Source organism: Martelella sp. K41-7 (genome assembly GCF_055808365.1).
This window is the reverse complement of record NZ_CM147867.1, coordinates 3,087,501-3,144,974: the sequence shown is the minus strand read 5'-3', so window position 1 is coordinate 3,144,974 and position 57,474 is coordinate 3,087,501. Positions and strand designations below refer to the sequence as shown.

The following is a 57,474-nucleotide window of genomic DNA, read 5'->3' as shown; positions in this document are numbered from 1 at the left end:
TTGCGCTTTCCGGGTTTCGTCGCGCCGCGCAATCTCGTCTCGATCTATAATGATACGGCGATCCTGATCATTCTGGCGCTCGGGCAGGCCGCCGTTATCCTGTCGCGCGGCATTGACCTTTCAATCGCCGCCAATCTGGCGCTGTCGGGCACAATCGCGGCGCTGTTGAACGTCGCTTTTCCCGATCTGCCGGTGATCTTCCTGCTGATGGCCGCCGTTGTCAGCGGTTCGGTGCTCGGCGCCATTAACGGGCTTCTGGTCTGGCGTCTGTCAATCCCGCCCATCGTGGTCACGCTCGGCACCATGACGATCTATCGCGGCACGATCTTTCTTTTGACAGGCGGCGCATGGGTCAATGCCCATGAGATGACAGATGCGTTCAAGGCCGTGCCGCGTGCCGTGGTTTTCGGGGTTCCGGTGCTTGCATGGTTTTCGCTCGGCGTGATTGCGCTGATGCTGGTTCTGTTCGTCAAGACCCGGCTCGGCCGCGCCTTTTATGCCGTCGGTGGCAATCCGCATGCTGCCGTCTATACCGGTATCTCGGTGGGCCGCACGCACTTCTTCGCCTATCTGATCGCCGGTGCACTTGCCGGACTTGCCGGTTATCTATGGACCGCGCGCTACGCGGTCGCCTATGTCGATATCGCCAACGGCTTTGAGCTTGATGTGGTCGCGGCTTGCGTCATCGGCGGCATCTCCATTGCCGGCGGGGCGGGCACCGCCATCGGCGCGGTACTGGGGGCGCTGTTCCTCGGCATTATCAAGAATGCGCTGCCGGTCATCGATGTCTCGCCATTCTGGCAGATGGCGATTTCGGGCACGGTGATCATTATCGCGGTTGCCGTCAATGCGCGTTCGGCGCGCGTCAAAGGCCGCGTCATCCTGAAAAAAGCGGAGCATGCGCTATGAGTGTCAGCGAAGCGCGCCATGTGCCCGACCGACTGCATGGCCGGGGCTACCGGATGGCGAGAAGCTGGGAGAGCCTGCTGATCGTGGTGGTGATCGCGATCTTCATCGTCAACAGCTTCGCCTCGCCCTATTTCCTTGACGCGTGGAACCTGTCGGACGCGACCTTCAACTTCACCGAAAAGGCGTTGATCGCCTTTGCCATGGCGCTCGTCATCATTTCCGGCGAGATCGATCTCTCGGTCGCCGCCATCATCGCACTGGCCTCCACCGCCATGGGCTACGCCGCGCAATTCGGCGCCGGAACACCGGAACTGGTGGCTGTCGGTCTTGGCGTCGGCCTTTTATGCGGTGCCTTCAACGGCTTTCTGATCACCGGAATGGGGCTGCCGTCCATCGTGGTCACCATCGGTACAATGAGCCTGTTTCGCGGGCTTTCCTACGTCATTCTCGGCGACAAGGCGTTTAACGGCTATCCCTCGGACTTTGCCTATTTCGGACAGGGCTATGTGTTCTGGGTGATCTCTTTTGAATTCGTGCTGTTTGCCGTGATGGCGGTGCTCTTCGGTATCCTGCTGCACCTGACAAGCTTCGGACGCATGGTTTATGCCGTCGGCAATAATGCCATGGCCGCGCGGTTTTCCGGCATCAGGGTCGGGCGGGTGAAATTTTTGCTGTTCTTGATGACCGGGGTGATGTCCGGTATGGCGGCGATCTGCCTGACCTCGCGGCTTGGCTCAACGCGGCCATCGATTGCGTTTGGCTGGGAGCTTGAGATTGTCACCATGGTGGTGCTCGGCGGCATCAATATTCTCGGCGGTGCCGGCACGATTATCGGCGTGGTGCTCGCTGCTTTCATCATGGGGCTTGTCACCTTCGGCTTCGGGCTGATGAATGTGCCGGGCATCGTCATGTCAATCTTCATTGGCCTGCTTTTGATCGGCGTCATCGCTCTGCCGGTGCTTTATACAAGGCTCAGACGGCGGTTCAGACGGGAACAGGTGCAATGAGTGCAATCCGCAATGTCGCGGTCATCGATATCGGCAAGACCAATGCCAAGGTCATCCTGTATGACCTCGTGCAGGCACGCGAAGCGGACACACGGTCAAAACGCAACGGTGTCACCGGCCATTCACCCTATCCGCATTTCGAAGTCGACGACCTTTTCGACTTCGTGCTGGAGGCGCTTACCGCCTTTCAGCAGGAACACGGCGTCGACGCCATCTCGGTGACCACGCATGGCGCGACCGCAGCACTGTTGAAACGCGACGGAACGCTTGCCCTGCCGGTGCTTGACTATGAGCATACCGGCCCGGACGAAACCCGCGCGAACTACGACGAAATCCGCCCGTCCTTTGCAGAAACCGGCTCTCCACGTCTTGCCATGGGCCTCAATATCGGTGCCCAGCTTTACTGGCAGCAAAAACGCTTCCCGGAAGAATTCGCGGAAATCGACTGCGTGCTGCCCTATCCGCAATATTGGGGCTTCCGGCTGACAGGGCGGCGCGCCGGTGAGGCGACCAGCTGGGGTTGTCATACGGATCTGTGGTCACCGCGAGCGCGCACCTTTTCATCATTGGTGGCCGAACTCGGACTTTGCGGCAAAATGGGCGAGCTCGTCAGGGCCGACGACCGGCTCGGGGATGTGCTGCCGGAAATTGCCGAAAAAACCGGCCTTGCCGCCAATTGTCCGGTGTTTGCGGGGATCCACGATTCCAACGCCTCGCTGCTGCCACATCTATGGTCGCGCGCCCAGCCGTTTTCCGTGGTTTCCACCGGCACCTGGGTTATTGCCATGGCGGTCGGCGGCCATCCGCCGGCGCTGGATGAAAGCCGGGACACGCTGATCAACGTCAACGCCTATGGCGATCCGGTGCCGTCGGCCCGGTTTATGGGCGGGCGGGTTTTCGAGGTGGCGGCGCCGGGTGGCGATGTCGTTGTGAGCGAAGACGACCGCAAGGCGATGCTGAAGAACAGGATCATGATGATGCCCTCGGTGCTCGGCGATACCGGACCGTTTCAGGGCACTATCGGCGGCTGGACGGTGGATGAGCATCATCTGTCGCCCGGCATGCGGCTTGTCGGTGTTTCCTGGTATCTGGCGCTGATGACGGCGGTCTGCCTCGATCTGACCGGTGCATCGGGTCCGGTGATCGTCGAGGGGCCGTTTGCCGAAAACCATGACTATCTTTCCATGCTTTCGGCTGCGACGGGTAGACCGGTGGAAAAAAGCCCGGGCAGCGGCACCAGCACAGGGGCGGCTGGGCTGGCCGTCGGCGGCACCAAGCTTGCCGCCTTTACGCCTCACCCGGAGCCGCTTACAGGCCTTGCCGCGCTGAACCGTTATGCCGAGATCTGGCGTGAGCGGCTACCGGAGATTGATTGAGGAAAATTCCGGCAGGGCAGGGGGATGAGGTTTCTTGCCTGACAGACCGATCAGGTCGTCAGCGGCGAAGCGGGCCTTCAACAAGGCTTCGTCATATTCGGCGCGCACGTTCGAGATCCAGCACGATGCCGCCGCCGACATTGAAGACGGCGCGACCGTCATCGAAGAGCGTCATTGTGCGGATGGCGACGTTAAAGCACATGGCGCCGTCGGGCGCGATATGGCCGATTGCCCCGCAATAGGCGCCGCGCGGCCCGTCTTCCAGCTGCTGCAGGATTTTCATCGCCGCGATCTTCGGTGCACCGGTGACTGATCCGCAGGGGAACAGTGCAGAGAAAATCGATTGCAGGTCTGTATCCTTGTTCAGCTTCGCCCGCACACGGCTGACCATCTGGTGCAGCGTCGGATAGGTTTCGATTTCGAAAAGCTTTGGCACGTGGACACTGCCGGGCTCGGCAATGCGCGAGATGTCGTTGCGCAGCAGGTCGACGATCATGCAGTTTTCGGCAAGCGTCTTGTCATCATCCAGCATCGCCGCAACGATCGCCGCGTCCTCAGCCGGCGTCGCTCCGCGTGCGGCTGTGCCCTTCATCGGATGGGTTTCGATAAACCCTTCTTTGTCGACGCTGAAGAAAAGCTCCGGTGAGCGTGACAGGATCCGCGGACCGGCAAGATCGATATAGGCACCGTAGCGCACCGGCTGGCGTTCCGCATAAGCGTGGAAGGCCTGAAGCGGATCGCCGTTCCAGCGGGCATCAATCGCGAATGTCAGATTGCCCTGATAGCAATCTCCGGCGACCAGATGTGCGTGCAGCGGTTCGAAGCGCTGGCGATAGGCCGCAAAATCCCAGGCCGGGCGAAGGTCGGAGAGGAATGGAGTTTCCCTCCTGACTGTCTCGACACCGGTTTCCTGCGGGGCCTCGAAAACGCCAAAGCAGAGATAGGGCGTTTTCGGCTCTTCAATCTCAAATCCGGAAAAGGCGGGGTCCAGCAAGAAACCCGCCTCGTAAGACATGTAGCCGGCAAGCCAGTGGCCATGAGCCCGCGCTCTTTCCATGCGCGCGAACGCGCCGGGCAGATCCGCCGGTGTCTCGGCCACGATCAGCGCATACGGCTTCGAAAACGTCAGCATGCGTCCGGCAAGATCATCCCGGAAGACGGCGCGCGGCATCCTATTCGTTGTCGAGCGCTTCGAGTTCGTCGATCAGACCCTCGATCATCGACAGTCCCTTGCTCCAGAAGGCGGGATCGGAGGCGTCGAGGCCAAAGGGTTTCAGAAGTTCCGAATGATGCTTGGTGCCGCCGGCCTTCAGCATCTCGAAATACTTGCCCTGAAAGCCGCTTTCCGCGTTCTGGTAGACGGCATAAAGCGAGTTCACCAGGCAGTCGCCGAAGGCATAGGCGTAGACATAGAACGGCGAGTGGATGAAGTGGGGCACATAGCTCCAATAGGTCTCGTAGCCATCGGCAAGCTTGATCGCCGGGCCGAGGCTGTCGACCTGCACCGACATCCACATTTCGTTGATCTGGTCTTCCGTCAGCTCGCCCTCGCGGCGCGCAGTGTGGACCTTGCGCTCGAATTGATAAAACGCGATCTGGCGCACGACCGTGTTGATCATGTCCTCGACCTTCTGGGCCAGCATCGCCTTGCGCGTGGCCTTGTCGGTGGTTTGCGAAAGCAGCGCGCGGAAGGTCAGCATCTCGCCGAAGACAGAAGCGGTTTCGGCCAGCGTCAGCGGGGTGGAGCTCATCAGCGCGCCCTGTTTGGCGGCCAGAACCTGATGCACGCCGTGGCCGAGTTCATGAGCCAGCGTCATCACGTCGCGCGGCTTGCCGAGATAATTGACCAGGACATAGGGATGGGCCGAGGGAACGGTCGGATGCGCGAACGCCCCGGTGCGTTTGCCGGGGCGGATCGGCGCATCGATCCAACTTTCATCGAAGAAACGTCTGGCAATATCGGCCATCTCCGGCGAGAACGCCGCATAGGCGCCAAGCACCGTATCGCGGGCCTCGTCCCAGGGGATGACGCGTTCTGCCGTTTCGGGCAGTGGCGCATTGCGGTCCCAGTAGTTCATCTGGTCCATGCCGAGCCATTTGGCCTTCATGGCGTAATAGCGGTGGGACAGGCGCGGATAGGCCTGCGTCACCGCTTCGCTCAGGGCGTCGACAACCTCGCGCTCGACCCTGTTGGAAAGGTGGCGGCTATCGGCGATATCCTCGAATGCGTGCCACCGGCTGTTGATCTCGGTGTCTTTGGCCACCGTGTTCATGATCAGCGAGAAGGTCGGCAAATTGTCCTTGAAGGTTTTGGCCAGTGCGTCTGCGGCCTTGCGGCGGACCGGCTCTTGCGTGTCGCTCAACAGGTTGAGTGCCTTTTCGATCGACATCTCCTCGCCGTCGATCTCAAAGCGCATCCGGTCCATGGTCTGGTCGAAAAGCCGGTTGAAGGCCTGACTGCCGGTCGTGGATTTTTCCATGAAAAGCTGCTCGATCTTGTCATCGAGCTGGTGCGGCTTTTCCAGCCTGAGATCGAGTACCCAGGGGCGGTAGCGGGCAAAGCGCGCATCAGCCTCAAGGGCAGTATTGATCGTCTCTTCATCCAGCCGGTTCAGTTCCAGTTCGAAGAACAGAAGGTCAGCATAGATTTCGGTGATCCGCGCCGAGGTGTCGCCATAAAGCTTGCGCAGCGCGGGATCGGCGGCGTTGGCATAATAGGACAGACCGGCAAACGAGCCGAGGCGTCCCAGCGTGTCGCCGAGCGCTTCATAGGCTTCAATCGCCGCGCCTAGGCCATTGTCTCCGCTGTTTCCGGCGGCGTCGGCAAGCTTGCCTTTCCAGCGTGTGGAGAAGGAACGTGCCTTTTTGGCAGCTTCATCGAAGGCATTGGTGAATGCGGGCGAAGTCGCGCCGGGATAGAGGTGGGTGAGATCCCATTCCGGCAGATGGCCCAGGGCCTCGTCACCGGTCTCGGCCACCCGGGCGGCGCTGTCAGCCGGAATGCGCGGAAATGAAGCGTTGAACATGGATTTTTCTTTCCTGTTTTATGCGGTCGTCGCCTAAAGCACTGGGTCACAACATATGTCTCGTCATGGTGGCCTGCAATCATTGGCCGATAAAATATCGGTGGGATCTTCGGTCGACGGAGGCGGTCTGCCGGTTGATTTGCGGCAAAGACTTAACGCTTGAGAAAGGCTAAACGGATATTGATGGACTAGGAATTTAACGAAATGTTGCCTATAAAGTGGCAAGCTGAAAGTCGGACGGGAGAATTGCCTCGTTTGCGCCGCATTGAACCTTCAAAAGAAGGTCGCTGTCTGGCACGCGCAGAAGATGCGGACAGAACGGGGTCCCGAGTAAGACATTCAGAGTATCCAGGGAGAGTCCGGTTTGAGTGACCGTCCATCAAGCATGTTCGTGCAACGGACAATTGCCGTTCTGACTTTGCTTGCGGCAATGTTCTGCGTGTTTGGTCTTACTGAGGCTCGCGCTGAAATCCGGACTCTGAAAATCTATTACATTCATACTGGCGAGAAAGCCGAGATCACCTTCAAGCGCAATGGGCGTTATGACAAGAAGGGGCTCGAGCAACTCAACTGGTTCTTGCGCGACTGGCGGCGCAAGGAGCCCACCACGATGAACCCGCGCCTGTTCGATCTCGTCTGGGAGGTCTATCAGCAGGTCGGCGCGACCGACTATATTAACGTCGTTTCCGCCTATCGTTCGCCCGAGACCAACGCCATGCTGCGCAAGACCTCCTCCGGTGTTGCCAAGAAGTCCCAGCACATGCTCGGCAATGCCATGGATTTCTACATTCCCGGCGTGCCGCTCGCCAAGCTGCGCGCGACGGCGATGAAGATGCAGCGCGGCGGTGTCGGCTATTATCCGCGGTCGGGATCGCCCTTCGTGCATCTCGATGTGGCGAGCGTTCGCGCTTGGCCACGCATGAGCCGAACCCAGCTTGTGTCGCTTTTCCCGGAAGGTCATACGCTGCATCTTCCGTCCGACGGCAAGCCATTGCCGGGCTATCAGGATGCGCTTGCAGAATACAAGGCAAAGGGCAGTGTCTCCGGTTCCGAACCGGTGCGTGTCGCCAGCGCGGATGACGGTGACGAGGATGAGCGTCCCAACCTGCTTTCGATGCTGTTCGGCCGCAATGGCAAGTCGGGCGACAACAGTAGCACAGAGAGCCGCTCGCAACCGCAGCAGCGGGCCAGTGCGCCCTCTCAGCGTCAGGCGGCACCGGCCCAGAGACCCGTCGATATACTGACGGCGGCGGTTAGTTTCGACAATCTCGATATTCCTGTACCGCTCAGCCGTCCCGGAGAGGGCGATGCTGATCTCGGCACACCGCTCGCGACCGCGCTGGTCGACCCGAACCCACCTGAGAGCGAACCCGCGCTTGCGATTGCCGCAAATATCCCGGTACCGCAGTCGCGCCCGGTCGCACTGGACGATGAACAGGGCGTATCGGTATCTGATGTCCTGATTGCCGAAGCTGCAGATCCGGTTCAGGCGGCATCGGTCGAAGTCGCCTCACTCGGGAATGGCGAGGATGCATTCGAAACCGGGCGTTTCGGCTTCATCGAAGGCAATGTTCCCGTGCCCAGCCCCCGGCTTGCCTATTCCGAAGCCGATGGGGAGGCGATTTCACCTGATCGATTGCAGACCGCAAGCTTGTCTGCGACCAGCGCTCCCGAACCGCAGAGAGACCCGCGCAAAGTGGCCCACAGTCAATTGGCGCAGAAGCTTTCGGCGATGGGTGAGACGACAGAGGTGAGCTATAGTCCACAGGATGATTTCCGCACGCTCTTCCGCCCGACTGCGGCCCGTATCAATGCCGCCGCGCCCGAAGCGCCGGTAAAGGGCGCACGTCCAGGCACGATCCCGGTCTCGGCAAACGCCGCTGTGCCGGCCAGCGATAATTCCGGTTCAAGTGATCGTTTTGAGCTGAGGGGCGGAGCGGTCAGTCTGGCCAGTTCTTCGGGAAGCCGTTCGGATCAACGCTCTATTGTTGAGTATTTCGATCAGGATAGATTTTAGGGTCGTTTATAAACTTTGTGAGTACTTGTGGCGTCGATGACTTTGACGTAACATGCAAGTCATGACCATGTTTGATCCTTTTGTTGCCATTGCTGACCCCAATCGTCGCTATCTTCTGATGGCGTTGCGGCGTGAACCTAAAACTGTGACTGAGCTTTCCGAGGGGCTGCCCATCACAAGGCCGGCGGTGTCGCAGCACCTCAAGGCCTTGCTTGACAGTAATCTGGTCCGGGTTACGCCGGTCGGCACCAAGCGGTTTTATGCTATTAACCCTGAAGGTTTTGCTGCGTTGAGCAGCTGGATCAGGCAATTCTGACCGCACGCACTGATTCGCGCGCGACCTTGTTTCTGCTCGCGCCATTCACGGTTTATTTCGGGTTGATGAAGGCCGCTTACTCCGCTTGAGGGCGCAATGCCGTCAATACGAGCGGCTTTTCTTCTGACCAGAACGGGTGGTTTATTCCGGCGCGCGGCCAGTCGAGGCGCGAACCACAAGTTCGGGGCGCCAAAGCTCCTGCGCTTCGTCAGTTTCCAGGCCGTTGATGCGGTGGATCAACCGTTCGGCGATACGCTTGCCGGCCGTGCGCAGAGACGAGCGCGTGGTCGTTAGCGGAACCGAGAAGAGTTCAGGCCGCAGCAGCGGTAGCACATCATCATAAGAGATCAGTGAGATATCCTTGCCGAGCTGCCTGCCGGATTGGGTGACAGCGCGCACGATGCCAAGCGCCTGCACCATGCTGGAACACAGAATCGCCGTCGGTGCTTGATCCCCGGCGAGAAAACGCTCTGCCGCCCTTTGCCCATCGGCTTCGGTCATCTGGGCCGAGACATGAAAGCGTTCGTCAAGGCTGAGGCCGCTCTGTGCAAGCGCCTTGACGACGCCGTCACGCCGCCTGATCGCGAAGCCGAACTTTTCATCCCCGTTGACGAGGCCGATGCGCCGGTGCCCGAGCTGAAGGAGTAGCTGTGTGGCATCGAAAAAGGCTGCTTCATTGTCGACGTCAAGAGAGGGGTAGGGATGCGGTGAATCGAAAAACCGCCCGTGGACGATAAACGGCAGGCCGAAGGACTCCATCAGATCGATGCGGCTGTCGTTCTCGCGGATATAGGCAAGGCAGAGCCCGTCGACATAGCCGCTTGTTGCCAGGCTTCGAAGCGCGGAGACCTCGTCGGCAGGGTCGGCCGGCATGACAACGAGGTGAAAATCCTCGGCCTGGGCCTTTTCGCCAAGTCCGCTCAGAAATTCACCGAAATGGAGGTCGGAAATCACCTGGTCGCCGATTGGCATCAACAGGCCGATGGATCCGGCCTTCCCGGTGGCGAGGCGCTGTGCCGTGCGATTGGGCCGGTAGCCGGTTTCCCGCGCTGCTTTCAGCACACGTTCACGGGTCGCGGCATTAACCTCGGGATATCCGTTCAGAGCCCGGCTGACGGTCGTCGGCGAAAGGCCGAGCCGTGCCGACAATTGTTTCAGGTTCACTCCCATTCCTCCCAGGAGGCGGCACACAATTGAAAAACTGTGAAACCTATTGCGCTCCGAATCGTTCGTCTTCAAGGAACATTCAAACGGAATTCGTTCCATGCGCATCCGATTAACCGAGAAATGCGCAAGTTTTAGTTCTCAGGACGCATCCAAAGCGGTTTGGCTTTTTTATCAAGCCTTGATGGGCTGTGGGAAGCCCCTTTTATTTCAGTTTGAAGAAAAACAACGTCTAAATACGAAAAAACGGCAGAATTTGGTCGTGTTTTGCGGAAAGGGGTTGACTCAGACCCGTCGCCAGAGAATTCTCTGGAGATGTCAAAGCGCTTTGGATGAAGTGCTGACTGACAACCGTGATCCTTAAATGGGTTGAATGTGATGGGAGGTAAATCACATGCATAAAGTTCTGTTGACAGGCGTAGCCTCGCTCGCCCTGTTCGCCGGCTCGGCTCAGGCTGCCGATCTGAAGTTCGCCCCTGGCGAAGAATCCCGCTTCAACTGGGATAGCTACAACCAGTTTTCCGAAGCCCACAGCGACCTCAGCGGTCAGGCGCTGACGATCTTTGGCCCGTGGCTCGGTCCCGACAAGGATCTGATCGAAAGCGTTCTCGCCTATTTCGAGGAAGCCACCGGTGTTGATGTACAGTATGCCGGTTCCGACTCCTTTGAGCAGCAGATCGTCATCGACACCCAGGCTGGCAGTCCGCCCAACATTGCTGTGTTCCCGCAGCCCGGCCTTGCCGCTGACCTCGCCGCCAGAGGCTTGCTGACGAAGCTGTCCGCAGAGACCGGCGAATTCCTCTCGGAAAAATACGCTGCTGGGCAGTCTTGGGTTGATCTTTCGACCTATGAAGGTCCCGATGGTACGTCGAGCCTCTACGTCTTTCCCTACAAGGCCGACGTCAAGTCGCTGGTCTGGTATGTTCCGGACAATTTCGACGATGCCGGTTACGATGTGCCTGAAAGCATGGAAGAGCTGAAGGCGCTGACCGAGCAGATCGTCGCCGATGGCGGTACGCCATGGTGCATCGGTCTCGGTTCCGGTGGTGCAACCGGCTGGCCGGCTACCGACTGGGTCGAGGACATGATGCTGCGCACGCAGCCGCCGGAAGTCTACGACCAGTGGGTATCGAACGAGATCCCGTTCAACGATCCGCGCGTTGTCAACGCCATTGACGAATTCGGCTGGTTCGCCAAGAACGATGCCTTCGTTGACGGCGGCGCTGCTGCGGTTGCGTCCACCGACTTCCGTGACAGCCCCAAGGGTCTCTTCGACAGTCCGCCGAAGTGCTACATGCACCACATGGCGTCGTTCATCCCCTCGTTCTTCCCGGAAGGCACGGAACTCGGTCTTGATGCCGACTTCTTCTACTTCCCGGCCTATGAGGGCGAAGATCTCGGCAAGCCGGTTCTCGGCGCTGGCACGCTGTTCGGTATCACACAGGACAGCCCTGCCGCCCAGGCCTTCATCGAATTCCTGGAAACACCGATCGCACATGAAATCTGGATGGCTCAGTCGGGCTTCCTGACGCCCTTCAAGGATGTCAATCCGGAAGCTTACGCCAACGACACGCTTCGTGGCGAAGGTGAAATTCTGACCGAAGCAACGACGTTCCGCTTCGATGGTTCCGACCTGATGCCTGGCAAGATCGGCGCGGGCGCATTCTGGACCGGCATGATCGACTATGTCGGTGGCGAGTCTGCCGAAGATGCGGCCACCAAAATCCAGAACTCCTGGGACTCGATCAAGTAACGGTCGTCAAATCATTTGCGTTTTGTCATAATGCACCGGGCTGTCAAAGGCCCGGTGCGCTACTCATCGAAAATGAGATGGCGTGGTAGCGCGCTGTTCCGAAGGTGCCACATGGCCAGGTCATGGGTGTCTTGCGGCTGGGTTCGGCTCGTTTAAGGCGAGCGTCGAAAAGCTGAGAAGATAAGAACAGAACGGTCCGGCGAACTCAGTTTCATATCCGTTCTAGGGAGTTACGCGGCGTGGAACAGATATTCAAAGCTTTGTTGGCGGTGGCCGTCGGCGTTTTCGTCGCGGTGGCCTATTTCTATGGCTCCAACAAGATACTCGACCTGATTTTCCCCTCGCAGACCAAGGACCCGGCTGATGGCGCGCGCAATCTGCGCACCTCAGGCATGATCCGGCCCTGGCTGTTTCTCGGTCCTGCACTGCTGACTCTGGGCGTCTACCTCGTCTATCCGGTGGTCGCTTCGGTCTGGTATTCGCTGCACGGTCCTTACGGTGACACATTTGTCGGGCTTTCGAATTACCAGTGGATGCTGGGTGATTCCGAGTTCCGTCAGTCGATTTTCAACAACATGCTCTGGCTGGTTTTCGTGCCGGCATTGTCGACCTTCTTCGGCCTGATCATCGCCTGGCTGACTGACCGCATCTGGTGGGGCTCCTTTGCCAAGATGATGATCTTCATGCCGATGGCAATTTCCTTTGTCGGTGCCTCGGTAATCTGGAAATTCGTCTATGACTACCGCGGCGAAGGCAGTGAGCAGATCGGTATCCTGAACGCCATTGTCGTTTCGATGGGTGGCGAGCCCCATGTCTGGATCGCCATGCCGTTCTGGAACAACTTCTTCCTGATGGTGATCTTGCTTTGGATCCAGACCGGGTTTGCCATGGTGTTGCTGTCGGCGGCACTGCGTGGCATTCCCGAAGAGACCATCGAGGCCGCCGTCATCGATGGTGCCAACGGGGGGCAGATCTTCTTCAAGATCATGATCCCGCAGATCTACAACACCATCGCGGTCGTCTGGACCACGATCACCATCATTGTCCTGAAGATCTTCGACATCGTTCTGACGATGACCAACGGGCAATGGAATACGCAAGTGCTCGCCAACCTCATGTTCGACTGGATGTTCCGTGGCGGCGGTGATTTCGGCCGTGGCGCGTCGATCGCCATCGTCATCATGGTTCTGGTGATCCCGATCATGGTCTGGAATATCCGCAACACGCGCAAAGAGATGGAGGGCCGGTAAATGCACTCGCATAAAAAATCACCGCTTGTCTGGTTCTCGCACATCACCGTACTGTTCCTGGTTGTCCTGTGGACCATCCCGACCTTTGGTCTTCTGGTGACCTCCTTGCGTGACAAGAACCAGATCGTCGCCTCGGGCTGGTGGACGTCGCTTTCGACCTCCACGCAGAACGTCATCTATCGTACACCGGGTGAAGCGGGGCAGACCCAGGAGGGCGACCTCTACATCAATACCGGCAATGCGTTGGAAGGCAGTGCAGGAGAGGTGTCGCGCTTCGGCATATCATCGCTGCGGCCCGAAGAGTTCGAAATCGGACAAACCGTCGATCTCGATGACGGGATGCAGCTTACTGTCGAGGAAAGCGGGGACTATCGCCTGACCTCGCCGGAACCCTTCGGCAGGCGCGGTGAACGTATCTTCGTCACCGCCGAAATTCCCCCGCGTTTCACGCTTGAGAACTACCGCAACGTTCTGACGGCGGAAGGCATAGGCCAGTCCTTTCTGAACTCGCTGACGGTTGCCATTCCCTCAACCATCATTCCGGTGCTGGTGGCGGCCTATGCGGCCTATGCGCTCTCATGGATGAAGTTTCCGTTCCGCAATCTGCTCCTGGCCATCGTTGTCGGTCTTCTTGTCGTGCCGTTGCAGATGTCGCTCATCCCGCTTCTGAAGATGTACAATTTTATCGGCCAGACCTTCGATGTTCCGGCCAAGACCTATGTCGGGATATGGCTGGCGCATATGGGCTTCGGTTTGCCGCTGGCGATCTATCTGTTGCGCAACTACATCGCGGGCCTGCCGCGCGAGCTGATGGAATCGGCGCGTGTCGACGGGGCCAACGACTTCACCATCTTCAACAAGATCATTCTGCCGCTGTCCTATCCGGCGCTCGCCTCTTTCGCGATCTTCCAGTTCCTGTGGACCTGGAACGACCTGCTGGTGGCCACCGTGTTCCTGGGCAATTCCGAGCAGACGATCGTTCTGACGGCACGGTTGCGGGAACTTCTCGGCTCGCGTGGCGGCAATTGGGAGATCCTGACAGCCTCGGCGTTTGTATCGATCATTGTGCCTCTGGTCGTGTTCTTCGCCCTGCAGCGCTATCTCGTGCGCGGCCTTCTGGCCGGTTCGGTCAAGGGCGGCTGATGCCGCCCTTGACCGAAAGCCGTGACATCAGAAACAGAAAAGAAAAACAATGACCGATAGCAATCTCAATCAGGCGGACAAGGACTGGTGGCGCGGCGCCGTCATCTATCAGATCTATCCGCGCTCGTTCCAGGATTCCGATGGCGATGGCATCGGCGATATCAGGGGCATTGCCGACCGGCTTGACTATATTGCAGAGCTCGGCGCCGATGCCATCTGGATCTCGCCGTTCTTCACATCGCCGATGAAAGATTTCGGCTATGACGTGTCGAACTACAAGGACATCGATCCGATGTTCGGCACGCTTGCGGATTTCGATACGATGATCGAAAAGGCCCACAGCCTCGGCCTCAAGATCATGATCGACCTCGTGCTTTCCCATACCTCGGACCAGCATCCCTGGTTCATGGAGAGCCGGGCTAACCGCGACAACCCAAAGGCCGACTGGTATGTCTGGGCGGAAGCGAAACCGGATGGCTCGCCGCCCAACAACTGGCTGTCGATCTTCGGCGGCTCGGCATGGCAGTGGGATTCGCGCCGGCTGCAGTATTACATGCACAATTTCCTGGTCTCGCAGCCCGATCTCAACTTCCACAATCCCGACGTTCAGGACGCGCTTCTGGATGCAGCACGGTTCTGGCTGGAGCGTGGTGTTGACGGTTTCCGTCTCGACACCATCAACTTCTATTTCTGCGACAAGGAATTGCGCGACAACCCGGCGCTGGCGCCGGAACTGCGCAATGACAGCACCGCACCCGCGGTCAATCCGTACAACTATCAGGAACATCTCTATGACAAGAGCCGGCCTGAAAATCTGGAATTCCTGAAACGGCTTCGCGCTGTGATGGAGGAATATCCGGCGATCGCCGCCGTCGGCGAGGTTGGCGACAGCCAGCGCGGGCTTGAGATCGTCGGTGAATATACCTCCGGCGATGACAAGATGCAGATGTGCTACGCCTTCGAATTCCTTGCGCCGCAGCAGGTGACGCCGAAGCGGGTGATCGATTCGATCAACGCCTTTGATGCCGCCGCGCCGGAAGGCTGGGCCTGCTGGGCGTTTTCCAACCATGACGTCGTTCGCCACCTCAGCCGCTGGGGCGCGGATGTGGCCGACCAGACGGCCTATGCAAAGATGCTCGGCGCCCTGTTGATGACGCTCAAGGGCTCGATCTGCCTTTACGAGGGCGAGGAACTGGGCCTGACCGAGGCGGATATCGCCTTTGAGGATCTGCAGGATCCCTACGGCATCGAGTTCTGGCCGGAGTTCAAGGGTCGTGATGGTTGCCGCACACCGATGGTGTGGCAGGCAGGCGCGGTCAATGGCGGCTTCTCGACGGCGGACAAGACCTGGCTTCCGGTCTCCTCCGATCATGTGATGAAGGCGGTCGACGTGCAGACTGGTCAGGCGGCTTCCGTGCTTGAGCACTACCGGCGCTTTCTCGCTTTCCGCAGGGTTCACCTGGCTCTTGCCAAGGGTGCAATCGAATTCCTGTCATCGGAAGACGAGACGGTGCTGGTCTTTACCCGCGACCTTTCGGACGAAACCATCCTGTGTGTGTTCAACATGCAGGCAGAGCCGGCAACGGTCCGTTTACCGCAAGGCGTATGGGTTGCGTTTTCAACCGGCGATCACGGTTTCTCCCATGAGGAGGACGGGACTATGGTACAACTTCCTGCCTGGGGCGGCTATTTCGCCCGCCAAGGGGAATAAGGGAAAAGGGGCGAAAAATGACTGGTGTATCCCTCAAGAAGGTCAAGAAATCCTACGGGAATGTCGAGGTTCTTCACGGCATTGACCTTGAAATCGAGCCCGGCGAGTTCGTCGTCTTTGTCGGCCCGTCAGGCTGTGGCAAGTCGACGCTGCTGCGTATGATTGCCGGGTTGGAGGAAATCTCCGGCGGTGACATCACCATCGACGGCCAGGTGGTCAACGAGATCCCGCCCTCCAAGCGCGGCATCGCCATGGTGTTCCAGACCTACGCGCTCTACCCGCATATGTCGGTCTATGACAACATGGCGTTTGGCATGCGCATTGCCAAGGAGAGCAAGGAAGAGATCGACCGGCGCGTCCGTGCCGCTGCTGACATGCTGCAGATCACGGCCTATCTCGATCGACTGCCGAAGGCGCTGTCCGGTGGCCAGCGTCAGCGCGTCGCCATCGGTCGCGCCATCTGCCGCGATCCCAAGGTGTTCCTGTTCGATGAGCCGCTGTCGAACCTTGATGCTGCGCTGCGCGTGGCGACCCGTATCGAGATCGCCAAGCTTAACGACAAGATGGCCGAGACCACGATGGTCTACGTGACTCACGATCAGGTGGAAGCGATGACGCTGGCCGACCGGATCGTGGTGCTGTCCGGCGGCTATATCGAGCAGGTCGGTGCGCCGCTTGAGCTCTACGAGCGTCCGGCAAATCTGTTCGTAGCGCAGTTCATTGGCTCTCCTGCCATGAACATCATGCCGTCCAAGATCACCCGAACGGGCGAGATCACCGAGGTTGAGCTTCGGGATGGCACACGCCTCGAACTGCCGGTCACGACGCCGGAAGAGGATATGGGCAAGGCTGCAAGCTTCGGCGTGCGTCCGGAAGACGTGCGTGAAGCGGCGGAAGGCGAGGATTTTATCTTCGAAGGTAAGATTTCGATCATCGAGGCACTCGGCGAAGTCACGCTCATCTATATCGAGGGTGAACTGGTCGATGAGGAGCCGATTATCGTCAAGCTTCCCGGTATCCATGAAGGAAAACCTGGAGACACGATGCGCTTTGTGGCCGACCCCGAAAAGCGCCATCTCTTCGACGAGAAGGGCCGCAGCTACCTCTATCGCTGACGGCGTAATAGCCATCCGTATCGAATAAAAAACCCCGCCGGTCACACCAGCGGGGCTTTTCTTTCCCGGCACGCGCGCGGAGGGTTGCGCCGTGAAAGTGTGCAGGGCGCTAGACGCCCTGCCAGTTCATCAGAACTTGTAACCGACGCGGGCCATGACGCGGTTGGACGTGTAGTCCTTGGCTTCAAAGCCTGTCAGTGCACCGTTGAAGTCCTTCTTGCCGAAGTCGGTGTAGCGGTATTCAAGACCAGCAAATACGTTTTGGGTCAGGGCGTAGTCAAGACCGGCGCCAACGGTCCAGCCGTTGAATGCCTGATCCTGATTGAGGCCATTGCCGTCGACATAGCCATTGGCAATTGCCCAACCACCGGTCGCGTAAAGCAGAGCGTTGTCGAACGCATAACCGACACGACCGCGGATCGAGCCTTCCCAGTCGGAACCGGCATCTACGCTGTAGGGCAGGCCGACATTGTAGGACTGCTCATTCCAGTTGTAGTCGAGCTCACCTTCAACACCGAGTACGATGTTGTTGTCGAACTGGTAGTTGTAACCGGCGAAACCGCCAAGCTTGGCACCGTCAAAGTCATCACTGCCGATCCTGGCGCCATTATAGTGCATATTGGCGGTCGCCCAGTCGTAACCGGCAGTGCCACCGAGGTAGAAACCCGACCAGTTGAATGTCTGCGGGATAACCTGCGGGGCGATATAGGGCTCTGCCGGTGCCGGCGTGGCAACGACATCGGCAGCTTGTGCGGATGCAGCCATTGCGACAATCGCGGCGGAAGCGAGCAGAAATTTCTTCATAAGAGTCTCCATCTTGTCTTTCGATGAAAGGGAAATGGTGGCAATGATCAATCGTTCAATTAAAAATCCCATTCAAGTGTCAATCCGGTAATTTGTGTTGCCGGAATGCGACACTTTCGGGCTGTCCGATTGTCTTCATATCCCTTCAAACGAAAAGGGCCGGGAAACTGTTTCCCGTGGCTCCCGATTAATGGTGGCTTGTGGTGATTTAGTGGCGGGAAAGCGTACGCAATGCGGCAGACAATCACGGATTGAGTCAGTGTGTTAACGATCCCGCGAGCGCCGTGGGCTGCGGACCAAAACAGGCTTCAAAATGGAGAGGGCCAACTGCTGCGTCCGACTCGTTCTGCTCATGCAGTGTGAAAAGCAAACGCGATGGTGCCGGGCGCGTTTTGAGTGCTGTAATCTCGGTAAGGCGAGGTCGAAACGCAGCCGGAGCGGCCGGCGCAGTCTATGTGCGCCGGCGAGAGTGGTTTCAGTTGAAGAAGACGCTTGCGCCCTCATCGGCAGTGCCGACCTGTTGGCGAAAGGGTGCGAACAATTCACGGCCCATGCCATACTCATTGCCGGAAAGATCGGCGGTCGCTGCATCGCGGGCGTCAAACTCTTCAGCCGGAACGAGCGCTTCCAGTGTGCCATTTTCAGCATCGAGACGCAGTATGTCGCCGTCGCGGATTTTGGAGATCGGGCCGCCATCCTTTGCCTCGGGGGTCACGTGAATGGCCGCGGGCACCTTGCCGGATGCGCCGGACATGCGGCCATCGGTGACAAGCGCCACTTTGTAGCCCCGGTCCTGCAGCACGCCGAGCGGCGGCGTCAACCGGTGAAGTTCGGGCATGCCGTTCGACTTTGGCCCCTGGAAGCGCACCACGGCGATGAAATCGCGGTTGAGTTCGCCGGCCTTGAAGGCGTTCTGCAGGCCCTGCTGGTCGTGGAAAACCACGGCCGGCGCCTCGATGACGCGGCGTTCCGGCTTGACGGCGGAAATCTTGATGACAGCCTTGCCGACATTGCCGGTCAGCATCTTCAGTCCGCCATTGGGCTGGAACGGTTTGTCGTGGGTGGTGAGAACCTTCGGGTCGGCGCTCGGGCCGTCTCCGATTGTCTCGCGCTTCACTGTGCCGTTCTCGCCAAGCTTGATGTCAATGGCATAGGCTTCCATGCCTTCGCCGAAAACGGTGCGGACATCGTCATGCAGGAAACCGGATTTCAGCAGTTGGCGAATCAGATAGCCCATGCCGCCGGCAGCATGGAAATGGTTCACATCGGCAAGCCCATTGGGATAGACCCGCGCCAGAAGCGGCACGATGTCGGACAGGTCCGAAATATCCTGCCAGGTGAGCTGAATACCGCCCGCCCGCGCCATCGCGATCAGGTGCATGGTGTGGTTGGTGGAGCCGCCCGTGGCATGAAGGCCAACCACGCCGTTGACGATCGAGCGTTCGTCGATCATCTGGCCGACCGGTGTAAACTCGTTACCGTTGACGGTGATCGCAAAGGCGCGTTTGACCGCTTCCTTGGTCAGGGCATCGCGCAGCGGGGTGTTTGGATTGATGAAAGAGGAGCCGGGCATGTGCAGGCCCATCATTTCCATCAGCATCTGGTTGGAGTTCGCCGTGCCGTAGAACGTGCAGGTGCCGGGGCCGTGATAGGATTTCGATTCCGATTCCAGCAGTTCCTTGCGGCCGACCTTGCCTTCTGCATAGAGTTGGCGGATCTGCGATTTCTCGTCATTGCCCTGTCCGGTGGTCATCGGGCCTGCAGGAATGAAGATCGTTGGCAGGTGGCCGAAGGTCAGCGCCGCCATGGCGAGGCCGGGTACGATCTTGTCGCAGACGCCGAGATAGACGGCGGCATCGAACATGTTGTGCGAAAGGCCGACGGCAGCCGACATCGCAATCAGGTCGCGGGAGAAAAGCGAAAGCTCCATGCCCGGCTGGCCCTGTGTTACGCCGTCACACATCGCCGGCACGCCACCGGCAACCTGGGCAACACCGCCCGCAGCATGCGCGGCTTCGCGGATCATTTTCGGGTAGGTTTCAAACGGCTGATGCGCCGAGAGCATGTCGTTATAGGCGGTGATGATGCCGAGATTCGGCACGCTGTTACCCGACAGTGCATCTTTTTCTGCGGGGGAACAGACGGCGAAGCCATGGGCAAGGTTGCCGCAGGAAAGAACCGAACGGTGAACGCCCTTCGAAATGGCTTGGTTGACGCGATCGAGATAGATATCGCGCGTGGGTTTGGACCGCTCGACAATGCGGGCGGTGATCTCTGCAATGCGGGGATCGGCGGTCATGGGCTTTTCCTGTTTTCAATAGAAACGCGGAAGGCGCCCGGCAGAACTGTCAGGGCGCCCAGTATATATCCACGGGGGTAGTGGCCCGCGAGAGAACAGCACGGATGGGCATTTCCGCCTCGTCGTTGCCATCGAGGGCCTTATTCAGAACATCCATTTTTTCCTGGCCTTCGATATGCAGGATCAGAAGGCCGGCATTTTCAAGGCTGGAGAAGGTGAAGGTGAGACGCGCTTCCCCCGCGCCTTCAGCATGCATGGCCATCACACCGACCGGCGTCTTGCTATCGAGCGCTTTTGCAAGCGTGTCGCCTCCCGGGAAGAACGATGCGGTGTGCCCGTCGGTTCCCATGCCAAGAACGACAACATCGAAGGGCAGGCTTGTGGCCAACACCTTGTTGGTGACGATCTCGGCCGCCTCCTCGACATTTTCGACATTCTGGTAAAGTGGAATGAAGCGCGCTTCAGCCGCGGGGCCCAGCAGAAGGTTTTCCTTGACCAGGCGGTGGTTCGAGCGCGGATTGTCCTCCGGAACGAACCGCTCGTCGACAAGCGTCACCGTGACCTTCTCCCAGTCGATCGGCGTAGTGGAAAGCGCGCGGAAAAAGGCTTTCGGGGTCGAGCCTCCGGAAACGGCGATGGAGGCCGTTCCGTTGTCAGCGATGGCCGCTGCAAGCCTTTCGGCGACGTCAGCGGCCAGCGCCGATGCCAGCGCATCACCATTTTCAAATTTCTGCAATTTTTTGGTCATGGTTCTTCCGGCTGGTTTGTATTGGCCTCAGAGAGGTTCGTGCCAGGTCCTGCCGTCACGCTCAATCAGCGCAATCGACTTGCTCGGGCCCCAGGTGCCGGCGGTATATCCCTGAACCGGCTGGTTGGTTTCTTCCCACGCCTTCAGGATAGGATCGACCCATTTCCAAGCCACTTCAACTTCGTCGCGACGCATGAACAGCGTCTGGTTGGCGCGAATGACGTCGAGCAGAAGACGCTCATAGGCATCCGGATTGCGCACGTCGAAGGCTTGGGCGAAACTCATGTCGAGCGCGACCTGACGAAGGCGCATGCCGCCCGGACCGGGGTCCTTAATCATCAGCCACTGCTTGACACCCTCATCGGGCTGAAGACGCAGCACCAGTTGGTTGGACGCGATCCGGCCGGCGTTCGGTCCGAAGATCGAGTGCGGGATCTGCTTGAAGGTGATGACGATTTCCGAAAGCCGGCTCGCAAGACGTTTGCCGGTGCGCAGGTAAAACGGCACGCCTGCCCAGCGCCAGTTGTCGATCTCGGCCTTGATGGCGACGAAGGTCTCGGTGTTGGATTCGGCTTCCAGTTCTTCCAGATAGCCCTTGACCGGGCCACCCTTGGAGGCGCCGGCGCGGTACTGGCCGCGCACGGTCAGGTGCCCTGCATTCTCGTCCGTGATCGGCTTCAGCGAGCGCAAAACCTTGAGCTTTTCGTCGCGGACGGCTTCGGCTTCCATCGAATGCGGCGTTTCCATCGCCACCATGCAGAGCACGTTGAGGATGTGGTTCTGTACCATATCGCGCAGCGCGCCTGACTTGTCGTAATAGCCTGCACGCCCCTCTAGACCCACTTCCTCGGAAACGGTAATCTGGACATGATCGATATGGTTGGCATTCCACAGCGGCTCGTAGAGCACATTGGCAAAGCGCAGCGCCATCAGGTTCTGCACGGTTTCCTTGCCGAGATAGTGGTCGATCCGGAAGACCTGTTCTTCCTTGAACACCTTGCCGATCGTGTTGTTGAGCTCCAGCGCGCTGTCGAGGTCGCGGCCAAGCGGCTTTTCAACAACGATGCGGGTCTGCTTGGTGATCAGCTTGTGGTCCCGAATGCCATCGCAGATCGGACCGAAAATACTGGGTGCAACAGCCATGTAGAAGGCACGGACGCGGTCCTTGCCATCTTCCAGCATTTTCTTAAGTGCATCCCAACCCTTGTTGGAGGTGGCGTCAACGGGCACGTATTCGATGCGGGCGAGGAACTTGTTGACCTGAGTGTCGTCATATTCACCGCGCTTGAGATGTTCCTTCAGCGCCTGTTTCGCGCGTTCGCGAAACTCATCGGAGGTGAGTTCCGAGCGGGAAGCGCCGATGATGCGTGTCGGTTCGGTGAACTGACCGGCAATCTGCCTGTGATAGAGCGCGGGCAGAAGCTTGCGCTCCGTCAGGTCGCCGGTGGCACCGAAGACGACATAGTCAAAGGGTTCAACGGGGATCATTTGACTGCTCATGGTCAGTCCTCTCAATCGTCAACAGGGTTGGTGTAGTCTTATCAAATCGATTTAAAAATGCCAGTCCCATTCCGAAAAATCGGAGATTCTCTTTTTCGCTGCGGCCGCGGCCATTGCAGACTAGAAACGATCACGCAGTGCATACCAACTCAGGGCAAGAAACAGCAGAGGCTTGCGCAGCGGTCCACCGCCTGGAAACGACGGTATATCCAAATCCCGGTAAAGTTCCAGATCCTGCGAGCGTCCAGCAATCTCATCGGCATAGAGTTTACCGCAATAGTTTGACAGCATGACGCCATGACCGGAAAATCCGCCGATTGTGGTGACACCCGGCATGGTTTCTTCGACCAGCGGCCGTCGTGGCATGGTGATACCAACCGAACCGCCCCAGGCATGGGTGATCTCGATGTCGGAAAGCTGCGGGTAGACCTCGGCGATCTGCCGGCGCAGATGCTTGCTGATGTCTTTTGGGCTGTCAGCGGAATAGACCTCGCGGCCGCCAAACAGCATTTCACCCGTCGGTGCCTTTCGGAAATAACGCACTACGAAACGGCTGTCGTCGACGGCTTCGCCGCCTGGCAGGATTTTGCTGTCCTTGGGAACCGGCACGGTCGCGGCGATGAACGAACGGATCGGCATGATCTTCGAAGCTGCCTTTGGCTCCAGATGATCGTCGATGTAGCCGTTGCAGGCAATCAGCACACGTTCGGCTGTGATCGTGCCGCGGCTGGTCTCGATCACATTCTTGCCGTCGACACGGTCGATGTTCTCGGCCTTGGTCATTTCATAAAGACGCGCACCTGCTGCCGCGGCGGCCTTGGCGGTGCCGATCAGAAGTTTCAGCGGATGAATGTGACCCGTTCCGATATCGCGCGTGCCGCAGAAAAAGCGATCCGAGCCAAGCCGTTCAGCTGTCTCGCTTTTGCTCATAAACGACAGGTGCGGATAGTTATAGTGTTCAGCCAGAGCGTCGACATGGCGGCGAAAGCTGTATTCCATACCTCTTTTGTGAGCGACGCTCAGTTGGCCGGGCTTGAAATCGATATTGATTTTGTGACCACGGGCAAAATCCAGCAGATGTGATTTGGCGTCTTCGGCGACGCGGAAGAAGGCCTGAGAGCGTTGCTCGCCGAGCTTGGTTTCCATCTCTTCCGGCCACCAGTGCTGGCCGGTTCCGAGCTGTCCGCCATTGCGCCCCGAAGCGCCGTCACCAAAACGGGCCGTATCGATGAGCACGACATCGACGCCGTCCTCCGCCAGCTGACAGGCGGCCTGCAACCCGGTGAACCCGCCGCCAATGACCGCAACATCAGCTGTCGTCGATCCGTCAAGCGCCGGGTAGGTCGGGCGTTCCGGCAATGTCGCCTGATACCATGAAATCCCCGGTGCGATCGGGCTTTGCCAAACCATTTTGCTGGTCTCTCTATTCAGTTCGGGACGATAAGAATATCTCTATCATACATGTAGAAGCAGGAATTCCCGCTCCCACGGGCTGATCACCTCCATGAATGTCTCGAATTCGCCTCGCTTGATGCCAGCATAAAGATCGATGAACTCCCGCGACAGCACGGGCCCGAGCGCCTGTTCGGCCTCCATCAGTGCCAGTGCCTCGAGCAGGCCGCGCGGAAGATCGACAGCGCCTTCATTGGCTGTGTCGGCTGTCGGGGCCGAGGGGTCCACGAGATTTTCGATGCCAAGATACCCGCAGGCAAGCGACGCCGCCAGAGCGAGATAAGGATTGGCGTCCGAGCTCGGCAGACGGTTTTCGACGCGCCGGGCCACCGGATCCGAGACAGGAATGCGAAACGCTGTGGTGCGGTTGTCATAGCCCCAGGCGGTGTTCACCGGGCATGCCATGTCCGGCGCGAGGCGGCGGTAGGAATTGACGTAGGGCGCCATCATCACCAGCGTTGCCGGCACATATTTCTGCATGCCGCCGATGAAATGGAAAAACTCCGGCGACGGATCGCCGTTTTCAAGCGAGAAAATATTCCGGCCCGTCTCGATATCGATAACGGACTGATGGATGTGCATGGCCGAACCCGGCTGGCCCTGCATCGGCTTGGCCATGAAGGTGGCGAAGGTGCCATGCTTGGTGGCTGCCTCGCGGATTGTGCGCTTGAAATAAAACACCTGATCGGCAAGTTCCAGCGGGTCGCCATGCCTGAGGTTGATCTCAAGTTGGGCCGGCCCTTCCTCATGGATCAGCGTATCGATTTCGAGGCCTTGTGCCTCGCTGAAATGATAGATGTCGTCGATCAGTTCGTCGAATTCGTTGATGCCGGCGATCGAATAGGCCTGGCCGGCGACGATAGGACGGCCGGACCGGCCGACCGGCGGGACCAGCGGCAAGTCGGGATCGTCATTCTTGGCGACAAGGTAGAACTCGATTTCCGGCGCCACCACGGGCCGCCAGCCGCGCTTTTCATAAAGCTCAATCACACGTTTGAGCACGTTGCGCGGCGTATAGGGGACTTCCTGACCGTCGGCCCCGACGACATCGCAGATGACCTGCGCTGTGGGATCGGATTCCCACGGCACGGCGGTCAGTGTCGAAAGGTCCGGTACCAGTTTGAGATCATTGTCACGCGGCTCGTAGCGAAAACTGCCGCTCTCATCCGGATACCCGCCTGAGATGGTATGGCGGTAAAGTGCGGACGGCAGCGCGAGTGAGGTGTTGGAGGTGAATTTCGACGACGGCATCATCTTGCCGCGCGGCACACCGGCAAGATCCGGTGTAATGCATTCAATGTCCTCGATGCCGCGCAGCTTTAGCCAGCGAGCGGCGGCCTTCCAGTCTTCGACACCGCGTTCCGATGTCGGCGGAACGACGGCGGACTTTTTGACCCGCTTGGCCTTGCTTGTGGGCGTTCTGCTCGCGGTTTTTATAGTCGATTTTTTTACTGGCATTTCTCTGGCCGTTTTGTCATTGCGCTGCGTGTATCATAACGACGGCGCGCGTCTTGGCGAGGGGGGCTTGTTGACTTTCTGTGCGCCATTGCGAACAAGACCGACTTTAAGCAGGCAGAAAACCATGCGCGAATTTGATGTAGTCATCCTTGGTGCCGGGGCCGCTGGCCTGATGTGCGCGGCACGCGCTGGTCAGCGCGGCCGCAAGGTGCTTGTCATCGACCATGCCAGAAAACCTGCGGAAAAAATCCGCATCTCAGGCGGTGGGCGCTGCAATTTCACCAATATCGGCGCGGGCCCGCAACAGTTCCTGAGTGAGAATCCGCATTTCGCCAAATCGGCCTTGGCCCGCTACACATCGGCTGATTTTGTCGCGCTTGTCGATCGGTATGGCATTGCCTGGCACGAGAAGACGCTGGGGCAGCTGTTCTGTGACGGGTCGGCGAAGGAAATCATCGCCATGTTGCTTGATGAGTGCCGGGTCGGTGGCGTCGAAATCTGGCTCGAAACCGCAGTGTCCGATATCCAGCATGACGGAGGCCGGTATCGGCTTTCGCTGGGCGGCAGGCCAGTCACCGCCCGTTCTCTGGTGGTCGCGACAGGCGGCAAGTCCATTCCGAAGATGGGTGCGACCGGATTCGCCTATGATGTGGCCGCCCGCTTCGGAATTTCTGTCGTCGAACCACGACCCGGGCTTGTGCCGTTTACGCTTGATCCTGGTTTGCAGGCCGATCTTGAACCGCTTGCCGGTATCGGCGTTCCGGTGGAAATTGCCTGCGGTGCGGGTCGTTTCCGCGAGGCAATGCTCTTTACCCACCGCGGCCTGTCAGGGCCCGCTGTTCTGCAGGTTTCTTCTTACTGGTCGCCCGGTGACGAAGTGACGGTCAGGATCCGGCCGGATATCATGCTTTCGGACGCGCTGACGACGGCTAAGAGGGACAAGGGCCGGCAAGCTGCCGCAAATGCGCTTACTGACCACCTGCCAAAGCGGCTTGCTCACTATTTCGCCGATCGTGCCGCGGTGGACGGCCATCTCGCCGACCTGTCCGACAAGGTGCTTCAGCGTCTGGCGTCGTCGATCCAGGACTGGCGTTTCAAACCTGCCGGCACGGAAGGCTACCGGACTGCGGAGGTAACGCTTGGCGGCATCGACACGCTGGCCCTTTCATCGCGAACGATGGAAGCCAGCGCGGTGCCGGGGCTGTATTTCATCGGTGAGTGCGTGGATGTGACCGGTTGGTTGGGAGGGTATAATTTCCAATGGGCCTGGGCATCCGGCGTTGCGGCGGGCGAGGCTGTCTGACTTCGATATCGTCTATGATGCCGCCTTCATGTGACTGCTCAATCTTCAGCAACGATGGTCGGGTACCGTGCTTACGCCGTTGCAGGTCCAGTATTGATGACGTCCGGAATGCGGCCAAGACCTAAACCTTCTACCCCGTGGAAGGGTCTGGCCTCATTCAAGCAATTCCGACGGCGTGTCGACCCGACGGGCCAGTGCCGCAATCGCGTTGCCGCTGATCCGCAGGGAAATCGGCAACGCGTCTGCATCCTCGCCCCATGTTGTCAGCAGGGCATCAATCTGGCCGGTGTCGATATCGACGTCGCCCGCGAGGCGGACCTTCCCTTGTGCGGTCTCCATTTCCATCGATTCGAGATGGACCGTGGTCCCCGAGAGGGATCCCCGGCCTGCAACCGAGACAAACTTGAAAGGTTCGCGTCTCAAGGGCGAAAATGCGAAATTGTCACTGCTTCTGGCAGATTGCAGAATGCCTCCCAGATCGAGCCATGACAGGCTGCCCTCGCGCCCGGCGAACCGGAATTGGCCGGTCAGTTTTTCCTGTCTGCGATCACTGAGCGGTGAGGGGGCCTCGTAGGACATCTCCAGATCAAACTGATCGCTTTCAAGCGGCACGCTGAAGCCGAGCTGTTTAAACAGCGGATCGGAGCGCACATTCTCCGCATTCATGCGGACACTGGCGGTGCCGTTGTCGCGCACGGCGACATGGGCATATAAGGATCCCTGATCGAGCCGGCTGTCGGCAATGTCGAAACTAGTCTGCTCGCGGCTGCGAATGATGCTGGCCGCCACGTCGCGAAGGGTGACGTCGGACAATCTGACCGACCCTGCCGAAACGCGCAGATCCAGTCGTGCCAGCGGCAATTCGTTTTCCGAGCCATTCGCAGCAGCGGGCGCGAACGCGTTGATCCACGCCGGCAGGGATGATTGGGCGTCAAACAGCGAGACCTCCTTGAAGGCCATTGTTGCGGAAACTTCGGCCGGACCATCTGCAGAGGGAGGGGTCATGTCCAGGACGCCGTTGCCACGCGCTGTGTCAATCGTAATGTCGACGGGCGAGAATCTGAGCGAGCCGGCACTTTGCGAGACTTTGCCCTTGAGAGATGCGGTCTCAACGTTCTTCAGCAGGGTCGATTCGACGCCCAGTCCTGTCATTAGCTGCTGCAATTGTGTGGTTGAAAGCGAAAATGTACCGTCGAGCAGATAGGGGCGGTTGCTAGAGGCCATGCCATCAAAACGGATATTGGCCGTGTCATTGGCGATGGTCAGGTTGATCGCTGAGGCTCGGCCGGCAATCATGGCCGCTGCATTTTGCGCTGTCAGCGTGACCCGGGTCGGCCGATCGGCAATCACTGCTGATCCCGAAAAACGCGCCGTGCCGGTTAAAACAGGCCACTCCAGGGTCGCATTCACATCGTTCACGATTGACGTCTGCCCATCAAGGGTAAAGCCGAGTGTGCTGTTGGTCAGTTCAAGGGAATCGAGCCCTTCGGCGTGCATACTCGTGTCGTGTTCGTTGAGGATGCTATCGATTGTTTCGCCGAGGTTGTTGGCAGGAGCGCCCAGGGAGGCTTCCGGTTTCTCCAGGATGATGATGGCGTTATCGAGGGTGAAGTCGGAAAAGGCCGGGTCCCCGGAAAGAGCGCCGAACAGACCGAAGCGGGCCGAGAGGGTGGCGCCGTTTCCGTATATCAGCGGCCCTGTCCCGTCGGGCCTGGAAACTGCAACCGACGTCGCCGTTATCCGCGGTCGTGGCCAAAAGGAGATGTCCGAAGTACCTGCAATGCTGGCCGGTGCACCGAGCCATTCGGTCAGGCCGTCTGTCAGGTTTTTCGCCATCGTATTTGGCGCGATGATCATCGGAACGAGATAGTATGCGGCAATGCCCAGCAGAAGAATGCCGGCCAGCGCGCGGCGCAAAGGTTTCTGCCTTCGTGTGGTTGCGGTGTTCTTACCTGTCAGGAATTTGATCATCTGGCCGGATACTGCGTTGCTGACATCATTGTGCGGCGATAGCGGAAAACGCACGTCGACACAATCACGCAGGTTATTTTGATGCCCGGGACGGCACGCTATGCCTGCGGCCACAGGGCCGGTTTCAAGACCGCTTCAAAGGTGGAAGGACGCGTCTTTGACGCTGCCGTGCGTTTCTTGAAGCTGCAAGCAGTTCCGGTTATCTGCAAGTGAACAATATATGCGCTCGACCTTATTTCCGGATCAACCATTGCAATCTGCAGGGCAAGGGCCTATATCACCGTCATCGACCATTGCTAGCGACGTTGTCCGAGGGCCGTTTGGCTCCGTCTGATTTCCTCTCAAAATCGATCTTATTCCGCTAGGTATTGCGGAACACACTACGATTGAAAGGAAATCGTTATGAATACTGGCACCGTTAAATGGTTTAACGCCACCAAGGGCTTCGGTTTTATCCAGCCTGATGATGGTAGCACGGACGTCTTTGTACACATCTCTGCCGTAGAGCGCGCTGGAATGCAGTCGCTTAATGACGGTCAGAAATTGCAGTACGAAATCGTTCGCGATAACCGCTCTGGAAAGAGTGCGGCCGACAACCTTCAGGCGGCTTGATTTATTGCTTTCCCGGTTGACCACGGATGTACTGGCAGCTGGATTGTGCAATGTGGGGATCCCCCTGATTTCAAGCCCGACGTAATTGTCATCGCTGTTGCTGACCACGGATGTACTGGCAGTGACGCAGAGGAGGTCGGGTTATTCCCGGCCTTTTTGTTTTCGCTTCGCCCCGCGCGCTCGTTACTGAGCCTGCGCGGTGGTGGATGCGGAGAAACAGAAACAGGAACAAGGAGGTTTTCTTGCAGGTACTGGTAAGAGATAACAATGTCGATCAGGCGCTTCGCGTTCTGAAAAAGAAAATGCAGCGCGAAGGTATCTTTCGCGAGATGCGTGCGCGTCGTTCTTACGAGAAGCCTTCGGAAAAGCGGAACCGTGAAGCGGGTGAAGCTGTGCGTCGTCTGCGCAAGCTGAAGCGCAAGCAGATGCAGCGCGAAGGGCTTCTCCCCGCCGCGCGCAAGAAGCGGTAAACGGCCGATCGGCCGGAGTGCCGGCCAACCATTCCTCCACTTCAGGGAGACCGTGCATGACCGCTACCAAAGATGAATTCTTCAAGCCCGGACGAATGTCGGCAACCGACAAGGCGTCGATGACCGACCGTACGGCGAAAGCGATCATCGCGGAAGAGAATACGCAGCTGCAGAGCAAGACCGAGCGGCTGCGTCGTATGAGGCTTGAGCGCGAAGCGGTAGAGCCCGCGCCGGCACCAAAAAAGAAACGAGCAAAGCGTACCACCGCCTGAGGCGGAACACGTTTTGGCAATGCCTTTCGGCCCGCAGTTTTGCGGGCCGTTTTGCGTTTGGGCCTTTGGTCCCGATTGGCCGGACGAAGACACAGTGTTCATCGGTCCGGGAATTGAAGTGAAGCCCTGACGGGGGCACATACCGTTTCAACAGCCATCCCGGCAGATCGGGGTGCGAACAGTGATATCGGGTGCCTCGTTCGCCCTTTTGAAAAGGTATGCCATCATGAAGAATATCGGATTTCTGTCCTTCGGCCATTGGACGCCCTCGTCGCAGTCGGGCACCCGTTCGGCGGGCGATGCGCTTCTCCAGTCAATCGATCTTGCTGTCGCCGCAGAAGAGCTCGGCGCCGACGGCGCTTATTTTCGCGTTCATCATTTCGCGCGTCAGCTGGCCTCGCCGTTTCCGCTTCTCGCCGCCATCGGTGCAAAGACAAGCGGGATCGAGATCGGCACGGGCGTGATCGATATGCGCTATGAAAATCCGGCCTACATGGTCGAGGACGCAGGCGCGGCCGACCTGATTGCCGGCGGGCGTCTGCAGCTCGGCATTTCGCGCGGTTCGCCCGAACAGGTGATCGACGGCTGGCGCCATTTCGGCCACCTTCCGGGCGAAGGCGAAGATGATGCTGTCATGGCCCGCCGCCACACCGAAACCTTTCTCGACAGGCTTGAGGGCAAGGGGTTTGCCGAACCCAACCCGCGTCCGATGTTTCCCAATCCTCCCGGTCTTTTGCGCATCGAGCCGCATTCGCAAGGTCTGCGCCAGCGTATCTGGTGGGGATCAGCCACCAATGCGACGGCTGAATGGGCGGCACGCCTTGGCATGAACCTGCAGAGTTCAACGCTGAAATTCGACGAAACCGGAGAGCCGCTGCACAGGCAGCAAGCCGACCAGATTCGCGCCTTTCGTGCTGCCTGGAAGGCGGCCGGGCATGATTGGGAACCGCGTGTTTCGGTCAGCCGTTCGATTTTCGCGCTCGTCAATGACATGGATCGGGCCTATTTCGGTCGGGGCGGCAATGAGCAGGATCTCGATTGGTTATCTCGACGAGAAAACCCGTGCTGTCTTCGGCCGCTCTTATGCCGCAGAACCCGACCGGTTGATCGAACAGCTGAAGGGGGATGAAGCCATCGCGGAGGCAGACACCTTGCTGCTGACTGTGCCGAACCAGTTGGGCGTGGCCTACAATGCCCATGTTATCGAGGCGATCCTGAAATATGTCGCGCCGGGCCTGGGCTGGCGCTGATGCCGATTTGTCTTGCTTTTTGAGCAGTGAAAGGCGCACCGCCAGCGGTGTGCCCTTTCTATTGCAGCGTTGAAAATGCCTTCCATGTGGATTTCATCGCTTGCCGAAATCTCTGTTCGAATCTAGGCTTCTGTAAATAAAGGCAAAACGTCACGGATTTTTTGCCTGTTTCCGGGTGGGGGCTCGAGGACGACCGGATCGTGCATGGTTTGCACGGGCGTCACTTCGTGCATTTCGGAATATAAGGGGTCATGATTTGCAGTTTTTCGATACAATTTTCGGCTACATCAATGATTTGACGTGGGGATGGGCACTCGTGCCTTTCCTCGTGGTGCTCGGTGTGTTTTTCACCGTCGCGAGCGGTTTCGTGCAGTTCCGGTTCTTCAAGCGCATGTTCAGGGTGCTGTGGGGCGATGAGGATAGCGATCCGAGCAAGATCAGTGCCCGCGAGGCGCTGTTCGTTTCCGTCGGCGGACGTGTCGGCGGCGGCAATATCGCCGGTGTGGCGGTTGCGATCACGGCGGGTGGGCCGGGTGCGGTTTTCTGGATGTGGGCTATCGCGCTTGTCGGCATGTGTTCCGCACTCGTCGAGGCGACGCTTGCGCAGGTCTTCAAGCGCACAACCACCGAAGGCGACTATCGCGGTGGGCCGGCACGGGCCATCATTCACGGCCTGGGTGAGAATTATCGCTGGCTGGCAATCATTTATGCGATCTGCCTGATTGCCTCCTTCGCCATTGGCTTCAACGCCTTTCAGGGCAATACCGTTGCTGGCGCGGCAGCCGACAGTCTCGGTGTTCCGCGCTATGCCACCGGCATTCTTCTGGCCGTGGCCACAGGTTTCATCGTCTATGGCGGTATTCATCGCATTGCCAAGGTCTCCGATGTCATCATCCCGATCATGGCCTTCGGCTATATCGCCATGGCGCTCGTCATCATTCTGATGAACATCACAGCCCTGCCAGGCGTGATCTGGGATATCGTCGCCAATGCGCTGGGCTTTCGGGAAGCTGTTGCCGGCGGGGTCGGCGCTGCGGTCGCCAACGGCCTCCGGCGCGGCCTGTTTTCCAATGAGGCCGGGCTTGGCTCTGCGCCCAACGTTGCCGCGACGGCCTATGTCCGCCATCCGGTCAGCCAGGGCATTACCCAGAGCTTCTCGGTGTTCATCGATACGATGATCATCTGCTCATGCACGGCCTTTGTCATCTTGCTCGGCGATGTCTATCAGCCGGGACAGGCGGATGTTGACGGCGTCATCCTCACCCAGCAAAGCATGGTCTCTCATATGGGCAACTGGGCACAGTATTACCTGACAGCGGCAATCTTCCTGTTCTCGTTCTCATCGATCATCTACAACTACTATCTCGGTGAGAATGCGCTGGCCTTCATGACGGAGAAGCCGAATGCGGTGCATATCCTGCGCATCGCCATAGTCGCGATTGTGTTCATTGGTGCTGTGGCGCCCGGGGCAACGGTGGTGTTCAGCTTCTCTGATCCGATGATGGGCATTCTGGCGGTGGTCAACCTGCTGGCGATGATGATGCTGTTCCCGATCGCGCTGAGGCTGATCAACGATTTCCGGGCCCAGCTTAACTCAGGGGTCAAACGACCGATCTTCGATCCGAAGAAGTTCCCCGATCTCGATACCGACGAAACGGCCTGGCCCGACGCAAAATAGCATGCGGGCAACGTCAATTTTGAGGACGCGGCGGCGATAAGCCGCCGCGTTCATTTTGAAATGGTGCGAAGGAAACCTCTCATGATGACACTGCCGTTTTTCATTTGTGCGGCAGCACTTTTCAGTGCTTGGCGCGGACAGCGCAGCGTTGCGGTGCTTTTGACCGTTTTCGCCGTTCTGATGCTTTTCGTTTTGTTCAGATTGCACGCGACAGACGTGCTCGATATCGACCTTTGAGGTGATCCATGCCTGTCCGTATTGCCCATCTTCTTAATGTGCTGGCGCTTCTTGCCATTTCCTTCGTGCTTCTGTTCGCGTTTTACGACCAGTTCGCCAATGGTGAGCTGCCATGCCCGCTTTGTCTGCTGCAACGCGCTGGCTTCGTCATTGTCGGAACCGGGCTGGCGCTCAATGTGCTGCTCGGCGTGGATGCCCGTCACTATGGTGTGATGCTTCTTGGCGCGCTGGCCGGCGGCGCGGCGGCGCTCCGACAGGTCGCGCTGCATGTGGTTCCCGGAACCGGTGGCTATGGCGCGCCGTTCCTGGGTATGCATTTTTACAGCTGGGCGTTCTTCCTGTTTGCAGCCGTGGTGCTAGGTACCGGCGTGATGCTTGTTCTTGGCCCTTCACGCGCGTCCGAGCGGGTGCGCCGCGGTGGGCTCGGCCTGATTGCCGTTGCCCTGTTTGCGGTGATGACGCTCGGAAACGGTGTTTCGACGCTTGCCGAATGCGGCGGCGGACTGTGCCCGGACAATCCGGTCAGCTACGAAGCGCTCGATTCGCTTTTGGGGCGCTGAGCGGCATTGCGGGAAACGGCTGGGCCGGCTTCGTACCAGCCCTTGCTGCGGTTGACGATAGCAACCACCGACAGCATTACCGGCACCTCGATCAGCACACCGACAACTGTTGCCAGTGCCGCACCGGAATTGAACCCAAACAGGCTGATGGCGGCGGCGACGGCCAGTTCGAAGAAATTGGACGCGCCGATCAGGGCGGAGGGGCCTGCGACGCAGTGCTCCTCGCCGGATGCACGGTTGAGGACGTAGGCGAGTCCTGAATTGAAATAAACCTGGATCAGGATCGGAACCGCCAGAAGCGCGATGATCATCGGCTGGGCCAGGATCTGCTCGCCCTGAAACGAAAACAGCAGCACCAGCGTGGCCAGCAGTGCCACTAGAGAAACGGGCTGGATTTTTGCCAGCAACGCCTCGAGTCTTGTCGTAGAACCGTTCCTGATCAGGCTCTTGCGGATGATTTGTGAAATGATCACCGGAATGACGATGTAAAGCGCGACCGAAAGCACCAGCGTCGACCACGGCACTGTGATGGCGGAAAGGCCGAGCAGCAGTGCGACGATCGGCGCGAAGGCAACAATCATGATGGTGTCGTTAAGCGCGACCTGTGACAGCGTGAAATGCGGCTCGCCCTTGGTCAGGTTCGACCACACGAACACCATGGCAGTGCAGGGGGCGGCAGCCAGAATGATGAGGCCGGCGATATAGGAATCGATCTGGTCTGCCGGCAGCAGCGGCCGGAACAGCCAGCCGATGAACAGCCAGCCGAGCAGCGCCATCGAAAATGGTTTCACCGCCCAGTTGACGAACAGCGTGACGCTGATGCCGCGCCAGTGGCGGCCGACCTCTGTAAGAGCGGAAAAATCGATGCGTAGCAACATCGGGATGATCATCAGCCAGATGAGCACGGCGACCGGCAGGTTGACGCGGGCGATCTCAAGTGCGCCGATCGCCACGAACACGGACGGGAAAAAATGGCCGAGCGCGATACCGGCGACGATGCACAGCGCCACCCACAGGGTCAGATATCGTTCGAATGTGGACATTTCAGTCTGCCTTCCGGGCTGTTTCGGTCGCGCCATCCATGGCGCCGATTTCTCTCAGCTTTGTATCGAAGTCCTCAGCCTGGACCGCGGCATTATGCAAATTGATGAAGGCCATGATACGGCTTTTGAGGTAGGTGGCCGTCTGGGCAAAGGCCTGGCGCTTTTCCTCCTCCGTACCCTCGACATAACTGGGATCTTCAACCCCCCAATGAGCGCGCTTTCCAGGTCCGCGCATGATCGGGCAGGCTTCACCCGCCGCGTCGTCGCAGACAGTGATGATGAAATCGATTTCAGGTGCTCCGGGCCTGCTGAACTCATCCCAGCTCTTGGAGCGGAACCCCTCGGAGCGATAGCCCCTATCCTTAAGCGTTTCCAATGCAAGCGGATGCAGGGCACCCTTCGGGTGGCTCCCGGCGGAAAAGGCACGGAAGCGACCATTCCCTTCTCCGTTGAGGATCGCTTCTGCCAGAATCGAGCGGGCGGAATTACCCGTGCAAAGAAACAGGACATTATAGGTCTTGTCGGTCATAGTGGGTGTCTCCCGGTTGATGAGCCCGTGCGTTTGGTCGCCGGGGTTTTCACAACATGGTGTTAGGTCTGCGATCAATGGCGCACACAGGTCCGCATTTCCTCCGCAGCAATCGCGCAACAGGAAGAGCATGGCCGAGCGCAGTTTTTCGAGGTCCGCGCGATAGATGATAGACCGTCCCTGTCGCGCTCCTGTGACAATGCCAGCATGCGTCAGTGTGTTGAGGTGGGCCGACATGGTGTTCTGCGGTATCTCAAGCCGGCGGGCGAGTTCGCCGGCGGCAACGCCGTCTGGCTCCGCTTCAACAAGCAGGCGGAAGGCCTGAAGCCGGGAGGGCTGGGCAAGGGCGGCGAGCACGGCGATTGTTTCTGTATTATCCATATATCCAGAATAATGGATATAAATATGGAGTCAATCTGTTTCTGTGGGTCGCTTGCTGCCAGTTCATCTGTTCAAGGGGGCAAAGAGCCGAGGGTCTAAAGACTGGTACGTGACCTCAGAGCGGCCACCAGCGTACCCTCATCGAGATAATCGAGTTCGCCGCCGACCGGCACGCCGTGGGCCAGACGGGTGACCTTGATATCCATGCCCTCGAGCTGGTCGGTGATGTAGTGGGCGGTTGCCTGACCCTCGATCGTGGCATTGACGGCGATGATCAGCTCCTTGACCTCGCCAGTCTTCACCCGGTCGACAAGGGCGGCGATGGTGAGGTCATCCGGCCCGACGCCATCAAGCGGCGACAGCGTGCCGCCGAGGACGTGATAGGCGGCGTTGAGTGCTGCCGCGCGTTCCAGTGCCCACAGATCGCCGACATCTTCGACCACGATCACGAGGCTCTGGTCCCGCGTTGGATCTGTGCAGATCGTGCACGGATCTGCGGTATCGACATTGCCGCAGGTCGAGCAGATCTTCACCTTGTCATAGGCATCCTGCATGGCACCAGAAAGCGGCCCCATCAACTGGTCGCGCTTCTTTATCAGGTGCAGCGCCGCACGCCGCGCAGAACGCGGGCCCAGCCCCGGTACTTTCGCCAGAAGCTGGATCAGTTTTTCGATTTCGGGACCGGTGACTCGTTTTACCATATCCCTCCACTAACGCATCGGCTGCCAAAACGGAATCCGTTTTTGCGGCCGTCGTCTTTGACAACGATACCGTTCGAAGCGACAATTCCGCCGGAAGAGAGGACATCATGAAAATAGCGGCTCTCTGTATCGGTGCACCGGAGGTGACTGACGGTGTCAGCCATAGCACCGGTATTTTCAAGCGCCCGGTTGCCGGCCTCGTCCGGGTCGGAACGGAAGGGATCGTGGGGGATCATATCGGCGACCGAGAAAATCATGGCGGCGTTGATCAATCCGTCTATCTGGAAGGCTCGATCTCGCTCGACTGGTGGGAGAAAGAGCTCGGTTTTCCTTACCAGCCCGGGATGTTCGGCGAAAATCTCGTGGTCGAAGGGCTCGATAACCGCGAGGTCATCGTCGGCGATCGATTCATCATTGGCGATTTGGTGCTCGAGGTTACCTCGTGCCGCATTCCCTGCAATACCTTCGCAAGGCGCATGGACGACCCGAAATTCGTCAAGCGCTACTGGCAGGCCGCCCGTCCGGGCGTCTATTGCCGGGTCATCACGGCGGGCGAGATCGCCGACGGCCGTGCTGTAGAATACCGTCGGTTTGAGGGTGCCCGCGTGCCACTCCCGGAGATGATGGTGAATTTTGGCAGGAAGCTCGCACCGGAGGACAGGGCGCGCTATCTGGCGGCGCCCGTCCACTGGAAGCTGCGCAGGGAACTGGAAGGACAATCGGACTGAACCCGACCTATCGCGTGGCAATCGCCACTGCTGCGCCGCCGATCATACCGGCGCTGAGGCGGTTTGCGATTTTCATCGCGCGCGGGCTCTTGAGCAGTCTGCGTGCCTTCGACGCCATGAACACCCAGGAGAGATCGACAATGGCGAGGACGATCAAAAGCGTCGCCGTCAGTTCGAGCCAGCCCAGAAGGGTGACGCTGCCGAGATCGATGATCGTCGGCAAAAGCGCGACGTAAAACATCATGATTTTCGGATTGCCGAGGGTGACGCTCATGCCGGTCAGGAACATCTTCCAGCCTGAGCCCGCGCTTGGCAATTCTTCACCGTTCGCCGCCGGGTCGGCCGTCCACATCTTCCAGGCCAGGTACACAAGATAGGCAACACCGGCCCATTTGATCGCGACGAACACACCGTGGAAGCTGGAGGCGACCGCCACCAGCCCAAACACGGCAAGCATCAGCCACAACGCCTCGCCCAGCCACATTGCCGCCAGAAACGGCAGCACATCGCGGTGCCCGCGTGCCAGAACCCGGGCGACAAGGGCGGCCACGCTCGGCCCCGGCGAACCGGCGGCCACGAACAGCGTGATGGCGAAAAGGGCGAGCGCGCCGAGCGTCATGGCTGCAATCCTAGAACGGCAGCTTCATGCCAGGGGGATCGGCAGCCCGGCGGTGATTTCCTTGGTCATGTCCTCGGCCTTCTGCTCGGCGCGGTCCTTGGCGTCGCGGTGGGCGGCGACGATCAGGTCTTCCAGCATCTCCGCATCATCCCCGGACAAGAGCGTCGGGTCGATCTTGATGGAGATCATCTCACCCTTGCCGGTCATCTTGACATTGACCATGCCGCCGCCGGAAACGCCGTCGACCTCAACGGCTGCAATATCCTGCTGCAGCTGCTCCATCTTGGCCTGCATTTCCTTCATCTTGCCCATCATGCCCATCAGGTCGCGCATGGTCTTCTCCTCATTCTCTGTTCAAATGTGTCTGGTTGGGTGTCAGTTGTCGAGATCGTCTTCGGGAAGAACATCGCCATCCTCGTTGACGGCGGCATCGGGTGCGCCGTCTGGGCCGGATTCGTTCTCGGTGCTTTCGTTTTCTTCCGCCCGCACGCGCACATCGGTGATCTTCGCACCGGGGAAGAATTTCAGGATCGAGGCAATCTCGGGGTCCTCGCGGGCATCCCGGAAAAGCTTTTCGCGGACGGCGTTTTCCGCTTCCACAAGTGTTGCTTCGCCCTGCTCGCGGCTGAGGCTGACGAACCAGCTTTCGCCGGTCCATTCGCGCAGCTTGGTTCCGAGTTCGTTGAGGAAGGTCTGCGAGGCACCGTCCTGCAGATTGACCTCGAGCCGGCCCGGCTCAAGGCGTACCAGCCGCACAAAATTACGGATCTGGGCGCGGATCAGCGGCGCGCGGTGCTTGGAACAAAGGTCGGTAATGTCCTGCAGCGACTTGATCGCGGATGTCTTCGGCGGTTCCTGCGCGCTGGCCGTTGCCGGCTCGGGCTGCGGTGCCTCTTCGGCCGGTGTGGTCTCTGCGGGGTCAGGCTGAGGGTCTCGGAGGCCTGCGGGCGCAGCATGGTGACCGTCGCCGATGGCCGGGAAGGGGAGGCTTGCGTTGCCTGAGCCGAGCCCGCGCGGGCGCTCGCGCCGCCACTCGTGCCTCCGCCCTGGGGCGATGCCGATGGACGAGAGGGATGGCTTTGCGGCTCGCTGCTTTCCAGCGCCAGAAGCCGCCTCGCGGCATCCTCGGGCGAGGGTAGGTGGGCCGCATGCGTCAGCCGGATCAGCACCATCTCGGCTGCACCGTAGGGGCGGGCGGCATTTTCCGTTTCCGGAATGCCTTTCAGCAGCATCTGCCAGATGCGTGAAAGGGCTGAGACCGCGACGGCTTCGGCAAACTCCTGACCCCGCGCTCGCTCGACCTCGCTCAGCGATACGTCTTCTGCGCCTCCCGGCACATATTTCAGACGCGTCACCAGATGGGTGAAATCGGCAAGGTCGTTGAGTACGACCACCGGATTTGCGCCGGCCTCGTATTGGGCCAGGAACTCCTGCAGGGCCGCTTTTACATTGCCGCTGACGATATGACCGAAGAGATCGACGATCCGGGTGCGGTCGGCAAGGCCGAGCATGGCGCGAACGGCGGATGCCTCGACATGGCCGTTGCCGTGGGAGATCGCCTGGTCAAGCAGGGATAGCCCGTCACGGGCGGAGCCTTCGGCTGCGCGCGCGATCATCGACAGCGCCTCGTCCTCGATCTCGACGCCTTCCTTGGCGGAGATCGTGGAGAACAGCCGTACCAGATCGGCGGCGGGGATGCGGCGCAGGTCAAAGCGCTGGCAGCGCGACAGCACCGTGATCGGAACCTTGCGGATCTCGGTGGTGGCGAAGATGAATTTCACATGTTCCGGCGGCTCTTCGAGCGTCTTCAACAGGCCGTTGAAGGCCTGGGTGGAAAGCATGTGCACTTCGTCGATGATGTAGACCTTGTAGCGTGCCGTCGACGGTCGGTAACGCACCTGATCGATGATCTCGCGGATATCGTCGATACCGGTATGCGAGGCGGCGTCCATCTCGATTACATCGACATGACGGCCGTCCATGATCGCCTGGCAGTGCTCGCCGAGTTCCTTCAGGTCGATCGTCGGCTTGTCTACCGTATCGGTCTTGTAATTGAGGCCGCGTGCCAGAATGCGCGCCGTCGTCGTCTTGCCGACACCACGCACGCCTGTCAGCATATAGGCCTGCGCGATCCGCCCGGTCTCGAATGCGTTGGTCAGCGTTCGCACCATCGGCTCCTGGCCGACCATCAGGTCGGAGAAGTCCTTGGGGCGGTATTTGCGCGCCAGAACGCGATAGCCGCCGTCTGCAGCGTCGTTCTTCGGCTCAATGTCTGATGCGTCGTCGGCCATTGCCACTCATATTGGTTGTTGTCCGGCCGGCTTCAACGGCTGGCAGACCGCGAGGATAGTCGAGACCCGTCGCAGGAGTCACGGAAGCGGCGGCAGTTTGGCAGAGCTTGCCGAGAAATGCACAGGATTTTTGATCGCCTGCGCCTGACTGCCTCAAGCGGTGGTTTCCTGGCAGACATCGACCCAGGCGGCCCCGGTGATTTCGGCCATGCGTTCCGGCCCAATCCGCACGGCGGCATTTCGCGCACCTGCCGCCGGGTAGACTTCTTCGAATGCCTGCAGGCTTATATCGCAGTAAATCGTGATCGGCTGAGCCAGACCAAAGGGGCACACGCCACCAACAGGATGGCCGGTGATGGCCTCCACATCATCAAGCGGCAGCATGCGGATCTTGCCGCCAAACGCGGCCTTGGCTTTCTTGTTGTCGATGCGGGCATCGCCGCGGGCGACGAGAAGAAAGCGCTCGTCCTTGACGGAAAAGGAAAGCGTTTTGGCAATTTGCGCCGGCGCAACGTCATGGGCCGAGGCAGCCTCTTCCACAGTGGCACTGCTTTGGTCCGTCTCGATGATCGCTATATCGGGGGCAGCCTCGCTCAGATGAGCGCGAACGCTGTCGATACTCATTGGACGTCTCCGTTGGATAAGGAGAGGGTGGGAGACCGGCACGATGACCCGTGCACAACTCGTTGGGGCTGCTTCCTTCCGGACCTGACCCGGTTGGCGAGGGGCACGTCCACCACCAGCCTCCCGGTCGCAGATATCGTCAATTTGCGGATTGATTGCAAGCGTGGCTCGCAAAAAATATCGACGGATGTCGGGCCGGTCGCTTTTGCACCACGCTTTTGCGGTTATAGCCTTGCGTCTGTTTGATACACATGTCTGGATAGAGCACGGTGGAGAAACGGCAGAAGTCCGGGGCGGTATTCAACAAAAAACGGGGGCAACATGCAGGAATTCAAGCTTGATGAACGTTTGCAGGGGGACAGCGTACTGGTCGCATCTCTTGGGCTTTCTGAGCTTCGGCTGATGCGGGACGAGCGCTGGCCATGGCTTCTGCTGGTGCCTAAGCGGGCGGGCGCAAGCGAAGTGTTCGATCTTGTGCCACTCGACCAGACCATGCTGACCTTTGAGACCAACGAAGTCGCCAAGGCGCTGAAGGAGGTGACAGGTGCGGACAAAATTAATATTGCAGCCATCGGCAACATCGTGCGCCAGCTCCATGTTCATGTCGTCGCCCGGTTTGAGGGCGATGCCAACTGGCCGGGGCCAATCTGGGGCTATGGCGCGGCTGAACCGCGTAGCGATGAAAAGATGACCGCATTGGCGCACAAGATAACGGAGGCAATGACCCGTTTATGACATCGATTTTCGACAAGGCCGGGCCGCATGATGACCCGAGCGCACTGACCGCCTTTGCGGGGTGCAGGATCATTCGCGATTCCGAACACCGGGCGGATGATGCGCTGATCACGGCCGCTCGTACGCCGGGCGCACGGTTCATCGCCTTTGCCGGTGGAAGGCCCCTGGTCAAGCATGAGCGACAGGTGCTTGACCCCTATTTTGCCCGCTACGAAATTTTGGAGCTTTCGCCCGACCGGGAAAGCGCCGTTCTTCTCGGCCATGATGCCAATGGTATGCCGTTGCTCTCGATCGAGCTTGGCGTCGACCCCGAAGCGCTGCCGGCTCATCTGAAGGTGACCAGCACAAGGGCAGTCTATTCCGAAGGGCTGTTCGATGAAGAGACGCAAGGGGCCCTGGCGCTGGCCACCAGCCTCAATGCCTGGGGGCGCAATCACCGCTTTTGCGGGTGCTGCGGACAAAAGGCCGAAGGCGCCGCCGGTGGCTTTCGCCGGCAGTGCACCGCCTGCGGCCACATGATGTTTCCGCGCACGGATCCGGTGGTGATCATGCTGGTTGTCGATGAGGAGCGAGACCGTGTGTTGCTGGGCCGCAATCCGAACTTCCCGGAAGGGCGGTATTCCTGTCTGGCCGGCTTTCTGGAGCCGGGCGAGACCATGGAGGATGCCGTCAGGCGTGAAACACTCGAGGAGACAGCGGTCCGTGTGGGGGCTGTGCGCTATCACGCCTCCCAGCCGTGGCCGATGCCTTATTCGCTGATGCTGGCCTGTTTTGCCAAAGCAGAAAGCTTCGATATCAGTCGGGACGATGATGAACTGGAAGATTGCCGCTGGTTTACCCGCGACGAACTGGAAACCATTGTTGCAGGCCGGCATGAAGGTGGGATCAATGCGCCAGCTGAAGGAGCCATTGCCTTCCGGCTGATGCGCGACTTTCTCGACTGGTCGTAAGCCCGTGGCAGGTTCGCGCTCCGAGCGATTGCTGGCGCTTTTACAGGCCTTGCGCTCGAGGCGATATCCCGTCTCTGGTGGTGAGCTGGCGTGCGAGCTCGGCATCAGCCTCAGAACGCTTTACCGCGATATCGCAAGCCTCAGGGCGCAAGGGGCAGCGATCGAGGGTGAGGCAGGCGTTGGCTATGTGCTCAAGCCCGGCTTTCTTCTGCCGCCGATGATGTTCTCGCAGGAAGAAATAGAGGCGCTGGTGCTCGGCAGCCGCTGGGTCGAAAAGGTCAGTGACCCGAAGCTCTCCTCCGCTGCAAGCCAGGCACTGACGAAAATCGCTGCGGTGTTGCCGCAGGGCCTGTCTGAGACCATAGACGAGACCGCATTGATCGTCGGACCGCGCGCTGTGTCTGAGGAGACTGCCGATATCGCCGCACTCAGAAGCGCGATCCGCGAACAGCAGGTTCTCAGAATCGACTATCGTGACGAGCGCGATCAGGTGACGGCCCGCGTCATCTGGCCCATCGGCCTTGCCTATTTCGAAAGGGTGCGCATCGTTGTTGCCTGGTGCGAGATGCGCAAAGATTTCCGCCATTTTCGCACCGACCGGATCGCGACCATGAACGAGACTGCACGGCGCTATCCACGGCGCAGAGCCGTGCTGCTTGCCGAATGGCGCCGGCAATTGCCGGGCGCATGATGCTGACAGAAACTGTCAGCGGTGCCGTCTAGTGCTTCTCCGTATCGAAATACGAAAAGGAGATCATCATGTCGGCCATCAATCTCATCGTGCTCTATGTCGAAGATACCGAAAAGAGCGGCGCATTCTACGAACGCCTTCTCGGCCAGAAGGCGAACGCGCTCTCACCTGGCTTTACGGCCTTTCATATGCCGGGTGGCCTGATGCTGGGTCTGTGGCGCAAATCCACGGCACAGCCTGAAGCCGAAGGCGGGCCTGGTGTCATGGAGGTTGGCATCATGACCGATGAAAATGGCGGCGTTGCAACATTTTTCGAGCGCGCGGAAGCTGATGGCTACACCATCCTGCAGCCGCTTGTCACTGCCTCTTTCGGGCCAACTTTCGTGATCGCCGATCCCGATGGCCATCGCATCCGCATCTGCGAACCTGACAAGTAATCTAGGCAGTTCCGCTGTCACCGTGACCGGGCGCCGGGTTGCGCCCTAGCACGAGAAACCGCCGGCAGAACCCCACTGCCGGCGACAACATCACTCGGCCCGCGCAGCCCCCTCGGGGCCAGTCCTGGCATCGCGCATGGCGGCCTTGATGAAGGCTGCGGAACCGGCGAGTTTATCTGCTTCCCATGCGTTCAGGCTGACTGGCAGTCTTGCAATGACGCCCTCGCGGCCGATAATGCAGGGCATGCTGAGCGCGACGTCGCCGTCATAGCCATACTCACCATGAAGCGTGGTCGACGCCGGATAGATGCTGCGTTCGTCAAGCAGTACGGCCTTTGCCATGGTGATCGCCGATTGTGCGACACCGGCATTGGTCCAGCCCTTGCCGTTCAAAACCTCGTAGGCGGCTGAGACGATCCGTGTCTTGACCGTATCGGGATCCTGAATGTCTTCCCGCGGGACGAGATACCCATCGAGCGCATCAAAAGAGATACCGCCGACGGTCAAATGGCTGAGGACCGGAAAGGCGGTGCTGCCATGTTCGCCCATCATGTAGCCGGAAACAGATTTCGGATCGACATCGTAGGTGTCGGCGACGAGTTTGCGGAGCCGGGCAGAGTCCAGCATGGTGCCGGTGCCGAAGACGCGGCCCGCCGGATAGCCGAATTCATTTTCGGCGATATAGACCATGGTATCCAGCGGATTGGTGATCAAAATGATGATGGCTTCCGTCGTGAAGGGCACAATGCCGGCCATGACCTCGCGGATGACTTCACAATTGGTCCTGGTCAGCAGGGCGCGGTCGGGCTCTGCATTCGGGTTGTCAGGATCGGGGATCACGCTCGGACCGGCGGCGATGACGATGACGTCTGCATCTGCGCATTGCTCATAGCCGCCGGAGCGCACATCGACATTGTTCATATAGGTGAGCGCGGTCGCCTGCGCCTGGTCGAGCGCTTCGCCACGGGCGACATTTTCCATGATGTCTATCAGGCCGATTTCGGCGAAGAGGCCTGTTTTGATGGCATCGGCAAGCACGTATGAGCCGACATGTCCGACGCCGACGACCACAAGTTTGTTCCTGTTCATGATACTCTCTCGATCTTTCCGGCAGCGCATGCGGTTTTGAGGGCGCATGCCGTTGCGCCTGCCGAGGCGTTTATGCCCAGGCAGGTACGCCATCAATGCGTTTTGAAAGATGAGGCTTCATTTTCCGAAAAAAGACCGGCGTCAGGAGATATCTACGCCTCTGGCATCGCTTGAAGGTGGCGGCGCATGGGGTGGCCTTCATAAACCCCTAGAATGCGGACCTTTTCGGAGAAGAACTCCAGCTCTTCCAGCGCGAGGGCCACCGCCGGGTCATCGGGATGGCCCTCGATATCGGCGTAGAACTGGGTGGCGACGAATTTGCCGCCGATCTGGTAGCTTTCAAGCTTGGTCATGTTGACACCATTGGTCGCGAAACCGCCCATGGCCTTGTAGAGCGCTGCCGGAATATTGCGCACGTTGAATACGAATGTGGTGACGATCGTCTTGTCCGGGCCATTTCGCTCCGCACGTTTTTCCCTGTCGGAGAGAATGACGAAACGGGTGATATTGCTTTCGGAATCCTCGACGTTCTCGGCCAGGATATCGAGCCCATAGAGCGAAGAGGCGAGGCGTGGGGCCAGCGCGGCCATGGTCCGGTCGCCCTTTTCCTTCACCAGGATTGCGGCGCCTGCGGTATCACCGGCAATCACCGGGTTCCACTTGTTGCGGCGGATGATCTTGCGGCACTGGCCGAGTGCATGGATATGGCTGTGGACTGTCTTGATCTCGTCAAGCGCAACACCGGGAAGCGCCATCAGCTGGAACCGGATCGGCATGAAATACTCGCCAACGATCGATAACCGGGAGTCTGGCAACTGGTAATGAATATCGGCGACGCGGCCGGCCAGCGTGTTCTCGATCGGAATCATCGCCAGATCGGCATCGCCGTTTTCGACCGCCAGAAACGCATCCTCGAAGGTCTTGCAGGGCAGCGGCTCCATCTCCGGATACATGTCGCGACATGCCATGTCGGAATTGGCGCCGAACTCACCCTGAAACGAAATGCGATTGGTTTTCATGATCATGACGATTTACCCTTGCCTTCTCGTATCGCCCGCGCCTTTTCGAGATCTTCCGGGGTGTCGACACCAAGTGGCACGGTCTTCACGATCTCGACATCGATCCGCATGCCATGCTCGAGGGCGCGGAGCTGTTCGAGCTTTTCACGCTCCTCAAGGAAAGACCGCGGCAGCGAGACGAAACGCTCAAGCGCCGCACGGCGATAGGTATAGAGGCCGATATGGTGGTAAAGCGGCCCTTCACCCCAGGGCGCCGTGGCACGGGTGAAATAGAGTGCGCGCAGCCGGTAGGCGCCGGTCGGCGCGCCAACGACTTTGACCACCTGAGAGGCGGTCTTTTCGTATTCATCGGTGATCTCAACGGCCAGCGTGGCGATATCAACGTCGGGGTTTTCCAGCGGCCTGAGCGAGGCCTGGATCGTTGCCGGGTCAAGCGTCGGCAGATCACCCTGGACGTTGATGATCGTCTTCGCCTTCCTGTCGGGGTCGGCCTTTTTCAAGGCTTCAAAAATGCGGTCCGAGCCCGACTGGTGCTGGCGTCCGGTCATGACGACCTCATAGCCGGCCTTCTCCACCGCTTCGTATACGGCGGCATCATCAACAGCGACGACGACACGGCCCATACCCGATTCGCGGGCACGATCGGCGACATGGATGATCATCGGCTTGCCATCGATATCGGCCAGCGGTTTGCCCGGAAGACGGGTCGAGGCCATGCGAGCCGGGATAAGGACGATCGTTTCGTCGGTTTTGTTCATCGCCACTTGCATGCTCTTCGTTTATTTGTCACTCACAATCAGGAGGAGCGGTTTCAGGTGCCGATGCAGCGTTGCATCGCGGCACCAAAAGACATAGGTTCTTCAAGATTGCAAGGTGATCCGGTAGAGAGGCCGGGTGAAGGGGAGCGGCAACGCAATGAAATTCAATCTCAATATGGTCCTGGCGGCCCTGTTGGGGACGGTATTCGTGCTGATGACGGTATCGTTCGTATCCGAGGCGATTTTCGACCCGAGGCTGCCGGAAAAGGAAGGCTATGTCATTGCCGTGCCTGAATCCGATGCAAGCGGCGCTCCGGTAAAAGTCGAAGAAACGCCGATTTCCGTCCTGCTGGCCAGCGCGGACGCGGGAGCCGGGGAGCGTGTGTTCAAGCGCTGTCAGGCCTGTCACACCGACACCGAGGGCGGCCCCAACAAGGTTGGCCCCAATCTCTGGGATCTCGTGAACCGCCCGATTGCCAGCCATGAAGGCTTCTCCTATTCGGCCGCGATGAAGGATTTTTCCGATGGCGGAGAGAAGCACTGGACCTATGAGAACCTCGATGTCTTCATCAAGGCGCCGAAGAAGGACGTGCCGGGAACGGCGATGGGCTTTGCCGGACTTTCGGATGATCAGGATCGTGCTGACCTGATTGCCTATCTCAGCACGATGTCAAACAATCCGGTGCCTTTCCCCGAACCGCCGGCGCCGGATGAAACGGCTGCGGCGGCGGGCGACGGTTCCGGTGATGCTGCGGCGCCTGCGGCAGGCAGTGAAAATGCTGCCCCTGCTGCAACCGACGGCGCTTCCGGCGATGTTGGCGCAGGGCCTGCAGACCCGGGGAGCACGACGGCTACGCCAGCCGCTGGCGCCGAGGCGACGCCGCCTGGCTCAGCCGACAGCGAGCAGCCGGAAAAAAGCGAATAATCGGACATGACAGGCGGGGCATCGGTCCCGCCTTTTTTGTCTCTCGCTCAATAGCCGAGCAACAGCACCCAGAAACTTACCGTCACCACACCGAGCGCCGCTGTCAGCGTAATCGTTGACGCGGCGATGTTCTTTCCCGTGCCGAACTGGTTGGCCAACACGAAAGCGTTGACGCCGGAGGGTGCTGCGGCGGTCAGAACGATACCGGCGATTGTCGAGTGTGGCAGGCCGAGCACCGAGGCGATCAAGAAAACGATGCCGGGCATCAGCACCAGTTTGATAAAGGTGATCGTCGAAAACAGACCGACATTGCCGGCCACCTTGTATTGCGTCAAGGTCATGCCAATGGCGACCAGTGCAACCGGAGCGGCCATGCTGGCAAGCATTTCGACCACGGTGCCGACTGGGCCTTCAAGCGGAATATCGAAAAGGTGAATAATGGCGCCGGCGGCCAACCCGATGACGATCGGACTTGTGATAAGATTGTAGCCGATGGTGGTGAACACCTTCAGCGGATTACTGATCGCACCACCTTCCTGCGCTTTCGCCCGTTCAACCAGCACGCTCGCAGTCACCATCATCACCGGCATGTGGATCGCAAGTACCAGAGAAAGCGCCACAAGCGCTGCGTCGCCGGCGACATGGCTGACAAGCGGAATACCAAGCAACGCGATGTTGGAGAATGTCCCGGAAAGGCCGATGATCACGGCTGATGCCCGGTCACGATGGAAAACCAGCCGCGAAACAAGTGCCGCCACCGTCCAGGCAACCGCGACGCCGCCAAAATAGGAAATCCAGATCTTGACCGGCCCGGTATTGTTAAAATCGGCATTTGCAATCGTGCGCAACAGCAGCAGCGGTAGCCCGATCTTGAAGACAAAACTGGTCAGCACCCCGGCATTATCGGCGCTCATGTAGCGCAAACGAACTGCCGCCCAGCCGATCAGGATCAGTGAGAAGATCGGGATGACGTTGTTGAAGATCTCGTGCATTTCAGGCTTTCGCGGAATGGCGGCCGGGATGGGGAATGATAGAGGGCCGCTGCGGCGGAAAATGTTCCGCATCGCCGGGGGTGTCAAGCCTGACCGGCTTAGTCTCGGCCGTTCGGTTCCGCTTTGTCGCGCTCAGCTCTTCAGTGCTGCGGCCGGGGACTGGCGGTAGGCCAGAAAGGCGGGCAGCGCGGAGAGGATTGCCGCCGCAGCGACCAGTATCACAGCGCCTGTCGCATCCGAAGCAGCAAAGCCGACCGGCATGTCGAACCCGCGGCCGGCCATGATAGATTGCGAGATCATGCGTGCGGCGACAAAACCGGCAATATTGCCAATCAGGATACCGAGCGCGACGAGCGAGAATAGTTCAAGCCAGACGATGGTGAAGACCGCGCCGCGTGGCGCACCGAAGGCCCTCAGCGCCCCGATTTCCCGCCGCCGCTGTGAAACATGAATGACGGTCACCAGCATCAGCGCTGCTGCGACCAGTATCTGCGCGCCGACAGCAATGGCTGTGAGCACCTGGCGGGCGTCGCCGAGTGTCGCGTAGAGTCGGGTCAGGACTTCGGCCGGGAAAACCGCGACCGTGCCATCGGCCTCGCGGTATTCCTGCCGCAGCCGGTATGCATCGGCAATCGATTTCGGCTTGACCAGAATAGCGGGCAGGCCGGGCGTTTCACCCTGGTGCCAGTGCTCGTCCAGTGGCGTGTCGGCATCGGCGCCATGCGCGTGACCGCCTTCATCGTGGTGGTCGTCATGATGCGCCTCTTCAGCCGCATGGCTGTCATGAAGGTCATCAGCGCCGGTCACATGCTCTTCATCGTCGTGATCCTCGTGCTCACCATCGTGATCATGCCCGAGGCCATGGATATGCCAGACCGCCTGGATCGGCACCAGGATCGCGCGGTCCCATGGCGTTCCGGTCGGCTCCGCCTTGCCGGAGACGTGATAGACCAGTTCGGTGTGCGTGTGGCCGCCGGTCTCCGCCGTACCGTGCATCGGCTTGATTTCAGCGCCGACGTCGAGATCGACCGCCGACCCAACCACGGCTTCGCTTTCGTGGTCGAAGATGCCGCCTTTGGAAAAGCCCGGCACGGTGGTCTTGATGAGTGCGGTGGTCGTGCCCACGATCGGATATCCGGCATAGCTGTCGCCAAAGCCGATGGGCGCCGCCCATTCGACGCGCGGGTCTTCATTGAGTGCGGGCAACACATCGCCATCCATCAGGGGAAGGTCGGAGGGCTGCAGGAAGACGGAGGAGAGCACTAGTTGCGTTTCGCTGCCGGGGGCGCCGATCACCAGGTCGAATTTCTCGGACGCCCGGGCAGAACCGAGCCGTAGTGCGCGCTCCTGAAGCGTGATGGTGACGCCAAGTGCGGTTGCAAGCGCGATCAGCAGCACGATGACGGTCGATCCGGCCCAGAGCCTTTTGAGATCGGAGAAGATGAAGCGGAACATGGCTCAGCCCTTCCTGTCGTCAGCGGCGATGGCGCCGGACAAAAGCGAAATCCTGCGGGCCATGGGGGCGACGAGGCGTTCGTCGTGGGAAACAACAATCAGCGTGCAGCCAAGGGTGAGGGACAGCTCGACAAGCAGTTTGCCGACAATGGCGCCGGCCTCGCTGTCGAGGCTCGCTGTCGGTTCGTCGGCAATGATGATCGCCGGTTCACGCAACAGAGCGCGGGCAACCGCCACGCGCTGCATTTCGCCGCGCGACATGGTCTCGATCTTCTGGTGATGGCGGGGAATGCCGACGTGATCGAGCAGGGCCTTGGCCCGCGCAAGCCGACGGGGATCGGCAGCACGCGCCAGACGCGCGGGCAGCAGCACGTTGTCATAGGCTGAAAGCCCCGGAAACAGGTGGAAATCCTGCATCACGAGCCCGATATTCTCGCCGCGCCAGCGGTCACGCCTGCCTTCGCCAAGGTTTGCGAGATCGGTATCGCCCCAGCGGGCATGACCGGATTGCAGCCGTTCCAACCCCGTGACGATGTTGACGAATGTGCTTTTGCCCGAGCCCGAAGGTCCGGTCACTGCCACGCTCTCGCCGGGCGCAATGTCCAGAGACGGGATGTTCAGGACTGGCGATGAGAGGCCGGGAAAGGTGATGGAAACATCTTCAATGCGAAGGGGGAGCATGGGGCGCGGCTTTCAGGTTTCACGGCGGGGGCGGCGTTCAGACGGTCTTGTAGCGCGCGTCCTTCAGGCGCAGCTGGCTGACAAACCCGGTTTGTGGATCCACCCAGGAGCCGGTATCGAGCGTACCGGTCACCTCGATTATCTGGTTCGGCTGCACGAATGTCTGTTTCCGGTCGAGGTAGACAACGACGATATTGTCCGGCCAGTCGGCATCCGAGGAGCAGAACGGACAAAGCGCCATCGGAATTTCAGACAGTACAAAGAACTGTGCCTCGGCCTTCAAAGGCGGTGCCATGAAGCCGCGGATTGAAACCTTTTCGCCGGTCAGTTCCTTGACCTTGCCGGAAAATTTCAGGCCCAGCGGGCTGAAGCTGCCGTAAAGCTCGTCGAATGCCAGTTCGGCCGAGGCGGCATGGGCAGGGCGCAGGGTCACGGCAGCGCCAAGCGCGGCAAACGTGATCAGCAGGCTGCGGCGGGAAAGAGAGATGAGGTTGTCGTCGGACACGATAATGCACTCCATGCCTTTGCAGGAGAGGATCGGGCAGGCAAGCCTGCCCGATCCTGTTTCAGCGAAAACGAGACCTACTGCTTCTGGCTGGTGCCGAGAGCGAAGGTATCGGCCAGTACGCCGTATACGTCGGACTGTTCCATATAGCCCTTGAAGCCTTCGGCGCCGGGGCCGGTGGATTGCAGGACAACATCATCGACGGCGTGAACACCGGTCGAGGCGTTGTGCGGCAGGTTGCCGGTGCGCAGAACGGCGCCGGGAACATCCTTGTAGGCGTCGTTGGCAACGTAGCGGCCATTCTCGTCCTTCACCGCCGGTTGGAACGGGCCATCCAGCTTCGGGCGGAAGGTCTCGTAATAGTCGGGGAAGTTGTTGGAGAACATCGCCAGACGACGGGAGACGTCGACCTTGTCCGGGTAGCCGTCGCCGTTGTCGTCCGTGTAGTTCGGGAAGCCGGCAGCGTCATAGGTCAGAACCTTGTCGCGCATTTCCTCGGCGTCAACCTCATCATCGACGGTGCCGATAACCGAGAAGCCATGGGTATGGTCGCCGGTAACGACGATCATCGTGTCCGGATGGGAATTCATCCATTCCATGGCGGAGCCGATGGCCTGGTCGAATTCGATCATGTCCACGACGGCACGGTCCCAATCCAGCGGATGCGACATCTTGTCGACTGTAGCAGCCTCGACCATCAGGAAAAAGCCTTCCGGGTTCTTGGAAAGCTGTTCGATGGCGGCATCGGTCATTTCGACGAGGCCGGGCTGGTTCGGGAACTTTTCGACGCTGCCCTTCTTAAGGAAGGAACGGTCAAGCTTGGTGTCCATGTTGCCGGTGTGGAACAGGCCAAGCAGCTTGCCGTCTTCCGGCTTTTCTGCCGTATCCAGTTCGTCTGCGCTGGTGACGACCGTGTAGCCGGCATCTTCGAACATGGAGATGTAGTCTTTGTCGTCCTTGCGCTTGGAGCCGGCGACGTCAGACTTCAGGAAGTAGGCGGAACCGCCGCCGAGAATGACTTCCGGCTTGATGTCGTAGAACATGCCGACGATATCGGCCTTGTCGGCGCGAAGGCGGGTATGGGCAACGACGGCGGCCGGGGTCGCGTCTTCGATTTCAGCAGTGGAGACAACGCCGATCGACTTGCCGGTCTGGCGGCGCAGCGCCTCGGCAATGGTTTCGACCTTGGGATCGTCCTGGCTGTTCGGCGTGCGGTCGGCATAGACGCCGAGGGCGTTGACGCGGGTCTTGTGGCCGGTCATGTAGGCCGACATGGTGTTGGCCGAGTCAGTGGCGATCGAATGGGTCGAGGAGGTGCCGATCGTGGCCATATGATCGAGACCGTCCATGCTGAGACGGCCATCGGCCTTGCCCTCGGTCATGCCCTTGGACATGATGCGGGCGGCCGTGCGGTGACCCATGGACATGCCGTCTGCGACGAAGAAGATGATGTTCTTGGCCTTGGGCATCGCCGGTGTATCATAGACGGTCCAGGTGACGTCCTTTGTCTCGTCGCCGGCCTTAACGGCAACGGCGTAGTCACCGGCCTCGGTGAGAGAAATACCGCGCAGGATCATGGCGGAACCGGCAACGCCGTCCTTGCCGTTTTCCTCGGCGACGAATTCGGCTTCGGAGCCGAAGACATCGGCGTAGGCTTCGCCGTTTACAGTGACTTCAACGTCACCAGCGTCATAAACCTGATCGAGTTCGACCTTGAAGTCGAATGGCGAGCCGACCAGAACGGTGGCGCGGTCGAGGGGATAGATGGTGGCGGCCTGGGCCGTGCCGGCAAGGCAGGTTGCGGCGGCGAGAAGAGCGAGACGTGCGCGCATGGAAACCTCTTTGTAAAGAGTGTGAGAAAATAGCTGCGCATCCGCGATAGTCCCGCGGCATTGCATTTGAATGACGTTTTCGCTGCGTTTTGATGACGGTGTACGGGCGAGCCGCAGTTGCCTTCCGCGTTAGCGGTGTATGCGCCGACCGCGCGGCTTCAGATAGCGCCTGCGGCGGCGCTTCAGTGAAAAATGAAGAACACGGGTGATGTACCAGCCGATCGCGAGCGTCACCACGCCAGCCGCCAGAAAGCCGCTGGCATTGCCCACGATCTGCGCCACGGCAATGATATTGTGGGAAAAGGTAAAGCCGAGCAGAGTGTAAATCAGAACGTAGAGCATCTGGCCGGGGACGGCGGCGGTTATGAACAGCCTCCAGCGCATGCCTGCGGCACCTGCAACCGGGTTCATATAAGGGCCGATCATTGCCAGCAGCCAGCGCGTGAAGAAGATTGCTACAATGCCTCTGCGCTCAAGATAATCGCGGGCGCGGTCCACCAGGCGTTGTCGCTTCGGTCCACGCGCGGCAAAACGTTCGACATAGCCGGTTCCGCCGATACGTCCTGCCCAGAAGCCGACCTGATCGCCGCAAGAGGCTGCCACAAGGCAGGAAAGGTAGATCACCCAGAATGACAGGTCCCCGGTCGCAACCAGAGAACCGCCGAAAAGCATGATCATCGCTGTCGGCAAAGGGATGCCGCAACAGGCCAGAAATACGGTCAGGCTGATGACCGGCACGCCGTAGACAGGCAGGAGTGCCAGAAGCTGCTCACTCATCGTGATCGGCCTTTTCATCCTCGTAATCATCGAGGGCTTCAGCGATCTCGTCTTCCAACTCGTCGAACGAAAGCCCCTTGATGCGGGCGATCTGCCGCAGCATCATCCGCCGGGATCGGCTGTCGGGCGTGAGGTCCAGTTCCTTGGCCAGTTCCGATGAAGGGATGTCATGAACGATTGCGACGTGGCCGAGTGTCATCCAGCCCTTTAGTTCAAGGTTGCGGTTCTCCGGGTTGCGCCAGTAGAACACCGAGAGGATGAATTGCAGGGCAAACACGACCGTGATCAACGCGGTGACCAAGAAGGCTATGCAAAGACCCCGATGCCGCTTCCACAGCGCGCAGACCGGTGCCATGATCCTGCTGCCTATCATCGCTTTGCCTTTCGCCTGCCCAAAATCTGTCCCCAGATAGCCATTTCGCTGCCTGTCGACAACGTCTGTCGTGACCGGTCAATTGCCGCCTGTATCGGCTTTTCTTCTATCGTCTTCTTCCACGATCCGCTATGACCCGAATTGATTGCAGGAACAAAGCCCACGGAGAATAACGGATGAACGACAATATCCGAGTCCACAGACACGACATTCCGGCCGAGGATGCCGCCCGTTATACCGGTGCAATTGCCATCGATACCGAAACACTTGGTCTGATACCGCGACGTGACCGGCTGTGTGTGGTGCAGATCTCGCCGGGCGACGGAACAGCCGACGTCATTCAGATCGCTGCCGGTCAGAAGGACGCGCCGAACCTGGTGGCCATGATGGCAGACCCGGCGCGCCAGAAGATTTTCCATTTCGGCCGCTTCGATATCGCCGTGCTCTATTACACATTCGGGGTGACCACCGAAAACGTGTTCTGTACCAAGATCGCCTCTCGCCTGACCCGGACCTATACCGACCGCCACGGGCTGAAGGATAATCTGCGCGAAATGCTGGAAGTCGATGTCTCAAAGGCACAGCAATCCTCCGATTGGGCGGCGGAAACGCTTTCAGACGCCCAGCTCGCCTATGCCGCCTCGGATGTTCTCTATCTTCACGGCCTGCGCGACAAGCTGATGGAGCGGCTGGTGCGCGAAGACCGGATGGCGCTGGCCGGGGCCTGCTTCGATTTCCTGCCGACACGGGCCAAGCTCGATCTTCTCGGCTGGGAAGAAACCGATATTTTCGCCCATAGCTGAGGGAATAATCGGTGTTGCATATCAGCAACAAATTCTCTGTCGGTCCTCTTTAAAGCCCTGATGTCTGCACCCATATCTGACCTTGAGCGGCGCCAAAGTCGCGCAATCAAAGCCTGCCGCAAAAAGGGGGCTTTTCTAGGTCATCGTCCCGTCGCTTCAAAAGGGCAGGGCGAGGAATGGAGGCAAGGACATGAATATCGAAAAATACTCCGAACGCGTGCGCGGTTTTCTGCAATCCGCACAGACTTACGCTCTCGGTGAAGGCCACCAGCAATTCGGTGCCGAGCACATCCTGAAGGTTCTGCTCGATGACGAGCAGGGCATGGCTGCCTCGCTGATCGAGCGGGCAGGAGGCGATGCCAAGAAGGCGCGCCTTGCCAATGATGCGGCACTTGCAAAAATGCCAAAGGTTTCCGGCGGAAACGGCCAGATTTATCTCTCCCAGCCGCTGGCCAAGGTGTTCAAAACCGCCGAGGAGGCCGCGAACAAGGCGGGCGACAGTTTTGTCACCGTCGAACGGTTGCTTCTGGCGCTGGTGATTGAAAAATCCGCCTCGACGGCCAAGACGCTCGAAGGCGCCGGTGTGACGCCAAACGGGCTGAACGAAGCCATCAATGAAATCCGCAAGGGACGCACTGCCGACAGCGCCAGCGCCGAGGAGGGCTATGACGCGCTGAAGAAGTATGCGCGTGACCTGACGGCGGACGCCCGTGACGGCAAGCTCGATCCGGTGATCGGCCGTGACGACGAGATTCGCCGTACCATTCAGGTGCTGTCGCGCCGGACCAAGAACAACCCCGTGCTGATCGGTGAACCCGGCGTCGGCAAGACCGCGATTGCCGAGGGTCTGGCGCTCAGGATTGTCGACGGTGATGTGCCGGAGAGCCTGAAGAACAAGAAGCTGATGGCGCTCGATATGGGGGCGTTGATTGCAGGCGCGAAGTATCGTGGTGAATTCGAAGAACGGCTGAAGGCGGTGCTGAACGAGGTGCAGTCCGAAAACGGCAATATCATCCTGTTCATCGACGAGATGCACACGCTTGTCGGTGCCGGCAAGGCCGACGGTGCGATGGATGCGTCGAACCTCTTGAAGCCTGCTCTGGCTCGCGGTGAGCTGCATTGCGTCGGCGCCACCACGCTCAATGAGTACCGCCAGCATGTGGAAAAGGATGCCGCCCTTGCCCGTCGCTTTCAGCCGGTTATGGTTGATGAGCCGACGGTGGAGGATAGCATCTCGATCCTGCGCGGTCTGAAGGAGAAATACGAACAGCATCATCAGGTGCGCATCTCCGACAGCGCGCTTGTGGCCGCCGCGACACTGTCGAACCGCTACATCACCGACCGCTTCCTGCCGGACAAGGCCATCGACCTGATGGACGAGGCGGCAAGCCGGGTGCGCATGCAGATAGATTCCAAGCCGGAAGAGTTGGATGAGCTCGACCGCAGGATCATCCAGCTCAAGATTGAGCGCGAGGCTCTGAAGAAGGAAACGGACACGGCGTCGAAGGACCGTCTCTCAAAGCTTGAGGGCGAACTTGCCTCGTTGGAAGAAGAGGCCGATACGCTGACGGCCCGCTGGCAGTCGGAGAAGAACAAGCTCAACCGGGCGGCGGATCTGAAGAAACAGCTGGATGCAGCCCGTAACGAACTTGCGATTGCCCAGCGCGGTGGCGAGTTCCAGAAGGCGGGCGAACTGGCCTATGGCACGATCCCGAAGCTGGAAAAGGAACTGGTGGAAGCCGAATCCGAGGACAATACAGTGACCGATTCGATCCTGCAGGAAGTTGTTACGCCGGATAACATCGCCCAGGTGGTCTCCCGCTGGACCGGCATTCCTGTCGACAAGATGCTGGAAGGCGAGCGTGACAAGCTGCTGCGCATGGAAGATGAACTGGCCCGTTGGGTTGTCGGTCAGGGCGATGCCGTGCAGGCAGTCTCCCGATCCGTTCGTCGAGCGCGGGCTGGATTGCAGGATCCGAACCGGCCGATCGGCTCGTTCATTTTCCTCGGCCCTACCGGCGTCGGCAAGACCGAACTGACCAAATCGCTGGCCCGTTTCCTGTTCGACGATGATACGGCGATGGTGCGTATGGACATGTCGGAATATATGGAAAAGCACTCCGTTGCCCGCCTCATCGGTGCGCCTCCCGGCTATGTCGGCTATGACGAGGGCGGGCTGCTGACGGAAGCGGTGCGGCGTAGGCCGTATCAGGTGGTTCTGTTCGATGAGATCGAAAAGGCCCATCCGGACGTCTTCAATGTGCTGCTGCAGGTGCTTGACGACGGGCGGCTGACGGACGGTCAGGGCCGCACGGTTGATTTCCGCAACACCATCATCATCATGACCTCGAACCTAGGGTCGGAATTCCTGACCCAGCTCGGCGATGATCAGGATAGTTCGGTGGCGCGCGATCAGGTGATGGACGTGGTTCGGGCATCGTTCAGGCCCGAATTCCTGAACCGTGTGGACGATATCATCCTGTTCAACAGGTTGCATCGTGACGATATGGGCGCGATTGTCGACATCCAGCTCGGCAGGCTCGAAAATCTGCTCTCGGACCGCAAGATCGAGATCGACTTGACACCGGGTGCTCGAAACTGGCTGGCTGAAAAGGGCTACGACCCAGCTTATGGCGCGCGCCCCCTGAAGCGCGTGATCCAGACGGCGGTTCAGGACCCGCTGGCCGAGAAGATCCTCGGCGGCGAGATTTCCGACGGGGCCCATATCAAGGTCGACGCCGGGTCTGACCGGCTGCTGTTTTCACTCAGTGCCGCGGCCTTGAGGGACGTCGCCTGAACGACCACAGCTATGGCGTCGGACGAACCGACTAAGAATGAACCCTCGCAATCGTTGCGGGGGTGTTTTCATTTCGACTTGCGATGTCGGGATGGAGTATCCGGCCATAAGTTGTGCTGAAAGCGGTCAGCCGCCCCTGCTTGACGCGACCTGAGACGCGCCTTCATTGCCGAGCAGGGCGTCGATGCGTTTGCGCTCGGATTCGAAACGGGCGAGGTTTGCCCCGTCAAGCGCGTCAGAATTCGGGAAGCGGATCTTCATCGGGTCGACCTTGGTGCCATTGACCATGACCTCGTAGTGTAGATGCGGACCTGTGACCAGGCCGGTTGCGCCGACAT

50 protein-coding genes, 1 other RNA gene and 4 pseudogenes (2 of these 55 running past the window's edge) are annotated in these 57,474 nt (G+C 59.4%); 26 read left to right on the top strand and 29 right to left on the bottom strand.

Annotation, left to right across the window (positions count from 1 at the left end):
* The 3 genes in view from AC0L7L_RS14950 to AC0L7L_RS14940 are tightly spaced (each overlapping or abutting the next) and all read left to right on the top strand, a layout consistent with a single transcriptional unit that may run on beyond the window.
* Positions 1–909: the 3' portion of an ABC transporter permease gene (locus AC0L7L_RS14950; RefSeq protein WP_473509817.1), read on the top strand. It extends 75 nt beyond the left edge of the window; 909 of the gene's 984 nt are visible here — the last part of the coding sequence; its start codon lies beyond the left edge, outside the window; its stop codon occupies positions 907–909.
* A complete protein-coding gene (locus AC0L7L_RS14945; protein WP_473509815.1) occupies positions 906–1,916 on the top strand; it encodes an ABC transporter permease in 1,011 nt (336 codons plus the stop codon). The genes AC0L7L_RS14950 and AC0L7L_RS14945 overlap by 4 nt, the downstream gene beginning before the upstream one ends.
* Positions 1,913–3,292 (top strand): FGGY-family carbohydrate kinase, encoded by a 1,380-nt coding sequence (locus AC0L7L_RS14940; protein ID WP_473509813.1) that lies wholly within the window; start codon positions 1,913–1,915, stop codon positions 3,290–3,292. Before AC0L7L_RS14945 ends, AC0L7L_RS14940 begins: the two co-directional genes overlap by 4 nt.
* Here the strand turns inward: AC0L7L_RS14940 and AC0L7L_RS14935 are convergent.
* Both AC0L7L_RS14935 and AC0L7L_RS14930 read right to left on the bottom strand, forming a co-directional pair.
* Positions 3,275–4,463: pseudogene (locus AC0L7L_RS14935) on the bottom strand (aminodeoxychorismate synthase component I). The gene AC0L7L_RS14940 and the pseudogene AC0L7L_RS14935 overlap by 18 nt on opposite strands.
* A 1-nt stretch (position 4,464) precedes the next feature.
* On the bottom strand, positions 4,465–6,318 hold the full coding sequence (locus AC0L7L_RS14930) for a M3 family oligoendopeptidase (protein ID WP_473509811.1): 1,854 nt from the start codon (positions 6,316–6,318) through the stop codon (positions 4,465–4,467).
* Positions 6,319–6,682: 364 nt separating this feature from the next.
* Here AC0L7L_RS14930 and AC0L7L_RS14925 point away from each other — a divergent pair, with 364 nt between their 5' ends.
* Together AC0L7L_RS14925 and AC0L7L_RS14920 are read left to right on the top strand one after the other, a co-directional pair.
* Positions 6,683–8,335, top strand: coding sequence for a peptidoglycan L,D-endopeptidase MepK (locus tag AC0L7L_RS14925; RefSeq protein ID WP_272212800.1), 1,653 nt, complete (start codon positions 6,683–6,685; stop codon positions 8,333–8,335).
* Positions 8,336–8,396: 61 nt separating this feature from the next.
* On the top strand, positions 8,397–8,651 hold the full coding sequence (locus tag AC0L7L_RS14920; protein ID WP_473509808.1) for an ArsR/SmtB family transcription factor: 255 nt from the start codon (positions 8,397–8,399) through the stop codon (positions 8,649–8,651).
* A 141-nt stretch (positions 8,652–8,792) separates the two neighbouring features.
* Here the strand turns inward: AC0L7L_RS14920 and AC0L7L_RS14915 are convergent, their stop codons facing one another.
* Complete coding sequence (locus AC0L7L_RS14915; protein ID WP_272212798.1) at positions 8,793–9,815, bottom strand: LacI family DNA-binding transcriptional regulator; 1,023 nt, start codon at positions 9,813–9,815, stop codon at positions 8,793–8,795.
* 394 nt (positions 9,816–10,209) lie between these two features.
* Here AC0L7L_RS14915 and AC0L7L_RS14910 point away from each other — a divergent pair, with 394 nt between their 5' ends.
* From AC0L7L_RS14910 to AC0L7L_RS14890, 5 genes are all read left to right on the top strand, one after another.
* Entirely contained in the window at positions 10,210–11,568 is a 1,359-nt protein-coding gene (locus AC0L7L_RS14910) for an ABC transporter substrate-binding protein (protein ID WP_272212797.1), read from the top strand.
* 239 nt (positions 11,569–11,807) lie between these two features.
* Positions 11,808–12,818 (top strand): carbohydrate ABC transporter permease, encoded by a 1,011-nt coding sequence (locus AC0L7L_RS14905; RefSeq protein ID WP_473509805.1) that lies wholly within the window; start codon positions 11,808–11,810, stop codon positions 12,816–12,818.
* On the top strand, positions 12,819–13,961 hold the full coding sequence (locus tag AC0L7L_RS14900) for a carbohydrate ABC transporter permease (RefSeq protein WP_473509803.1): 1,143 nt from the start codon (positions 12,819–12,821) through the stop codon (positions 13,959–13,961).
* 49 nt (positions 13,962–14,010) lie between these two features.
* Positions 14,011–15,672 (top strand): beta-galactosidase BglA, encoded by a 1,662-nt coding sequence (bglA, locus tag AC0L7L_RS14895; protein ID WP_473509801.1) that lies wholly within the window; start codon positions 14,011–14,013, stop codon positions 15,670–15,672.
* Positions 15,673–15,689: 17 nt separating this feature from the next.
* Positions 15,690–16,787: an ABC transporter ATP-binding protein gene (locus tag AC0L7L_RS14890; RefSeq protein WP_272212791.1), complete on the top strand. Its 1,098-nt coding sequence runs from the start codon at positions 15,690–15,692 to the stop codon at positions 16,785–16,787.
* 129 nt (positions 16,788–16,916) lie between these two features.
* On the opposite strand, the gene AC0L7L_RS14885 is transcribed toward AC0L7L_RS14890, so the two are convergent.
* The 6 genes from AC0L7L_RS14885 to AC0L7L_RS14860 all read right to left on the bottom strand — a co-directional run bounded on the left by AC0L7L_RS14885 (position 16,917) and on the right by AC0L7L_RS14860 (position 25,048).
* Entirely contained in the window at positions 16,917–17,603 is a 687-nt protein-coding gene (locus tag AC0L7L_RS14885; protein ID WP_473509799.1) for an outer membrane protein, read from the bottom strand.
* Between the two features lie 463 nt (positions 17,604–18,066).
* The gene (gene edd, locus AC0L7L_RS14880; RefSeq protein WP_473509797.1) at positions 18,067–19,890 is read right to left on the bottom strand and encodes a phosphogluconate dehydratase; all 1,824 of its coding nucleotides are present in this window, start codon (positions 19,888–19,890) and stop codon (positions 18,067–18,069) included.
* A gap of 49 nt (positions 19,891–19,939) precedes the next feature.
* The gene (gene pgl / locus AC0L7L_RS14875) at positions 19,940–20,638 is read right to left on the bottom strand and encodes a 6-phosphogluconolactonase (protein WP_473509795.1); all 699 of its coding nucleotides are present in this window, start codon (positions 20,636–20,638) and stop codon (positions 19,940–19,942) included.
* A 27-nt stretch (positions 20,639–20,665) separates the two neighbouring features.
* Positions 20,666–22,138 carry a glucose-6-phosphate dehydrogenase gene (gene zwf / locus AC0L7L_RS14870; RefSeq protein WP_272212788.1) on the bottom strand — a complete coding sequence of 491 codons (1,473 nt, stop codon included), beginning with the start codon at positions 22,136–22,138 and terminating at the stop codon, positions 20,666–20,668.
* A gap of 120 nt (positions 22,139–22,258) precedes the next feature.
* Positions 22,259–23,548, bottom strand: coding sequence for an NAD(P)/FAD-dependent oxidoreductase (locus AC0L7L_RS14865; RefSeq protein ID WP_473509793.1), 1,290 nt, complete (start codon positions 23,546–23,548; stop codon positions 22,259–22,261).
* Between the two features lie 45 nt (positions 23,549–23,593).
* Positions 23,594–25,048 (bottom strand): glutamine synthetase family protein, encoded by a 1,455-nt coding sequence (locus AC0L7L_RS14860; protein ID WP_473509790.1) that lies wholly within the window; start codon positions 25,046–25,048, stop codon positions 23,594–23,596.
* Between the two features lie 124 nt (positions 25,049–25,172).
* On the opposite strand from AC0L7L_RS14860, the gene AC0L7L_RS14855 reads away from it, so the two are divergent.
* Complete coding sequence (locus tag AC0L7L_RS14855) at positions 25,173–26,351, top strand: BaiN/RdsA family NAD(P)/FAD-dependent oxidoreductase (RefSeq protein WP_473509788.1); 1,179 nt, start codon at positions 25,173–25,175, stop codon at positions 26,349–26,351.
* A 153-nt stretch (positions 26,352–26,504) separates the two neighbouring features.
* On the opposite strand, the gene AC0L7L_RS14850 is transcribed toward AC0L7L_RS14855, so the two are convergent.
* Positions 26,505–28,376, bottom strand: coding sequence for an AsmA family protein (locus tag AC0L7L_RS14850; RefSeq protein WP_473509786.1), 1,872 nt, complete (start codon positions 28,374–28,376; stop codon positions 26,505–26,507).
* 348 nt (positions 28,377–28,724) lie between these two features.
* Here AC0L7L_RS14850 and AC0L7L_RS14845 point away from each other — a divergent pair, with 348 nt between their 5' ends.
* From AC0L7L_RS14845 to AC0L7L_RS14815, 7 genes and pseudogenes are all read left to right on the top strand, one after another.
* Complete coding sequence (locus AC0L7L_RS14845) at positions 28,725–28,934, top strand: cold-shock protein (RefSeq protein ID WP_272212783.1); 210 nt, start codon at positions 28,725–28,727, stop codon at positions 28,932–28,934.
* Positions 28,935–29,176: 242 nt separating this feature from the next.
* On the top strand, positions 29,177–29,404 hold the full coding sequence (gene rpsU / locus AC0L7L_RS14840) for a 30S ribosomal protein S21 (protein WP_272212782.1): 228 nt from the start codon (positions 29,177–29,179) through the stop codon (positions 29,402–29,404).
* Positions 29,405–29,460: 56 nt separating this feature from the next.
* Positions 29,461–29,676 (top strand): hypothetical protein, encoded by a 216-nt coding sequence (locus tag AC0L7L_RS14835; protein WP_473509784.1) that lies wholly within the window; start codon positions 29,461–29,463, stop codon positions 29,674–29,676.
* A 226-nt stretch (positions 29,677–29,902) separates the two neighbouring features.
* Positions 29,903–30,926 (top strand): annotated as a pseudogene (locus AC0L7L_RS14830) (LLM class flavin-dependent oxidoreductase).
* A gap of 256 nt (positions 30,927–31,182) precedes the next feature.
* Entirely contained in the window at positions 31,183–32,604 is a 1,422-nt protein-coding gene (locus AC0L7L_RS14825; RefSeq protein ID WP_272212779.1) for an alanine/glycine:cation symporter family protein, read from the top strand.
* Between the two features lie 81 nt (positions 32,605–32,685).
* Complete coding sequence (locus AC0L7L_RS14820; RefSeq protein ID WP_473509782.1) at positions 32,686–32,841, top strand: DUF5993 family protein; 156 nt, start codon at positions 32,686–32,688, stop codon at positions 32,839–32,841.
* Positions 32,842–32,849: 8 nt separating this feature from the next.
* Positions 32,850–33,401, top strand: a complete 552-nt coding sequence (locus tag AC0L7L_RS14815) for a disulfide bond formation protein B (RefSeq protein WP_272212777.1) — start codon at positions 32,850–32,852, stop codon at positions 33,399–33,401.
* Here AC0L7L_RS14815 and arsB read toward each other — a convergent pair.
* The 3 genes from arsB to recR form a co-directional block, all read right to left on the bottom strand.
* A complete protein-coding gene (arsB, locus tag AC0L7L_RS14810) occupies positions 33,368–34,444 on the bottom strand; it encodes an ACR3 family arsenite efflux transporter (RefSeq protein WP_473509780.1) in 1,077 nt (358 codons plus the stop codon). The genes AC0L7L_RS14815 and arsB overlap by 34 nt on opposite strands.
* A gap of 1 nt (position 34,445) precedes the next feature.
* Positions 34,446–35,354 carry a metalloregulator ArsR/SmtB family transcription factor gene (locus AC0L7L_RS14805; protein ID WP_473509778.1) on the bottom strand — a complete coding sequence of 303 codons (909 nt, stop codon included), beginning with the start codon at positions 35,352–35,354 and terminating at the stop codon, positions 34,446–34,448.
* Between the two features lie 95 nt (positions 35,355–35,449).
* Positions 35,450–36,055, bottom strand: coding sequence for a recombination mediator RecR (recR, locus tag AC0L7L_RS14800; protein WP_272212776.1), 606 nt, complete (start codon positions 36,053–36,055; stop codon positions 35,450–35,452).
* Positions 36,056–36,162: 107 nt separating this feature from the next.
* Here recR and AC0L7L_RS14795 point away from each other — a divergent pair, with 107 nt between their 5' ends.
* On the top strand, positions 36,163–36,783 hold the full coding sequence (locus AC0L7L_RS14795; RefSeq protein WP_272212775.1) for an MOSC domain-containing protein: 621 nt from the start codon (positions 36,163–36,165) through the stop codon (positions 36,781–36,783).
* A gap of 7 nt (positions 36,784–36,790) precedes the next feature.
* On the opposite strand, the gene AC0L7L_RS14790 is transcribed toward AC0L7L_RS14795, so the two are convergent.
* The 5 genes and pseudogenes from AC0L7L_RS14790 to ffs form a co-directional block, all read right to left on the bottom strand.
* The gene (locus tag AC0L7L_RS14790) at positions 36,791–37,402 is read right to left on the bottom strand and encodes a LysE family translocator (protein ID WP_272212774.1); all 612 of its coding nucleotides are present in this window, start codon (positions 37,400–37,402) and stop codon (positions 36,791–36,793) included.
* A gap of 10 nt (positions 37,403–37,412) precedes the next feature.
* A pseudogene (locus AC0L7L_RS14785) lies at positions 37,413–37,735 on the bottom strand (YbaB/EbfC family nucleoid-associated protein).
* 42 nt (positions 37,736–37,777) lie between these two features.
* Positions 37,778–39,693: pseudogene (locus AC0L7L_RS14780) on the bottom strand (DNA polymerase III subunit gamma/tau).
* Positions 39,694–39,846: 153 nt separating this feature from the next.
* Positions 39,847–40,317: a YbaK/EbsC family protein gene (locus tag AC0L7L_RS14775; protein ID WP_272212771.1), complete on the bottom strand. Its 471-nt coding sequence runs from the start codon at positions 40,315–40,317 to the stop codon at positions 39,847–39,849.
* 29 nt (positions 40,318–40,346) lie between these two features.
* An RNA gene (ffs, locus tag AC0L7L_RS14770) (signal recognition particle sRNA small type) lies at positions 40,347–40,441 on the bottom strand.
* Between the two features lie 197 nt (positions 40,442–40,638).
* Between ffs and AC0L7L_RS14765 the strand changes: the two genes are divergently transcribed.
* The 4 genes from AC0L7L_RS14765 (at position 40,639) to AC0L7L_RS14750 (ending at position 43,130) form a co-directional block, all read left to right on the top strand.
* The gene (locus AC0L7L_RS14765; protein WP_272212770.1) at positions 40,639–41,052 is read left to right on the top strand and encodes an HIT family protein; all 414 of its coding nucleotides are present in this window, start codon (positions 40,639–40,641) and stop codon (positions 41,050–41,052) included.
* Positions 41,049–42,002 carry an NAD(+) diphosphatase gene (gene nudC / locus AC0L7L_RS14760; protein ID WP_473509774.1) on the top strand — a complete coding sequence of 318 codons (954 nt, stop codon included), beginning with the start codon at positions 41,049–41,051 and terminating at the stop codon, positions 42,000–42,002. Before AC0L7L_RS14765 ends, nudC begins: the two co-directional genes overlap by 4 nt.
* 4 nt (positions 42,003–42,006) lie before the next feature.
* Entirely contained in the window at positions 42,007–42,693 is a 687-nt protein-coding gene (locus tag AC0L7L_RS14755; RefSeq protein ID WP_272212767.1) for a helix-turn-helix transcriptional regulator, read from the top strand.
* Positions 42,694–42,761: 68 nt separating this feature from the next.
* The gene (locus AC0L7L_RS14750) at positions 42,762–43,130 is read left to right on the top strand and encodes a VOC family protein (protein ID WP_272212766.1); all 369 of its coding nucleotides are present in this window, start codon (positions 42,762–42,764) and stop codon (positions 43,128–43,130) included.
* Between the two features lie 90 nt (positions 43,131–43,220).
* On the opposite strand, the gene AC0L7L_RS14745 is transcribed toward AC0L7L_RS14750, so the two are convergent.
* From AC0L7L_RS14745 to AC0L7L_RS14735, 3 genes are all read right to left on the bottom strand, one after another.
* Entirely contained in the window at positions 43,221–44,219 is a 999-nt protein-coding gene (locus tag AC0L7L_RS14745; protein WP_473509771.1) for a lactate/malate family dehydrogenase, read from the bottom strand.
* Positions 44,220–44,371: 152 nt separating this feature from the next.
* A complete protein-coding gene (locus AC0L7L_RS14740; RefSeq protein ID WP_272212763.1) occupies positions 44,372–45,244 on the bottom strand; it encodes a prephenate dehydratase in 873 nt (290 codons plus the stop codon).
* Positions 45,241–45,996 (bottom strand): 3-deoxy-manno-octulosonate cytidylyltransferase, encoded by a 756-nt coding sequence (locus AC0L7L_RS14735; protein WP_272214250.1) that lies wholly within the window; start codon positions 45,994–45,996, stop codon positions 45,241–45,243. Before AC0L7L_RS14735 ends, AC0L7L_RS14740 begins: the two co-directional genes overlap by 4 nt.
* Positions 45,997–46,153: 157 nt before the next feature.
* Here AC0L7L_RS14735 and AC0L7L_RS14730 point away from each other — a divergent pair, with 157 nt between their 5' ends.
* Entirely contained in the window at positions 46,154–46,921 is a 768-nt protein-coding gene (locus AC0L7L_RS14730; protein WP_473509768.1) for a c-type cytochrome, read from the top strand.
* A 47-nt stretch (positions 46,922–46,968) separates the two neighbouring features.
* On the opposite strand, the gene AC0L7L_RS14725 is transcribed toward AC0L7L_RS14730, so the two are convergent.
* The 7 genes from AC0L7L_RS14725 to AC0L7L_RS14695 all read right to left on the bottom strand — a co-directional run bounded on the left by AC0L7L_RS14725 (position 46,969) and on the right by AC0L7L_RS14695 (position 53,536).
* The gene (locus tag AC0L7L_RS14725; RefSeq protein ID WP_272212761.1) at positions 46,969–47,913 is read right to left on the bottom strand and encodes an AEC family transporter; all 945 of its coding nucleotides are present in this window, start codon (positions 47,911–47,913) and stop codon (positions 46,969–46,971) included.
* 132 nt (positions 47,914–48,045) lie between these two features.
* The gene (locus tag AC0L7L_RS14720; protein ID WP_473509765.1) at positions 48,046–49,368 is read right to left on the bottom strand and encodes an ABC transporter permease; all 1,323 of its coding nucleotides are present in this window, start codon (positions 49,366–49,368) and stop codon (positions 48,046–48,048) included.
* 3 nt (positions 49,369–49,371) lie between these two features.
* Positions 49,372–50,049 carry an ABC transporter ATP-binding protein gene (locus AC0L7L_RS14715; RefSeq protein WP_473509764.1) on the bottom strand — a complete coding sequence of 226 codons (678 nt, stop codon included), beginning with the start codon at positions 50,047–50,049 and terminating at the stop codon, positions 49,372–49,374.
* A gap of 37 nt (positions 50,050–50,086) precedes the next feature.
* Positions 50,087–50,554 carry a hypothetical protein gene (locus AC0L7L_RS14710; RefSeq protein ID WP_473509762.1) on the bottom strand — a complete coding sequence of 156 codons (468 nt, stop codon included), beginning with the start codon at positions 50,552–50,554 and terminating at the stop codon, positions 50,087–50,089.
* A gap of 77 nt (positions 50,555–50,631) precedes the next feature.
* Positions 50,632–52,386, bottom strand: a complete 1,755-nt coding sequence (locus AC0L7L_RS14705) for an alkaline phosphatase (RefSeq protein WP_272212757.1) — start codon at positions 52,384–52,386, stop codon at positions 50,632–50,634.
* A 129-nt stretch (positions 52,387–52,515) separates the two neighbouring features.
* Positions 52,516–53,181 (bottom strand): DedA family protein, encoded by a 666-nt coding sequence (locus AC0L7L_RS14700; RefSeq protein WP_473509759.1) that lies wholly within the window; start codon positions 53,179–53,181, stop codon positions 52,516–52,518.
* Positions 53,156–53,536 (bottom strand): hypothetical protein, encoded by a 381-nt coding sequence (locus AC0L7L_RS14695; protein ID WP_272212755.1) that lies wholly within the window; start codon positions 53,534–53,536, stop codon positions 53,156–53,158. The genes AC0L7L_RS14700 and AC0L7L_RS14695 overlap by 26 nt, the downstream gene beginning before the upstream one ends.
* 176 nt (positions 53,537–53,712) lie before the next feature.
* Here AC0L7L_RS14695 and AC0L7L_RS14690 point away from each other — a divergent pair, with 176 nt between their 5' ends.
* Complete coding sequence (locus AC0L7L_RS14690) at positions 53,713–54,339, top strand: ribonuclease D (protein ID WP_272212754.1); 627 nt, start codon at positions 53,713–53,715, stop codon at positions 54,337–54,339.
* A 190-nt stretch (positions 54,340–54,529) separates the two neighbouring features.
* Positions 54,530–57,136, top strand: a complete 2,607-nt coding sequence (gene clpB, locus AC0L7L_RS14685) for an ATP-dependent chaperone ClpB (RefSeq protein ID WP_473509757.1) — start codon at positions 54,530–54,532, stop codon at positions 57,134–57,136.
* Positions 57,137–57,262: 126 nt separating this feature from the next.
* On the opposite strand, the gene AC0L7L_RS14680 is transcribed toward clpB, so the two are convergent.
* On the bottom strand, positions 57,263–57,474 hold the 3' portion of the coding sequence (locus AC0L7L_RS14680; protein WP_272212753.1) for a M23 family metallopeptidase. It continues 1,681 nt past the right edge of the window; only the last 212 of its 1,893 coding nucleotides appear in the window; its start codon lies off the right edge, out of view — the gene reads right to left on this strand; the stop codon is at positions 57,263–57,265.

Coding starts and splice junctions, on each gene's coding strand:
- AC0L7L_RS14920 (WP_473509808.1), top strand. CDS start 8,397: ATGACCATGTTTGATCCTTTTGTTGCCATTGCTGACCCCAATCGTCGC.
- AC0L7L_RS14795 (WP_272212775.1), top strand. CDS start 36,163: ATGAAAATAGCGGCTCTCTGTATCGGTGCACCGGAGGTGACTGACGGT.
- AC0L7L_RS14735 (WP_272214250.1), bottom strand. CDS start 45,996: ATGAACAAAACCGACGAAACGATCGTCCTTATCCCGGCTCGCATGGCC.
- AC0L7L_RS14890 (WP_272212791.1), top strand. CDS start 15,690: ATGACTGGTGTATCCCTCAAGAAGGTCAAGAAATCCTACGGGAATGTC.
- AC0L7L_RS14715 (WP_473509764.1), bottom strand. CDS start 50,049: ATGCTCCCCCTTCGCATTGAAGATGTTTCCATCACCTTTCCCGGCCTC.
- pgl (WP_473509795.1), bottom strand. CDS start 20,638: ATGACCAAAAAATTGCAGAAATTTGAAAATGGTGATGCGCTGGCATCG.
- bglA (WP_473509801.1), top strand. CDS start 14,011: ATGACCGATAGCAATCTCAATCAGGCGGACAAGGACTGGTGGCGCGGC.
- AC0L7L_RS14740 (WP_272212763.1), bottom strand. CDS start 45,244: ATGATCATGAAAACCAATCGCATTTCGTTTCAGGGTGAGTTCGGCGCC.
- AC0L7L_RS14695 (WP_272212755.1), bottom strand. CDS start 53,536: ATGATAGGCAGCAGGATCATGGCACCGGTCTGCGCGCTGTGGAAGCGG.
- AC0L7L_RS14910 (WP_272212797.1), top strand. CDS start 10,210: ATGCATAAAGTTCTGTTGACAGGCGTAGCCTCGCTCGCCCTGTTCGCC.
- AC0L7L_RS14940 (WP_473509813.1), top strand. CDS start 1,913: ATGAGTGCAATCCGCAATGTCGCGGTCATCGATATCGGCAAGACCAAT.
- AC0L7L_RS14790 (WP_272212774.1), bottom strand. CDS start 37,402: ATGACGCTCGGCGCGCTCGCCCTTTTCGCCATCACGCTGTTCGTGGCC.
- AC0L7L_RS14855 (WP_473509788.1), top strand. CDS start 25,173: ATGCGCGAATTTGATGTAGTCATCCTTGGTGCCGGGGCCGCTGGCCTG.
- arsB (WP_473509780.1), bottom strand. CDS start 34,444: ATGTCCACATTCGAACGATATCTGACCCTGTGGGTGGCGCTGTGCATC.
- AC0L7L_RS14820 (WP_473509782.1), top strand. CDS start 32,686: ATGATGACACTGCCGTTTTTCATTTGTGCGGCAGCACTTTTCAGTGCT.
- AC0L7L_RS14690 (WP_272212754.1), top strand. CDS start 53,713: ATGAACGACAATATCCGAGTCCACAGACACGACATTCCGGCCGAGGAT.
- AC0L7L_RS14750 (WP_272212766.1), top strand. CDS start 42,762: ATGTCGGCCATCAATCTCATCGTGCTCTATGTCGAAGATACCGAAAAG.
- AC0L7L_RS14865 (WP_473509793.1), bottom strand. CDS start 23,548: ATGGTTTGGCAAAGCCCGATCGCACCGGGGATTTCATGGTATCAGGCG.
- AC0L7L_RS14835 (WP_473509784.1), top strand. CDS start 29,461: ATGACCGCTACCAAAGATGAATTCTTCAAGCCCGGACGAATGTCGGCA.
- AC0L7L_RS14845 (WP_272212783.1), top strand. CDS start 28,725: ATGAATACTGGCACCGTTAAATGGTTTAACGCCACCAAGGGCTTCGGT.
- AC0L7L_RS14730 (WP_473509768.1), top strand. CDS start 46,154: ATGAAATTCAATCTCAATATGGTCCTGGCGGCCCTGTTGGGGACGGTA.
- AC0L7L_RS14720 (WP_473509765.1), bottom strand. CDS start 49,368: ATGTTCCGCTTCATCTTCTCCGATCTCAAAAGGCTCTGGGCCGGATCG.
- AC0L7L_RS14725 (WP_272212761.1), bottom strand. CDS start 47,913: ATGCACGAGATCTTCAACAACGTCATCCCGATCTTCTCACTGATCCTG.
- AC0L7L_RS14765 (WP_272212770.1), top strand. CDS start 40,639: ATGCAGGAATTCAAGCTTGATGAACGTTTGCAGGGGGACAGCGTACTG.
- nudC (WP_473509774.1), top strand. CDS start 41,049: ATGACATCGATTTTCGACAAGGCCGGGCCGCATGATGACCCGAGCGCA.
- AC0L7L_RS14945 (WP_473509815.1), top strand. CDS start 906: ATGAGTGTCAGCGAAGCGCGCCATGTGCCCGACCGACTGCATGGCCGG.
- zwf (WP_272212788.1), bottom strand. CDS start 22,138: ATGAGCAGTCAAATGATCCCCGTTGAACCCTTTGACTATGTCGTCTTC.
- AC0L7L_RS14885 (WP_473509799.1), bottom strand. CDS start 17,603: ATGGAGACTCTTATGAAGAAATTTCTGCTCGCTTCCGCCGCGATTGTC.
- AC0L7L_RS14705 (WP_272212757.1), bottom strand. CDS start 52,386: ATGCGCGCACGTCTCGCTCTTCTCGCCGCCGCAACCTGCCTTGCCGGC.
- AC0L7L_RS14930 (WP_473509811.1), bottom strand. CDS start 6,318: ATGTTCAACGCTTCATTTCCGCGCATTCCGGCTGACAGCGCCGCCCGG.
- recR (WP_272212776.1), bottom strand. CDS start 36,055: ATGGTAAAACGAGTCACCGGTCCCGAAATCGAAAAACTGATCCAGCTT.
- AC0L7L_RS14700 (WP_473509759.1), bottom strand. CDS start 53,181: ATGAAAAGGCCGATCACGATGAGTGAGCAGCTTCTGGCACTCCTGCCT.
- AC0L7L_RS14805 (WP_473509778.1), bottom strand. CDS start 35,354: ATGGATAATACAGAAACAATCGCCGTGCTCGCCGCCCTTGCCCAGCCC.
- AC0L7L_RS14900 (WP_473509803.1), top strand. CDS start 12,819: ATGCACTCGCATAAAAAATCACCGCTTGTCTGGTTCTCGCACATCACC.
- edd (WP_473509797.1), bottom strand. CDS start 19,890: ATGACCGCCGATCCCCGCATTGCAGAGATCACCGCCCGCATTGTCGAG.
- AC0L7L_RS14815 (WP_272212777.1), top strand. CDS start 32,850: ATGCCTGTCCGTATTGCCCATCTTCTTAATGTGCTGGCGCTTCTTGCC.
- AC0L7L_RS14860 (WP_473509790.1), bottom strand. CDS start 25,048: ATGCCAGTAAAAAAATCGACTATAAAAACCGCGAGCAGAACGCCCACA.
- AC0L7L_RS14775 (WP_272212771.1), bottom strand. CDS start 40,317: ATGAGTATCGACAGCGTTCGCGCTCATCTGAGCGAGGCTGCCCCCGAT.
- clpB (WP_473509757.1), top strand. CDS start 54,530: ATGAATATCGAAAAATACTCCGAACGCGTGCGCGGTTTTCTGCAATCC.
- AC0L7L_RS14745 (WP_473509771.1), bottom strand. CDS start 44,219: ATGAACAGGAACAAACTTGTGGTCGTCGGCGTCGGACATGTCGGCTCA.